Below are 56,137 nucleotides of genomic sequence, written 5' to 3'. Positions count from 1 at the left end.
ACTCCTATCTTTCCTCTTATCATCTTATAAACCCATGGGATCATTATTAAGGAGGAAGCGAAAACCGGGACTTTAACCTCTTGAGCCAATTTATCTTGGAAAAGGATGGTAAAGCCGCAACTTGTAGTTATGGCTTTAACTCCCTCTTTTTCCAGCTCCTTTGCTCCCTCTAAAAAGGCATTTATTAAGCTTGTTTCCGTTCTCCAAACCACCGTTTTTAAATTGGCTCCGCTTACCTTCTTTAACTTAACGGGGAAGGGATAAGTCTGAGGATTTCCCACATCACCTATTATTCTTGGGAACCTAGTCTCAAGCATTAGTATACCGAGCACGGCCTTTTCTCTCCTCATCTTTAATGCCCCCGCTAAAGGTCTTTTCTAAAAGGTTTGTAAGCTAGAAGCTCTAATAGGACCTCTGCTAGAAGGCCAGGGACCCTTCCTATAGCAAATATTCCTCTTCCTGTAAGGTAAGGAAATCCCATATCGCTTAAAATGGCTCCTGAGGCACCATCTATGTTCATGTATATCCCCTTGGTTTCTGAAAGTATTTTCTCTATCTCGATAGCGAGCTTTAGGTGTGGGCCATCTACTTCAAGCTTTTTAGCCAAGGATATTAAAGCGGGTGGACGAGGATCTCTCTTATGATATCTGTGACCGTATCCTGGTATTTTTTTGTCCCTTTTATTATAGTCTTCAAATATAACTTGGGCTGCTTCTTCAAAGGATAAACCTCTATTTTCTATAAGCTCTTCTACTCCCTCTTGGAACAACTTCATAGCAAGCTCTATCGCTCCTGCATGATGATCTCCAAAGGCTAATATTCCTCCTGCTATGGCAGCTTGAATAGGTGAGCCCGCAGAAACTATTAGTCTTGCGGCCTTTGTGCTTGAGGGAGTTGGCCCATGGTCGCACATAGCGACAAATATTGCCTCAAGCATTCTTGCTCTTTCGGGGGAGGGACGTTCTCCCTTAAGGAGGAACCAAACGACCTCTGCAAAGCTCCATCCTTTAATAAGCTCCTCTATCTTTACTCCTCTAACTATTATATGGTTCGGTTCTATCTTCGTTATTTCCCTATCCACTGGTATAGGTATTTCTCTACTTATTGCCATTCTGATCCCTGCCCTTCTTTTATAAGCATTATTAAGACACCTCCTGAATTTTGTTAAAGTAGTAATAAAAAAGCCCGCTCCAGTTTTTCTGGAGCGGGCCAGGAGAGTCGAAATTAGTTAAGCTCGGGTTTGCTCCCGAGTTTTCCTGGCCCCTATTCGCTTCTTCTCCTTCTTAAGGCTAACTAGCTTTTTAGATAAATGAGCTTTCATCTTTTCCTCCTAGTGTTTGATCTTATTCTATATCACAAATCCATGGTAGTCAAGAAGCTTGGATTAATTTTTTGTAGGATATGGGGGTTTCAGAATTTTTACCTTTCTTCCAATCTTTTCGATTATCTTTTCTCTTGTAAGCTCCTGAAAAACCCTTGATAGGGCGGGACGTGTACAACCAAAGACTTTAGATAGCTCTTCTATACTTAAAGGTAGGAAAGCTTCCCCATCTTCGTTTGCATATTGCAGAATATATTGTAAGAGCTTTTCCTTTAGTGTTCTTGTGGTTGTGAAAAAGAGCTTTTGCGATACGGTTTTAAAGTGCTCTGAGATATCCTGGAGAAAAAACCTTAAAAGATCCTTTTTCTTCATTAGGATATCAAGAAAAAGCTCCTTTTTTATCTCGAGAATCTTTGTATCGCTCTCTGCTACCACATTTACAGGAAACCTTGGCTCCTTGGAAAATATGAGTCCTGAGGCTATGATTCGAACGGGTTTTATAAAATCAATTTTTAGAATCTTACCGCTTTCAGATATGTACTCCATTCCGAGCGTTCCCTCTAAAAGCACGAGGACCTCATTTATCGGTTCATCTTGGTATCTTACAATTTCTCCCTTTTTGTATTCGATTATTTCCCCGTGCGGGATTAGTTCCTCTACATTCATTTATTGCTCTTCACCTTCACTTGTGTAACAATTGTTACAGACAAGTCTGCCTTATTAATTATAAAATACAGAAGAAAGATCTTGCCTAAGGGAGGAGAAAAGCCATGCAGATGTTTTGTTACCAGTGCTCTCAGACCGTTAAGGGTACAGGATGTATAGAGCGTGGCGTTTGCGGGAAGAGCCCGACTTTAGCGAGGCTTCAGGATAATCTATTGTTTGCGATAAAGGGAATATCTGCTTACTATTATCATGCGAGAGAGCTGGGGCATGACGATCCAGAAATAGCTGGCTTTTTAGATGAGGCTCTTTATAGTACCTTGACTAATGTAAACTTTGATGCGGAGGAATTCGTTAAATATGCGCTTGAGGCAGGAAGGTTTAACTTAAAGGCGATGAAGTTGCTTAAAAAGGCGCACATCGAGGCTTATGGGGAGCCTACGCCAGTTGAAGTGGAAACGGGGACTAAAAAAGGGAAAGGTATAATTGTCACAGGACATAATCTAAAAGCGCTAGAAGAGCTTTTAAAGCAGGTTGAGGGATCCAACGTCTATGTATATACGCATTCCGAGATGTTACCCGCTCATGGCTATCCAGGGCTTAGAAAGTATGGAAATCTAGCAGGTAACCTTGGAAGAGCCTGGTATGATCAGAGAAGGCTATTTGCGGAGTATCCCGTTGCTATTCTTGGAACATCAAACTGTGTACTTATTCCAGATGAGTCTTATAAAGATAGGATGTTTACTACAAGCATAGCTAGGCTTCCTGGAGTTAGACATCTGGGGAGCTACGATTATGGAGAGGTTATTGAGAAGGCAAAAGGCCTGCCAGACCTCGAGGAAAAGCCGGGAACATATAAGCTTAAAACAGGTTTTTCTACGACTGTTGTAGCTTCGCTTGCGGACAAGGTAAAAGAGCTTGTTAAAGCTGGTAAAATAAGGCACTTCTTTGTTGTTGGTGGATGCGATGTTCCTTTCAAGAGAAACGAATATTATAGGGAGTTCGTTCAGAAGCTTCCGAAAGAAACTATTATCGTTACTCTTGCTTGTGGAAAATTTAGAATAAACGATCTTGACCTTGGAGATATAGATGGGATTCCAAGGCTTATCGATGTTGGTCAGTGTAACGATACGATAGTTGCTATTGAGATCGCAGAAGCTCTTGCTAAACTCTTTAATATGCCTGTGACCCAGCTGCCACTTACGCTTGTTTTAACATGGATGGAGCAGAAAGCGGTGGCAATTCTCTGGACCTTGTTATCTTTAGGCTTTAAGAATATCTATATAGGGCCAATAGTTCCTGCATGGGTTAATGAGGATATATTAAAGGTATTAGTTACGGAATTTGGTATAAAGGTTATCTCAGAGCCGGAAAAGGATATAAGGGAAATCCTCAAGATATGAACCTCACCGAGCGGTGAGGTTCATATCTCCCATTATATAATCTCTTGCTTTCTTGCATGTTTCGTAAAAAAGCAAAGTATCTACATTGTAAGCCACGTAGTTTAAACCAATAGAAAACCATTCTTTAACATCATCGAGGCTTACGGAGAACGTTCCCACGTAGATCGATTTCTCCTTTGCTTTTTGGGACATTTCTTTTAAGGAGTTTCTAACTAGGGGATCGTATATATTTCCAGGAACTCCTAAAGAAACCGATAGATCGAAAGGGCCAAGCATTATCCCATCTATATGTGGCAAGCTTATGATCTCATCAAAAGCCGTGACCCCCTCTTTTCCTTCAACTAAAAGTATTACGGAGGTTTCTTCGTTAGCTCTGGTTAGATAATCTCTATACCCACCTCCGTATTTATTTGCTCTCACACATGGGCATGCTCCTCTTACTCCGATTGGTCCATACTTTGATGCTTTAATGGCTTTTTCTGCATCTTCACGCGAGGATATTCCTGGAACTACGATGGCTGAAGCTCCTATGTCGAGAGCCTTAAGTATAGCTATATTAGAGTTTTCGGGAACCCTTACTATTGGCGTTATTCCTACCGCTTCTGCGGCTCTGACTAGTCTTAAGGCTCCCTCTATATCGAATGGGCCGTGTTCCATATCGATTATAACGAAGTCGAAGCCTGCATGACCTATTATCTCTACTATCTCTTCGCTCCTTGATTGGACAAACATACCTAAGAGCTTCCTTCCAGAGGATTTTAACTCCTTAAAGCTTTTATACATATTAGTTTTCCCTCCTTCTTCAATAACCCCTTAACTTCCTTAAAGTTGCTAAGTTTATGGCATCCCAGTTTCCTCCCTTTGGGGTTTCTATTATCATAGGCTTTTCCTTGAAACGTTCATCATTTAATATAAGTGAAAAGGTCTTTTCACCTATTAGCCCTTTTCCAATATGAGCATGTCTGTCAAGCTTGCTTCCCAAAGGGCTTGCTGAATCGTTTAAGTGAAGAGCGAAGAGAAATTCAATACCTATTATTCTGCTAAAATATTTTATGGTGTTTCTATAGCCATGCTCTGTGGATATGTCGTATCCTGATGCAAACACATGAGCAGTATCAAGACATACTCCCAAGCGGTCATCCTTACCGACTATGCTCATTATCTCGGCAAGGTGGTCAAACTTGTGACCCAAGTTATTTCCCTGACCTGCGGTAGTCTCAAGGAGTATTCTTGCCTGGCTCCCGGATGTCTCCTCGAAAACTATCTTTAAGGCACTAGCAATTCTTTTTATTCCCCATTCCTCTCCTCTTCCCTTATGGGATCCAGCATGCATTACTAGATAGGGGATACTAAGCTCATCGCATCTTTTTATTTCTTCTATCAGAGCTGATATAGATTTTTCATAGCTTTTATTCTCAGGAGATGCTAAGTTTATGAGGTATGAGGTATGGGCTATTATCTTTTTTACATTACTCTTTTTCCATTCGTTGTAAAACATCTCTATATCGAGAGCGCTCAGCCTTTTTCCGAACCACTGAAGCTGATTCTTAGTGAAGATTTGTATAGCTTCGCATTTAAGCGCTTCCCCTCTCTCTATTGCTTTCCATATTCCTCCCGATATGGACATGTGTGCGCCTATTAAGCTCATCTAAGACATCTTTCCTTTCTAATAGTTTACTTACTATTCTTGCTGTTGCTCCCCAGATTTTATATCCCTTCCATTCGTAAACAGGGTAAGAGATCTCCCTTCCCCTCGTTATGGAGGTTTCTACCTTAAGCGGTAGAGAAAGAAACACCTCAAGAGGTAAAACTATTATCTCCTTTACTTCCCTTTCATTAACCTTAAAGTTGACATCTTCTTTAATTAATGCTACGAAGGGTTTTATAAGGTAATTACTTGTGTAGGCCATTTCCTCTTGAAGCTCCGCTACTATTTCTACTAGCTCTCTATTTAAGCCTATCTCTTCTTCAGCCTCCCTTAGAGCTGTCTGGATAGGTAATTCTCCCTCCTCTTGTCTTCCTCCTGGAAAGCATATTTGTCCTCCATGGTAGCTTAAATTTTGATTTCTTAAGGTAAATACTAAATGTAGCTTATTGTCTTTTATCATAAAGGGAATTAAAACCGCCGCTTTCTTGACTTCGTTTTTCATAACTTATATTATACTCTAAAAAGGAGGTGGACATATTGTCTTTGGGATTAATTCAGGTTTACACCGGTAATGGTAAGGGAAAAACTACAGCTTCCTTGGGACTTGCTATGAGGGCTTTGGGGCACGGGTATAAGGTTATAATAATTCAGTTTATGAAGGGATGGGAAGGATACGGAGAGATTAAGTCTGCTGAGAAGCTTGGGCTTAAGATGGTTAGATTTGGGAGAGCTTCCTTTGTAGATAGAAACAACCCCGATGAGGAAGACGTCAAGGAGGCTAAGAGAGGACTGAAATTCGCTTATGAAGTTATATCAAGCGGAGAATATGATATGGTTATTCTCGATGAAATAAACGTGGCCCTAGATTATAAGCTTCTTTCCTTAGATGAGGTCTTAAGCCTTATGGAAGTTAAGCCTCCTCACGTGGAGCTTGTTTTGACCGGTAGATATGCCCATGCCAAGGTGGTGGAAAGGGCGGATTTGGTAAGCGAAGTAATAGAAATTAAGCATCCCTATAGTAAAGGTATTGAAATGAGAAGGGGTGTAGATTATTAAAGTAGTTGAGCTTATTAAGGATAAGGAGATTCACGGTTGGTGGAACTGGAAATATAGAGCTTGTCCGGCTGAAAGGTTTCTTCTTAACCCTTATGCAGGTTGTAGCGTGGGATGTTTTTTCTGTTACTCTAGAGCTCTTCCAGGGTACCACAGGGAGGCATTCTTAAAGGATCTCGTTTTCGTGTGGGTTAATTTCGCTGAAGGGCTTTCAAGAAGGCTTGACAAACTGTATATATCTCCTCCAGGGTACCTTTCCCCTACAAGCGACCCTTTTCAGCCTGTAAATCTTAAATATAGGATCGCTGAAAAGGTTATAAGAGCCTTCATTGAAAGAAACCTACCTATATTGGTAGTTACAAAGAGGGAGATAAGCGAGGAGGCACTGTCTCTTCTCGAAAAGCAGAGAGATAGTGTATTTGAGGTTAGCCTTTTAGCTTTAAATGAAAAATTAAGGAGATTCTTATCCCCTGGTGGTTCAACCGTTAAGGAGATTTTAAGCTCTCTTGAAAAGGCTTCGAAAAGAGGTATTCACACGGTTTTAAGGTTAGACCCTATTCTTCCCTTTATAAATGATAAGGAAGATGATATATACGCTTTGCTTAAGGAAGCGAAAGAAAGAGGGGTTAGGCACGTTGTGGTTTCCTGTCTTGACATTCCGTTAAGAATTAAGAGGACTGTTTTATCTTTTCTTTCTCGTTGGGATAGCTCCCTTCCATTTAAATACGATTCTCTTTATAAAGAGAGGGTTTCAAACTCTATTCAGGCGAGCCTAACCTATCGAAAGGAGCTCTTTTCTAAAGTTAGGGAGATAGCTGATTCCTTAAGTCTTACTCTTTCTCTTTGCATGGAATTTACTGAAGATGGAAAGAACTTAAATGAGATTTATGCTACCTCTAAAAACTGTGAGGGTAAGGTTATGCCGATTTCCTTGAGGCAAGGCGAAAAGTTCTTACCCCTTCCCTGTTTTAACGAAGGGTCATGTCTGACCTGTTTTAAACCGACCTGTGGAGTTAGTGCATTAGCTATGAGGGGAGAGACCAAATATCTTTCATATAACGATTTCAGGAGGATGAAGGTTGGTGAACGGGTGGGTTCGCTTTTTGGGTCATGCAACTTTGTGGATGGAAATTGACGGTGTAACTCTGTTAACCGATCCTGTGAGTAAGGTTATCTGGGGAGATGCCTATTTCAAAAATCATTTCCCCGAGATAAAAGAGCGCTTTCCTTTAGACCTCGTTATCATATCTCATACTCATAAAGACCACTTTGATACTAAGGCCTTAAAGGATATAGAGGCAAGGGTTTTCATCGTTCCATTTAAATGCTTTCGGATTTTCCCAAGGAAGAAAAACGCTTTGCTTGTTGAGATGAAGCCCTGGGAGGAGATTATGCTTAATGGTATAAGGATCTTTTCTCTTCCCGCTATTCACCTTAGTTGGCTTCATCCCTATCCTATTTTTACCTATTCGCTGGCTTATATAGTGGATAGCGGTTCCTTAAGTCTTTATTTTGCTGGAGATACTGGATTTAGCAAAAGTCTCTTTAAGAAAATAGGTCAAAAATTTAGGTTGGATGTGGCCTTTCTTCCGGTTGGTACTGATGCCTTATTCTTTAAGTGGTACCATCTTGGTGCGATTGACGCTCTTCGAGCATTTAAGCTGCTCGGAGCTAAAGCTTTTGTTCCAATTCATTGGGGGGTAATTAAGGGGATAAGCGGAGACTCTCTGAAAACTGTAATAAAGCTTTTGAAATCATCCTCCTCTTTCTTAAGGTTGCTTGATGTGGGAGATGCGGTTTCTTGGAGAGAGCTTTTAATGGGGGGCGGTACCGCCCCCCCACTTTTAACCTTCCCTAAGCAAGTTTAGGATATTGCTTGAGTTTCTTCTTGCCTGGTTTAGCATTATTATATTAAGCTCCTCTAGTATTTGATTAATGGTTAAGCTTGAGACCTCTTCAGCCACATCATTATCTCTTATGAGAGATTCTGCTGCAGTTAGATTTATGGCTGCTACGCCAAGTCTTCCTATTTCTGAGGCCAAGCTTCTTTCTTCCGCTCCAAGATTTGCCCTTCTTGAGGTTATTACTTCTTTAGCCCTATCTAGTGTCCTTAGCGTGGTTTCATCACCTAATCTTACATTAGATAGGCCAAGCCTCTCTGCAGTCATATCTCCTATAACAGGTTGCTCGTTAAATGTAGTCTTTTCTGCTATTCTATTTATTTCTTCCCTAAGTTGAGAGAACTCCCTTTCTATGGCTGTTCTGTCCTCCTCCGATAGTGTAGCGTTTGTCGCTTGAACTGCAAGCTCCCTCATTCTATCGATTATTCCACTCTGAGAACCAAGCGCTTGATCTGCAACTTGAATTCTTGATATCCTATCCTGGAGGTTTCTTATCCCTTGGATGGTTTCAACTATTTGACCTCTTAAGCTCTCTGAGATAGCGAGACCTGCTGCATCATCTTTCGCTCTGTTTATCCTCAACATGCTGCTTAGTCGTTCGATGTTTTCAGCAAGTCTCTTTTGTACCTCTTCGAGGAGAGAACCCTTCCTTGGAAAAAGGGGCTCTAACCCAATCCTCATAGCTCTTCACCCCCTTCCCTTCCTTGGTTAACCTCTAAGTGTGATTATAATACTTTTTGTAAAAGATTGTAAACCCCTTACTCATTATAGTATAATAAAAATATTAAAGATGGAAGGGGGGTAAATGCTTATGCGAAGGTTTATTGTTCTCTTTATGGTGGCTAGCTTAGTTTTGGGTTTGGCGGTCTCTGCTTTAGCTAAGACACAATGGATAGGTAACTCTGTCTGGCCTCCTAACAACCATCATAGTATAGGGCTTAATGACTTTGCTTCCAAGGTTCAGGAAAGAACTAAGGGGGAGCTTGAGATTAAGGTTACCGTTGGAGGAGCTCTTGGTTACAAAGGTCCGGAGCTTTTAAGGGTCGTTCGTGACGGTTTAGTCCAAATTTCTGATATGCTTTGTAGCGGTGTTGCTGGTGACGAGCCTATATTTGCTATAACTACATTGCCGTTTCTTATTCGAGGATTTAAAGAGGCGCGCTTACTTAACGATATAGCAAGGCCTTATTACGATAAGATTGTAGAAAGCAAGTGGAATCAGAAGATAGTTTACATGGCTCCTTGGCCCGCTGCTGGCTTGTTTGCGAAAAAGCCTGTAAAGAGCGTTGCTGATATGAAGGGATTAAAGACGAGAACATATGACAAGAATGGTGCTCTAGTTGTTAAAGCTACTGGTGGAACTCCATATCCATTGCCCTTTAGTGAGGTTTATTCCGCTTTAGCCACGGGTCTTATAGATTCCGTTATAACTTCTACTCCCACCGCTGTTGATGCCAAGTTCTGGGAGGTATTAAAATACTTTGCGAGGATAGATATAACGCAGGCTGTGGATATGGTGAACGTTAATCTTAAGGCTTTTAATGCTTTGAAGCCTGATATCCAGAAGGTTATTCTTGAGACCGGTAAAGAGATGGAGAAATACATGTGGGAGTGGGTTGAGAAGCTTGATAAGGAGATGGAGAAGAAGTGTAACGATAATGGTATAGAGTCTACACCGGTGTCTGAGCAGTTTATTAATGAGCTTGCTGAGATAACAAGGGAGATAAGGAAAGAGTGGCTTGAGAAGGAAGCACCACCTGAGGCTAAGGAAATTTACGCTAAGTTCTTAGAGAAGGTGGGAAGGAAGGACTAGTATTTCCCTTGGTTCAGGGGGCTCATCCACTATACTTAGTGGTGGATGGGCCCCTTTAACCCATTTTGGAGGTGTCTAACGGAGATGAGAGGTTTCATTTCATTTGTTAACAGGCTTTCTGATCTTGGTGGATATGTTTCTGGAGTGATGATGGTGATAGGGCTTTCCTTGGTTGTAATTGAGATATTGATAAGGGGGTTTTTCGTGAAGACCCTTTACATAACCGAGGAGTACACGGGCTACCTTATGGCTGGATTAACTTACTTTGCTTTGGGTTATACCCTTAAGGAAGATGGGCATATAAGGATGACGTTTTTGCTTCAGAGCTTGTCCCCACGTAAGCGTATTATTTTTGAGGTGGTTTGTTTCACCTTGGGATTTTTGTTTTCTATAGTCTTTACTTATCTTACCTTTGGTCTTTTCTGGGACTCGGTTTTGAGTAAAACCAAGGCCATGAGTATCTCGGAAACCCCTCTTGCCATCCCTCAGTTTTTACTTCCCTTAGGCTCCCTTATAATGACCTTGCAGTTTGCGTCTGAGTTAGCGAAAAGGATTCTCACCCTTATTAGAGGCCTAAGTTAAGGGAGGGTTTCTTATGGATGGTTTACTAGTGAGCTTTCTTTTAGTTATTGGGCTTCTTGGCGTTCTCCTTGTAGGAAGCATATGGGTGGGAACGGCTCTATTTTTGGTCGGAATAGCTGGTTTTAACCTTTTCCTGGATCTCCCGTGGGGAAATATATTAGCTAATATAGCTTGGAATAGTACTAACAGCTCTACTATGTTTGCTCTTCCCCTTTTTGTATGGATGGGGGAGATCCTCTTTAGAAGTAAGATTTCTGAAAATCTGTTTATAGGTTTGGCTCCATGGCTTGATAGTATACCTGGAAGACTTATTCACGTAAACGTTTTTGCAAGCGCTATATTTGCTGCTGTAAGTGGCTCCTCGGCAGCTACAACTGCTACCGTTGGAAAGATAACTCTTCCTGAGCTTCTGAAAAGAGGTTATGATAGAGCCCTCGCTATTGGTTCTTTGGCTGGCTCGGGAACCTTAGGTTTCATGATACCCCCAAGTATGATGATGCTTGTTTATGGTATATTGGCGGATGTCAGTATAGGTAAGCTCTTCATAGCGGGAGTTATACCTGGTATTATGATAGCTTTGTTATTTAGCGGATATATAGTGATTAAATCGCTTGTAGATCCTAATGTGGCCCCGAGAGCCAAAGGAAGTTATACCTGGGGAGATAGGATAAGGGCTATTCCTAAGATATTCCCTGCTATTATACTCGTTATAGTTGTTCTTGGGAGCATGTATACTGGATGGGCTACCCCTACAGAGGCTGCTGCTGTTGGGGTCATCGGTTCTCTTGTCTTTGCTTGGCTTATGAGGAGCCTTGACCTTAAGATATTCAAGGAAGCTTTGATTAGCTCTGTTAAGACAAGTTGTATGATAATGTGGATAGTTTGCGGTGCGAGCTTCTTCTCTGTTGCGGTAGGTTACCTTGGGATAACGCAGGGAATAGCCCAGTATGTGAGTAGCTTAGGGCTTTCCAAATATACATTGATAGTAATGCTTTCTATTATGTACCTAATCTTAGGTTGCTTGGTTGATGGATTCTCCATGATAGTTATGACTTTGCCCATGGTTCTTCCTTTGATAAAGATGTCCGGATTTGACCCCTTATGGTTTGGTATATATTTGGTGATAATGATTCAGGTGGCCCAGATAACTCCACCGGTTGGATTTAACCTGTTTGTTATAAAAGGGCTGATAGGAGAGGAGCTTACAACTATAGCTAAGGATGCTCTCCCGTTCTTCTTTATGTTGCTTTTAGCTACTGCAATTATAACGATATTCCCTGGAATGGTGCTTTACCTTCCGAGCTTTATGATTAAGTGAGGTGTGTTTTAATGGAATACCCAAAATATCTTCCTATGGGAGATAGGGCATTTTTGGTGCGATTTGGAGACGAGATATCTGAGGAACTTAATAAAAAGGTGAGAGCTTTGGCTCTCCTGGTAGAAAAAGAAAGATTACCAGGTGTTGAGGAGCTCGTCCCTACTTATAGATCCTTAATGATATGTTATAATCCTATTAAAGTATCTCCTAAAGATCTTGAATCGGTCTTAAGGAAGCTGGTTCAAAATATTGGCGATGTGAGGCTGCCGGATCCCAAGGTGATAGAAGTTCCAACCGTTTATGGTGGAAGGTATGGTCCAGATCTTGAGTTCGTGGCTAGATATCACGGTTTAAAACCCGAAGAGGTTATAGAACTTCATGCTAATAGGGATTACTTGGTTTATATGTTAGGTTTTACACCAGGATTTACTTTCTTAGGTGGGCTTGATGAGAGGCTTCATACGCCAAGGCTTTCAACGCCGCGAAAAAAGGTTCCGGCAGGTTCGGTTGGTATAGGTGGGAAACAAACAGGGCTTTATGCGGTGAGCTCTCCCGGCGGTTGGAGGCTCATTGGTAGAACTTACTTGAAAATATACGATCCTAAGAGGGAGCCTCCTATAATTGTAAAGGCGGGAGACTACATGAGGTTCATTCCTATAAGTGAAGAGGAGTTTTTATCTAAATGGCAAGGGCCGCTTGAATTTGCTGAGCCGGTAGAGGAGTGAAGGAATATGCCTGCGGTTGAGGTTATAAAGGCTGGTATGCTAACTACGATTCAGGATTTGGGTAGGTTTGGATATCAAGCCCAGGGAATAAATACCGCTGGAGCGATGGATGAGTTTGCCTTAAGGGCCGCTAACATCTTGGTGGGAAATCCTCAGAACGAGGCTTGTCTTGAGGTTACACTCATGGGTCCAACCTTAGTCTTTAATGATGATGTAATCATGGCTATAACGGGTGGCGACCTTGGTCCTACCCTGGATAATTACCCTATCTCTACATGGGAAAGCCTATATGTTAGAAAGGGGAGCGTTCTCTCCTTCTCTGGGAGAAGATGGGGGGCTCGTGCTTACATAGCTTTTCAAGGGGGGATATTCGTTGAAAAGGTTATGGGAAGCAAGTCCACAGATGTAAGAGCTCAAATAGGTGGTCTTGGGGGAAGAGCATTGCGGGATGGGGATAAGTTCTTTGTTGGACTTCCTCTAGATAAGTCTGTAGTAGGTAGGAGGTTTCCAAGAGAATTGCTTCCTCCTTATTCTGATCATCCTACTTTAAGGGTGATCATGGGGCCTGAGGATGACCACTTTATTCCACAGGCGCGCGAAAGCTTCCTTTCACAAGAGTGGCTTATTACGGATGCCTCTGATAGGATGGGTTACAGGCTCGATGGAGAGCCTTTAAAGCATAGCGAAAAGGGAGCGGAGATCATATCTGATGGAATAGCTTTAGGAAGCGTTCAGGTTCCAAAGGATGGAAAGCCTATAGTTCTTCTTAAGGATAGGCAAGCTGTGGGCGGCTATCCTAAAATAGCCACCGTTATCTCTACTGATATACCTTTACTTGCACAGGCTATTCCGGGAAATAAGGTTCGATTCAAGGAGATATCTCTTGAAGAGGCTATAGAGGAGCTTTTAGATTTCGAAAAGAGGCTATTTTATGTGAATTTCGAGGGAAGATCCAAGGTCTCTTATAGAATAAAGGTAAACGGAGAGGAATTCATTGTAGAGGTGGAGGAGATTTGACCTTAAGATTTAAGCTTTTCTCAGCTTTAACTTTAGCTTTCATAGGGGTAATAGGGGGGGCTTGCTATTTTTCTCATATTGAAGACTTGTATGAGTTCGAAAAGGTTCTTGAAACTCATCTTTTAAGTCATCTCGATAGCGTTAAGGGAATTGCCTCTATGCTCTCTCAGTTATCAGTGATTAATGAAAGGTCTGTTTTTGAGCAGGCCTCTAATTTTGCTTTCGCTTTTTTAAAGGCCTTTGATGCCTTTTCTGAAGATGAGAAGGTTTTAAGATCTCTATTAGAGAAGATAAAAGTGGAAGGAATGGAATTTTACCTGGTTAAGAGGATCGATGCCTTAAGTTGGAACCTTCCACAGGGTATCAGGGTTTCAGATGTTCTTTCTTCGTCAGAGGGGAGGGAGTTCTTCTTAGACTCTTCAGGGGAGAGAGCCTTATTCCTTTGGAAGAGGGGCAAGAATCCGGAGTTTTACTACTTTGCCTTGGTTTATTTGAAAGAGTTTGGTAAAGGTCGGGAAAGGTTTCTCTCCTTAGCGAAGGACTTTCTAATTGAAAGCTTTAATTATCACTTCATTGGTGAAAGAGGCTATATTCTGGTCTTTTCCTCTGATGGGAAGCTCCTTCTTTATAAAGGTAAAGAAGCCTTAGATGAGGATGACCTCGCTGAAAGCCCCTTGATAAAGAGGCTTTTTGACCTGGAGAAAGGGGTTTTCACTTACGAATTTAAAGGGGAAAGGAAAATGAGGGCTGGTATTAAGCTTGCTATTCCTGGGATTTTCCCTGAGATAGTGATAATTTCTACTACATATATATCTGACCTTACTAAAGGTCTAGCTTATCAATTTATTCTTAGGCTTGTTTTAATAGGTATAGCTCTGCTTGCCTTATCCCTTTTATTAATAAATCGCTATATGAGAAAAGGTTTTTACTCCTTCTTAAGATCTTTAAGCGATGGCTTCGATAGCCTTATAAGGGGAAGCTATGATTACAGGATAGAGAAGGTTGGAGAAAGATACTTAGATGAGCTGGTTGATAAATTTAACATCGTTGGATTCTCTCTTGATACTCATAAAAGGGAGCTTGAAAGGGCTTACGCTGATTTACTTAGGGTGCATAAAGAGCTTAAGGGAAGTAAGGAAGAGCTTGAAGCTGCATATGCTCAACTTAAGGCATATGCCACTACCTTAGAGAGGCTTACAGAGGAGCTTTCAAGAAGTAATGAGCTCTTAAGAATGGTGGCTAAGGCTGGAGAGAACCTACTTGATTTATCCAAGGTTTCCGATCCTTATCCTCAAATATATGAGAATCTCAAGATGTTTTATAAAGATTCTATAGTAGGGATTTATGAGCCTTCTAATGGTGGAAAGATCTTGGTCAGAAAGGCAGGCGATGGTGAGGAGATTATAAGTGTGGAAGGCTTTGTAGTGGAGGATGTTTTAAGGGAAGTAAAGCCCCTTCTTATCTCGGATAGCGGAAAAAGTAGGCTATTTGTTCCCATTAGCTTTGAGGCCAAGCCTTATGGTGTGATATCTATAACGTCAGAGGGTGATAGATTAAGTAAGCTCGATCTTGAGATAATCTCTATGCTTGCGGGAATAGTGGGTGTGGCAATGGCTAACGCTGGGTATTTAGAGTCCGTTAAAGAGAAGGCTAGAAAGCTTGGGGTTTTGGCTCAGGTTTCTGAGGTTTTGGCCTCAAGCAGGGATGTTATAGGAGATGTTAGATTAGCTATTGAGAGTATGTCTGATCGTCTTGGATACGATTGTATGGAGATATTCCTTAAGAAGGGGGAGCGTTTACATAGGGTGGCTTCGGCTGGGAAGATATCTGATTTTGATTACGGTGAGGAGGGCTGGGATATAAACAGAGGGATATGCGGGTGGGTTGCTAGGTATGGTAAGGGAGCCTTTATACCCGATGTCAGCAGGGACCATAGGTACGTTGAGGTCCTTAAGGGGGTTAAAAGTGAGATAGTTGTACCAATACTTGGAGATGGTGAGATATATGGCGTTGTAAACTTAGAAAGCTTTAGAGAACTTTCCTTCGATGATTATGAGATATTGAGCATCTTCGGTAGGCAGTTAGGCATGGCCTTAAGGAAGGAAAAGCTATTTAAGGATGCTCTTAATGAGGCTAGGAGATTTAGGACACTTTACGAGTTATCCTTGAGGCTGAGCTCCCCTGAACCTTTAAGTGTAGTTTTAAAGGATGTTTGTGAGAGAATAGAGAAGGAAAGGGATTATGTGGATGTTACCGTTGCGGTTTACGATAGGAAAACCCAAGCTTGGAGTTTGTTAGCCGGGAAGGTTAAAGATAGAATTCCAGAGGAAAGCTTTAAAAGGCTTGAGGAGACCGGTGGCGTTATATCTAAAGCTCTTCGTGAGGGTAAGGTTCTTAACGTTTCAGATGTTAGAGAGGTGGATTATTACGTCAAAGTCTTTGATGAGACCCTTTCCGAGTTAGCTGTTCCCATACGTTTAGGGGAAAGAATCGAGGGGGTATTAAATATAGAAAGCTCTAGATTAAATGACTTTTCAGAGGATGATGAGGATTTCTTCGAGTCTATCGCTAATATAATAGGGCTTGCTTTAGCAAGAGAGAGTCTCTTAGAGGACCTGAGGCTTCAAAGTAAAGGGCTTGAGGTTCTTCTTGATATATCAAGGGATCTTATGGCTATCAATGAAGAAGATGAGCTTTATAAATATATATGCAAAGCCTTAGTTGAAAAGCTTAACTATAAGAGGGTTTCTTATCGTAAGTTAGATTGGGGAAAGGGGGTTGCGATTTTAAAGGGCGAAGCGGGTGTACTGCTTGGTGTTAAGGAATTAATTGATCTTGATAGAAGTACGGTGGCAGGTTATGTTGCCTTTACTGGGGAGGTCTTTAAAAGCGGAAGCTTTGACCAAGATAGTAGGATAAGTAGAAGATATATTGAGCTTGCTAAGTCAATTATAGCTGTTCCCTTGAAAAAGGATGGTAGCGTTATGGGTATACTTTTTGCTTTAGATACACAAAGGGATGCCTTTTCTGATAACGATGAGAGGGTTTTAATCACCGCTACTAACCTTCTAAGGTCTTCTTTAGATAGGGTGGAGTTTTTAAATTCCATTAAAAAGAAGAGCGAGGTTATGGATCTTCTTTATAGGCTTTCCTTAAGGCTTTCACAGTCTTTGAGCGAAGAGGAGGTTTACGATATAGTTATTGATTTCTTAAGGAGCGTAGAGGCGTATTCAAGGATTACCATTTTTCTTATTAAGGGAGAGGAGCTTGTTCTCGTTAGATCCTATCCAGTTTGGGGTAGGGTTAGTAAAGTTAAGTTAGGCGAAGGTATAACCGGTTGGGCTGCTCTATACGGTGAAAGTGTCCTTGTTAAGGATGTATCTAAGGATCCACGCTATATAGAGGGATTGGAAGGGATTAAAAGCGAGCTTGCTGTTCCTGTGAGGGTTAAAGGGGAGATTTACGCTATCCTAAACTTGGAGAGCGAGATCTTAGGAGCGTTTACAGAAGAAGATAAGTGGCTACTTGAAGCCGTTGCCACATCTATGGGGATAGTCCTTGAAAACGTATCTCATTTAAGGGAGCTTGAAGATAACCTTTTTGCTACTACCTTGGCCTTAGCTAAAACCATTGAGTACAAGGATCCATATACTAGAGGACATTGTGAGAGAGTTATGGGGTATTCTGATGCCATTGCTCTTAAGATAGGTTTTTCTGAGAAGGATAGAAAGAGGTTGAGATATGCCTGTATACTACATGACATAGGTAAGATAGGTATCCCTGGTAGGATACTTGATAAGCCTGGGAGGTTGACTGATGAGGAGTATGAGATAGTTAAGAGGCATTCCGTTTTGGGAGAGGAGCTTGTTAAGGGTGTTCCATTTCTTAAGGAGATCGCTCTTTTTATTCGCTGGCATCATGAAAGATGGGATGGCAAGGGGTATCCTGATGGTTTAAAGGGTTACGAGATACCTTTGGAGTCTAGGATAATGGCCATAGCCGATGCCTTTGATGCTATGACCTCGGACAGGCCGTATAGGAAGGCCCTCTCAAGGTTGGAAGCAATCGAGGAGATAAAGAGAGGCTCAGGGAGTCAGTTCGATCCCATTCTTGCCTCTGAGTTCCTAAAGGTTATAGAGGGGGGTGAGGGGTGATGAAGGTGGATCTAAACTGTGATATGGGGGAAAGCTTCGGAAGGTACAAGCTTGGGTATGATGAGGAGCTTTTAAAGTACGTTTCTTCCGCGAACATAGCTTGCGGCTTTCACGCTGGCGATCCGTTGGTTATGGAGTCCACGGTTAAGGAGGCTTTATCAAGGGGAGTAGGAGTTGGGGCTCATCCTGGGTATCCAGATCTTCAGGGCTTTGGGAGAAGGTCCATATCTATGTCGCCTGAGGAAGTGGAAGCCTTCGTTTTATATCAGATAGGTGCTCTTCATGCTTTTGTTAAGGCAAATGGAGGCAAGCTTAGGCATGTTAAGCCTCATGGGCAGCTATATAACGATGCTAATAATGCGGCTTCTCGTGGGGATGAAAGCATTGCAAGGGCTATCGGTAACGCCGTTAAGAGGTTTGATCCTTCTATAATATTGGTTGGTCTTGCAGGAAGCAAGATGGTAGAAGTTTGGAGGAGAATGGGGCTTAAGGTAGCTGAGGAGGTTTTCGCTGATAGAGCCTATAATCCTGATGGGACATTGGTTTCTCGTGCAAAGCCTGGCGCTGTTATAAAGGATCCGGAGGAAGTGGTTAAGAGAGTTGTTCGTATGGTCAAAGATAGAGAAGTGGTAGCTATAGATGGAACGGTTATAAGGAATCTAAGCTTCGATACCATATGTGTTCATGGTGATACTCCAACAGCTGTTGAGCTGGTCAAGAAGATAAGGGAGGCCTTTGATAGAGAGGGTATTGAGGTCAGGCCTCTAGAGCTATAAAGTTTAAAACTTTCAATCCCCGGCTTCATCTGAAGCCGGGGATTTTTTATTTATTAAAAATTTTTACTATAGCAAAAATAAGAGCTCCTTCCCATCTATATGAGTGGAAGGAGGTGGTAGCATGGCTAACTTTGTGGATGCGCTAGCTAGGGTAAGCGTGAGAGTTATGGAGGGAGGTCGTAGAAGGGTTTATGCTTGGAGAAACGTTAGACCTGCTATTTCTGCTAACGACCTCGATGCTGTTTTAAATGCTTTGTTATCTCTTTCTGCATCGCAGGTTCTTGAGAAGTTTTTAGTCCGCCAGCAAAATATCGTGTAAGGGGGTGACTTTAGGTGAAGTTTATCCATATGTATTTTTCAAACGATGCTGGTAGAAGGGTTAGATTAACTGTTAGAAATGCTCGCGAAAATGTCACCACCGATGAGATAGCCCGGGTTATGGATTTAATAATTTCCAAAAACGTTTTTAGTCCTTCCTTAGTTCAGGCTCTTGGCGCTGAAATTGAAGAAAGAAACGTTACAGAGTTGTAATTCTTTAAGGCTCAAGGGCAAAAAGCCCTTGAGCCTATTATCTTCCAATTTGATGATTTAAGTGAAACAAATTGGAGGGAGTGAGGATGAACAAGGTGAAAATTTCCTTTCACTTTTATTTAAATGAGTTCGAGTGTCCCTGTTGCGGTACTGTGAAGATCGATGAGATCTTACTCCAAAGGCTTGAAGCTTTAAGGATTCTATGGGGAATGCCATTAAGGGTGACCAGCGGTTTCAGGTGTGAAAAGCATAATAAAGAGGTTGGAGGAGTTGATAACTCTCTTCATATGCAAGGGAGAGCGGTTGACCTTGCTGTTAAAGAGGAGGACCAGGGGAAGTTCTTGACCTTAGCGAAATTGATCGGACTTAGAGTTATACCTTATCCTAAAAGAGGTTTCGTTCACCTGGATTTAGGGGGTGATGAGGTTGGACGTCTATCAGGTAGTATCAAACCTGGGGTTTCCGATAGTGTTGAGCTTTTATCTTTTAACCCGTCTTGAGCGGGAGATGAAGGAGCTTAAGGAGGCCATATATCACTTAAGTAGCGTTATAGAAGGGAGCACCCTAAAAGGGTAGTTAAAAAAGGGGGAACCAATAGCTGGTTCCTCCTTTTTTAATTTTTTATCAAATTAATTGACATCGAAAGTTTCTTATGATAAGCTTTTCTTAAAGCAATTTTGTATACAAGGTGGTGTACTATAGTGGATGTAGTTGAGCTTATAAAGAGGGGGATTATGACGGGTAAGTTTTTGCCAGGGCAGAGGCTTAATGAGGCTGACCTTGCTTCAGAATTTGGCGTTAGTAGAACACCTGTAAGAGAGGCCTTAAGGGAGCTTGTTGCATCCGGTCTTTTAGAGTATGAGAAGCATAAGGGTATAAGGGTTAAAAGATATACCATATCTGAGGTAAGACACATATACGAGATATGGTCTGAGCTTGAAGCCATAGCTGCGAGGCTAGCTGCCTCTCGAGTAGATGAGGCTACCCTTAATGAGCTTCAGAGAATTCTCGAGAAGCAGAAGAAACTTGTCTTACAGGAGGAGATTAGTTGGAGATATATAGAGCTTAATGATGAGTTTCATCTTGTTATAGCCCGCTCTACACAGAATCCCTTTCTCTATAAGATGCTTTCTAACATGAGGGAGTTAATGAGGTTATACAGATTGGGTAGCCCTGGCTGCTTGGGTAGGTTAAGGGATTCCTTTGAGGAACACTATAGGATTTTTGAGGCCATAAGAAATCGTGATCCCGAAGGGGCTTATGCCTCTGCGTTCACTCATGTGAGAAATGCTTTTGCTTACCTTGAGAAGTATGTGGAGAGTGAGGGTGTTGCTCGAGCCTTATAAGAGGATAGCTAAGAGCCCTTTTTATCTTAAGATTGCTCCGATTGGAAGTCTCATAGCCGTTTTAGACCTTAAACTTGAAGGAAGAGGGTTAAGACTGATATTGCCTCGTTCAAGGGCTATAAGGGTTGGTGAGATCCACGAGATAGTAGTTACCGATGAGGAGGCTTCTCCGGGAGAAGAGGTTAACAAGGTTTGTTATATAGGTTTTTGGGAGGTTTTGGGTGGGGGGATATTAGAGGTGGGAGATGAGCTTTGGATAGATGGAAAGAAGATTGGCGTTCTTTTAGGTTTCGATGAGACTCATTTTCCGAATCATATGAATTTGGTGTTTAGGGGTGAACTCCTGACGGGAAAGGAAAGGGGGTTATCGTTAGGAGTTCGAGTTTCCTTTAAGGGGGGAAGAATGGAGCATGAGGGAAAAGCAGTTTAAGTTTAAATTCAAGCTTTATAAGCATCTTCAGGAGAGCATTCCTAAGATATATGAGGAAGCTAAGAGGGTAGCGGATGAGATAGGAATACCGAGAGAGATAAGGGGCAAATTTGGGCTAACGGGTGCCATCTCGCATTGTCACGGTCTTTTAACTCGTAAAGTAGCTAGGGCCATGGAAGATGCTACAAGGGAGGTAGTCTCGAACAAGGTTTATGATGAGGAGCTTAGAGAGATAATAAAAGGGTACTATGGGGATGATTACGATGCTTTAGCCATTAATACCTGTGAGGCTGCGTTATGGTTATGCTTTGATGTTTTGGTTAGTCCTCCCTTTCAGGGTAGAGGAGACAACTATAGATCTCGCTATATAGCTCCTTATGAAAGGCATCTTCATCATCAAGGAGGATATGGTAGACCATTCCCGCCCAAGTATAAAGATCTTTTTGCTGACAGGGGTTGTACCGCTGGGGAGCTTGGCTTTTATGGTAAGAGACTTGATAACCTTGATGTGATTTACGTTCCCCTTGTGGGAGCAAGATACGAAGTTCACGGTATAAAATACCATCCTGTGCCATTATTGAGCGATGTTGATCCTAAGAGATCTCTTGAAGTGATATCTATGGTAGCTGAAAGGCACGCAGATCTTTTGGGTGGCTTTAGCTCTCTTGCTTATGACACTCCTGGCTATGGTTATGGAGTCAAAGACGAGGATGGAACGCCTCTTCTTCAGAAAGGGATTGCTTCCTTAGCGAGGGAGTTTAACGTTCCTTATATACTTGATAATGCTTGGGGAATACCCTTTGTGGGTGCTGATATAAGGAAGATAGGTGGAGATGTGATACTTTACAGTATGGATAAGGCAAGCGGAGCTCCTACGGTTGGGCTTATCATAGGGCGTGAGGAGGTTATGGTTCCCTTAAGGAGGGCTTTAGGGACTCATGGTGATAGATGGGGAACAGTTGGCTCCTATGGAAAGGCCGCATATGTTACCTTCGATCCTGGCAAGGAGGCGCTTGTAGGTTTGATAGCGGCGTTAAAAGATCTTCTTGAGGATCCTAGAAGGGTCACAAGCATGGTTGATAGGCTTTATGAGATAACTTTGGAGGAGTTTGAGAATATCCATCCAGGACTTAAGAGGGAGTTTAAGTTTGCTAAAAGCTATAACTCCGGAGCCGTGGAGATAAATTATGATAAAACTTGGGTTGATGGTATCGGCCTTCCCATATTCTCTATAGAGGATATGTATTCTGGTACTAACATTCTTCAGAGCGGTCTTTCTCAAATGGGTATAATTCCAACTATAGCCTATGATGCGAATATCTTTATCTCTCCTGGCCTTGGCACTACGGATGAAGATGGAAATCTTATTGAAGACAGAATGAGGCTTGCGATAAGGGGTTTGGTCAAGCTTATAGAGATAGTTGCAAAATACGCTAAATTGATATAAGCTTAGAAGTAATACTCTAATGGGGAGGTGTAGATACATGATAAGAGGTAAGGTTTTCGGTATTGTGGCATTGATGCTTTCCTTGTGTTTCGGTGGACTTGCCTTAGCTCAGGAGCTTAAGCCCGTTACCTTAACGTGGGTAGCTGGTGGAGTCGGAGGAGGTTGGTATACTCAGGCAGGTGCTTTGGCTTCTTTGATTAATCAAAAGGAGCCCAAGATAACTATCAAAGTTGTCCCTGGTGGAGGAGTAGTTAATCCGATGAGGGTTTCATCAGGTGAAGCTGACCTTGGATGGGGTATAACCTTCGTGGATAAGATGGCTTATCAAGGGCTTCAACCTCTTTATAAGGAACCCTGTTCTAAAATAAGAGCTATAGGCGGATACTTTGGTTACTATCACATTCACTTTGTGGCTGCGGCTGATAAGGGTATAAAGACGGTTAAGGAGCTTGTGGACATGATAAAGGCTGGAAAGCCTGTAAGGGTTGCCGTCCCTATGAAAGGGACATCTGATCTCCCTATTGTTGAGAGGATCTTCGCTTTCTATGGGATAACCCTTGAGGATATCAAAAAGGCTGGAGGAGATTACTTCCATGCCGTTTATGCTGATATGGTAAGTAACTATAAGGATCGTCATGTAGACTTTGTTATAACTCATCTTTCTTTGCCTGCCGCAGCTGTCACTGAGATGTTTGTCTCTCGTGATTCTGTCCTTTTAGCTGTTTCCGATGAGTGCATTGATGCTATAAGCAAGGAGCTTGGTACCGTTCCTCGTGAGACTGGACTTTGCGTTATACCTGCTGGAACCTATAAGGGGCAGGACAAGGATGTTCCCACTGTAGCTACCGCTGGAGAGCTTTTAGTCAGGGCTGATGTTCCTGATGAGGTGGTATACGCTATTACGAAGATCCTTTGTGAGAATATTCAAGAGGTTCATGCGGCTCATCCTGCTAATAAGACCTTCGATCCCAAGGTTGGTTGGAAAAACATAGCTGTTCCTCTTCATCCTGGAGCAGAGAAGTACTATAAGGAAAAGGGTTACATGAAATAGGAGGATGTACTTCTGTGAGGAATCTATCGGGATGGCAAAGATATTTAGTGGGCGCGTGGCTTGTTGCCACCGCCCTTTTTCATCTTTATACTGCTACTACAGGGGTTTTACAACCAAGATATCAGAGAGGAGTTCATCTTCTTTTGCTTTTGCCTTTAGCTTTTCTTCTTTATCCGGCGACTAAAAGATCTCCCAGAGATAAGTTTACCCTCTCTGATGCCTTTCTTGCAGGCCTTTCTCTTTTACCACCTATTTATCTCATAATCTTTAACGATGCCTTAAATACCAGATTTGAGTTTGTTGATCCTGTTACTCCATTGCAGATTATTTTAGGGCTACTCAACATAGCGCTTCTTTTGGAGGCTATAAGGCGAGCGGTTGTTCCGGCTATGGCCATGCTTTTGCTGATTTTAATAGGATATCTTTATGTAGCTCCCTATCTTCCAGGGGTTTTTCACTCTAAGCCTTTATCCTTGGGGAAGTTTGTTGAGATGTTTTATTTAATAACCGATAGCGGGATTTATGGTACGATAACAGGTATTTCCGCCACGGTTGTAGCTTTGTTTGTCATCTTTGGCTCTTTCTTGGAGTCAACAAAGGTGGGAGATTACCTTACTAAGATAGCTGCTAGAATAGCGGGGATGGGGCCTGGTGGACCAGCTAAGATAGCTGTTTTAGCGAGCGGGCTCTTTGGTTCCATAAGCGGGGTGGCGGCAAGTAACGTTTACGCTACGGGAAGCTTCACCATACCTATGATGAAGAAGCTTGGATACAAGCCTGAGTTTGCTGGTGCTGTTGAAGCTGTGGCCTCAACGGGAGGCATATTTATGCCACCTGTGATGGGGGCCGCTGCTTTTGTTATGTCTGAGCTTACTAATATTCCTTATATAAAGATATGCGCTGCAGCTTTGCTTGGAGCGATATTTTATTACGTTGCTTTAGGTTTTACCGTTCACTATGTGGCATTAAGGGATAACCTTAAAGGTATGCCGAAGGAGGAGCTTCCCACGTGGCGGGAGCTCGCTCGCGATACATACTTAATTGCACCAGCCATCGGATTAGTTTACTTTTTAATTAAGGGATATTCTCCATTTATGGCCGCTTATTATTCCATATGGATATCTATAGCTATAAGCTTTTTAAAGAGAGATACCTTTATGACGCCTAAAAAGTTTGTTCGCTCGTTAGAGCATGGAGCTGAGAATATGATAATAGTTGCTTTAGCCTGCGCTGGAGCTGGTATGGTAATTAGCATATTAACTCATACTGGCCTCGGATTAGGTTTAGCTTCGGTGGTAGCGACTCTCTCCGGTGGGAACCTTCTTTTAGCTTTAATCTTGGTTATGGTGGTTTGTCTCATACTTGGTATGGGCCTTCCGACTACACCCGCCTATGTTATAGCTGTTACGATAGCGGGACCAGCCTTACTTAAGATGGGTATAGATCCTCTTAAGTCACATATGTTTGCTTTGTATTTTGCTAAGCTTTCTGAGGTTACACCGCCTGTGTGTGTAGCTTCTTACTGTGCTGCATCGATTGCTGGGACAGACCCTATTAAGGTGGGTTTTGTTAGCTGGAAGCTTGCTATTACAGGTTATCTTGTTGGATATATCTTCGTTTACAATGATGCTTTACTCTTGAGAGGTTCTCTCACTGAAATTGCTACGGTTATTGTTCTTATGACTGCTATATCTTTGGTTATCTCTATAGGGATAGCTGGTTACTTCAGGAAGAGATTAACTATTCTTGAAAGAGCTTTATCCTTTGGGATTTTGGCTATGCTCGTTCTTTTCTCCACTGTTCCAGGTTTTCCCCGGGGAACTATAGCCTCTCTTATAGCTATTATAGGATTAGGCTATTTCATCTTTAATCGAGCTATTTTGAAGAGGGGGGTTTCCAAGACGGTTTAGGTTTCTATAGGGTGGGGGGTGATGGGTTTTGATGGTCGATAGATTGATGGATGCGCTTGATATCGAAACTACGGTTTTTGCAAAGAGCGAGGAGGAAGCAAAAAAGATAGGGATTGACCTTTTAGGCTCTCTCGGATTTAAGGATGCTGATATAGTTTTTGTAGAGCATGAGGGTTTTGTCGCGAGGGTAAGGCTTCGTGCTTATATTTATAGGCCTGGAGATAAATACTCATGGCTTTTAAAGGATGAGGTTGAATGAGGATTTTGATGGTTCCCCTTGATCCGGTTCATGATGTAGCTTTAAAGATGCTTAGGAGAGAGCTTTTGAAGAATGGGCATGAGGTTGTCTTGCTTCCGCCTGACATGAAAGTGGAAGAGGTAGTAGAAATATGTAGGCTTGAGAAGCCTTCTGTGATAATGGTGAGTAGAACTGTTGGATATGGTGCGGCTGAGGTCTTAGGGAGGTTCATAGATCTTCTCGATGCTGCTGGATTGAGAAAAGGGTGTAAAGTTATAGTTGGCGGTAAAGCTATAACCAAAGAGCTCGCTGCCGAGCTTGGGTATGATGCCGGTTTCGGTGAGGGGACGGAATGGGAAGAGGTTATAGCCTATGTGGAAGGTAGACCTGTGAAGAGAAGGATCTGTGAGAATGAGAGAAAGAAGAGAGACATAACTGAGGGTTATAGCTATAGGCTTCTTGATGAAGCCTTTTTTAAGCCTTTGGAGGATATAGCGGCTCAGATCATTGAGTGGGCCTCTGGTAAATGCTCTCCTGGGGTGGAAAGGGCAAAAGTTAGGGAAAGGATGCTCTCGGGTACGGATGCGCTTAAGGATTATATAGATCTCTGTGAGGAGCCTGTAAAAAGCTTTTATACCAGAGGAGAGATCCCCAAGAAGGTTAGACTGGTGGGAACAGAGGAGGTAAGCAAATTTAAGCGTTTTATAGATGGGCTAACTGTTCCGGTGGGATCTTCGCTGGCATCGATGAGTAAGCCCTTGGTCTTTGTTCAGTATGGAACTGGATGTCCCTTTATGGATGGTATGCATATAAAGGTTTGTGAGGCGTGGGGGGCTGACGGCTTTCTTCACTTTGATCCCTCTTGGGGAGCGAGGGTAGAGGGTTTACTGGAGGGAGTCCTGTCTCATGAGGAAGATGGTACGATAGTGACCCTTGAGAACCTAAAGCTTATTAAGTCTCTCCTGGGGGAATCAACCTTGTGGAGCGTTAGGGCTCATAGGGGATTGAATACGCCAGAGACGGTTCTTCTTGCGGCTTATGTGGGAGCTGATCTAACCAAGATCAACATGGTTTACGGTTCTTTAAATGGGGGAACCGATCCCGAGAGGCTTCTTGTAGATGGGGTTTATGCTATAAGGCTTGCGGCAAGATTTAATCTTCCCTTTGATATCCCTACTAATGAAGAGCTTGGAGGTGTTCCAGCCTATAAAGCTTTCGCTGGCATGCTTGTTGTAGCTTACCTTGGTCTTAAGCTTGGGGCTAGGCCAATTTTAAAGCCTCTTTTCTGTTACTCTCCTGATGTTATGATAAGTGGCTATATGGAAGATAATTACGTGGACTATAATGTGGCCAAAATTTGGGCCTTAAGGGAGATAATAGATGCTCCCATATGGGCTGGTGAACCTATTGGGTTTATGACTCATACTGAAGAAAGGGTCCAGTCAGCTTTAACTACTGCGCTTCATGCTGGGTTAGCCAAATCGCTTAACCTTGATGCTATAACCATAGCTTCAACTGATGAGGCTTATTCAAGGGGAGCGATAACTTCAAGCTCAAGGATAGATACTTTAAGAGCCCTTAAGGAGGCTTTTAGATTCTTGGGAGAGGTCAAGTTTGAGCCTACTTGTAGGGCTAAAAGCTTCAAGGAGGCCATTAAAGAGGGAATCTTGAAGACTTTGGAAGAGATAGCAAGAAGGGGGGATTTTCTTTCTTCTCTTTACGAGGGCCTTTTGGGGACAAGAGAAGAAGGAGCCAACCCTGGTAGGGTGGGAAGGGGCTCAGTTTCACGATGCTTAGTTTAGGGGTGTTTGGCACCGCTAAAAATACTGGGAAAACCACAGTCTTAAATGCAGTATTAAGGTGCTTATGGGGCTTCGGTAGTATAGCCGTAACTAGCATAGGTTTCGATGGTGAGGATTTAGATCATATAACGGGTCTTCCTAAGCCTAAGGTGGTTGTAGATGAGGGGATCCTAGTGGTGACTAGTAAGGAAGTAGTATGGCGTTCCACCGCTAAGCTTGTTCTTTTAAGTGAAACGAGGATCGAAACCACCTTTGGTCCCTTAGGGATATATAGAGTTAAAAGCTCGGGCAGGGTCCCCTTGGTAGGGCCGAATAGTAGCGATGCCTTACTTGAGGTTAAAGATGTCTTAAAGAGCTATGACCCTAAATTTCTCTTAGTTGATGGTGCTATAAATCGCATGGTTCCCTTTCAACATGTTGATTATATTATCTTAGCTACGGGAGCATCGCGTAGCAGGGATCTTAAGGAGCTCCTATTAGAGGCTAAGGCTATTTGTAAAGCCTTAGCTCTTCCTAAGGGAGAGGCTGAGGATAGGGTCTTTCTTTCTGGCCCCATAGAGCTTAAGCTTTTAGAGAAGTATAAAGAGAGGGAGATAGTTGTGGAATCCCCGTTTCATCTGCTTCTAGTAAGCGATTACGAGACCTTATTTGAATTGCTCAACAAGGTTAAGATATTTGTATTAAGAAGGCCTGAGTTACTTTGCGTTACTCTAAATCCATACTATCCTGAAAAAAGGGTTGAGGGTTTCAGGCTTGCTATGGTTGATTTAGGTTCTCTTAAAAAGCTTTTGATTGAGGAAGTTCATGTTCCTTGTATAGATGTGTTAAGGGAGGAGGACGAGCTTTTTAAAATTCTGGAATCGAAGGTGATTGGGAAATGGGCGTTTATGACGTAATTATAGTTGGTGGTGGTGTTATAGGCTGCTCTATTGCATATCATCTCTCCCTTTTAAAGAGATGTAGATTACTTATAATCGAGAAAAGCGGTATAGCGGGAGGAGCATCAGGTTCCTGTGATGGTATATTATCGGTTCTATCGAAAAAGGGAGGAATACACCTTGAGCTTGCTTTGGAAAGCCTTTCCATGCTTAAGGGCTTGTCAAGGGAGCTTCCCTTGGATATAGAGTTTCGGGAGATACCAGGTATGGTGATAATAGAGGACCAAGGTTATGTCCCGTTTATGGAGAAATTCGTGAGCGAGCAAAAGAGAACCACCGATCTTGAGATAGATTTCCTAAATGCTAAGGAAGCTCGTAGGTTTGAACCCTTGTTGTCTCCGAAGATTGTGGGAGCGGTTAGGTCCCCTCAGAACGGTCAGGCCAATCCTATTTACCTAACTTATGCTTTCTTTGAGGGTGCCTGCTTAAGAGGAGCGGAATTAAAGAGAGAGGAAGTTTTAAGAATTGAAAGAAGAGCCTCAGATGGTTTTAAAGTTACAACCTCTATTGGGAGTTACGAGTCCGAAAGGGTGGTTTTATCTGCTGGGGCATGGTCTCCTTTAATTCCTGTTACCTTGGGAGTAAAGATACCTATAAAGCCTAGGAGAGGACAAATTCTTGTTACTGAACCAGTTGAGAGAGCCATAAATCACACCATCCTCTCAAGTAGATATATCGTTGCTAAATATGGTGTGGACACTGGAGGGAAAGAGGGTTTGGCCTTGGAGCAAACCCATCATGGTAGCTTTCTTATAGGGGCTACAAGGGAATTTGTAGGCTATGATAGAAGGGTAACTTCATCAGCTTTTGAGAGAATAGCTCAAACCGCGATAGAGGCCTTTCCCTTCTTAAGGGGTTTAAGGGTTATAAGGGCCTTTGCGGGTTTAAGACCTTGGACGCCTGATGGCTTACCTATAATAGACGATATTGATGGCTTAGTCTTAGCTTGTGGCCATGAAGGGGATGGAATATGTCTTTCAGCTGTGACAGGTAGGCTTGTGAGCGAGCTTATGGTTTACGGCAGAGCCTCTTTTGACCTCTACCACTTTTCATTAAGGAGATTTAGCGACTCCTCAGCTTTGTATGAGCTTCTAACCAAGGGAGCGGAGAAGGCTAGTTTAAATCCTAAAGTATAAGCTATTTTTTCATATTCCTTGAATTCCTCTGGGGTTACAAATCTTTCGACGGGAAGGTTATCTTTTGTGGGTTGAAGGTACTGCCCTAAGGTTATGATATCGCAATTTACCTCTCTTAGATCTCTCATCAGCTCTATTACCTCTTCTTTCTCTTCACCGAGTCCTACCATTATTCCGGACTTTGTTATTATCTTAGGATTCATCTCTTTGATTTTTTTCAGTAAGGTGAGAGACCTTTCATAGTTAGCTAGAGGTCTCACCTTAGGGTAAAGTCTTCTAACTGTCTCAAGGTTGTGATTTATCACCGTTGGAGATGAATTAACTACTTTGGCGAGAGCCTTTTCATCCCCCTTAAAGTCTGGGATTAGAACCTCAATTCCCTTTACACTCTCTATCTTTTTAACTTCTCTTATAGTTTTCTCAAAAACTTCTGCTCCTCCGTCTTCTAAATCATCTCTTGTTACTGAGGTTATAACCACATATCTTAGCCTAAACTCTCTAACTGCTTGAGCTATCCTTAAGGGCTCGTTTTCATCAACAGGTAAAGGTTCTCCCTTTGTCACTGCACAGAAAGAGCAGTTTCTTGTGCATATATCACCAAGAATTAAAAATGTTGCGGTTCCTCTTGAAAAACATTCTCCTAGGTTGGGGCACTTCGCCTCTTCACATACAGTGTTAAGGCCGCAACCTCTCAATATTCTTCTTGTATATTCTACCTTACCTCCCTGAGGTAGGCTTTTTCTTATCCAACTTGGTTTCCTCATGCTTAATATTATATAATTTTAAGGGGTGGGATTTAAATCCCACCCCTTTTATTTTTTCTATTTCGTTGCGAGCTCTATAAATTGCTTACCTATATCTTCTCCAACCTTCTTTATCCAGCTATCCCAGGTGGGTTTACAGATTTCTCTAAACTGCTTTATCGCTTCCTCTGTTGGTTCGATGATCTCTATTCCTTTAGCTTTGACTTTGGGCCAAACATCTTGTTCATGAGCTGCCTCTGCATATTTAAGGTGAAGGTAATCGTATTTATATGCTGCAAGGGTTATGATGCGCTTTACGCTTCCCGGAAGCTTATCCCAAGTTTCTTTCTTCATATATATACCTCTTCCATAGGCACTTAATGGTATCTTTGTACAGTATTTGAGGACCTCGTGAAGCGATCTTCCACCAATAGTTCCAGGATATGCTATGAGTCCGTCTATGGTTCCTCTCTGCAAGGCTTCATAAAGCTCTCCTGAGGACATGAATACCGGTGAACCCCCTAGAGCTTTAATGGCCTCTGCCTCAGCTTCTCCTCCCACCCTTATTATCATTCCCTTTATATCCTCTGGTTTCCTAACGGGTTTCTTAGAGGTCCATAGATATTGAGAAGGTATAGCGCCATAGGCCAGGAATACTATTTTATGCTTTTCCAACATGATCTTTTGCATGAGGTTAAAGAGCGGTTGGCCTATCTTAAGCTTTTCGTTAATGTCTAGGTCGCTCTTGAAGAGGAACGGTAAGGATGGTCCGCCCATTATGGGCCAGCTCCCTGTTGTGTGAGATGTGGTGTGAAAGATTATATCTGCAGTTCCAGCTTCAAGGCCTGGTATAAGCTCGTTAACCTTAAGTAGGGTTTCGGAATGATAGAAGTTAAGTTTGACCTTACCTTCTCCTGCTACGTTGACATCTTCAATAAAAGCTTCCTCTGGAGGTAAAAGATCCTTATATCCAGGCGTTACATGGGATGCTACGTTCATATTTATCACTTGGGCTATAGCGCTACTTCCGAGGATCAGGCTTAGTAATATGAGGGTTGTTAATACATAGCCTTTCTTCACTTTCTTCACCTCCTTTCATCTCATAGTGCTTGGTAGCCATAAGGCCAGGGATGGCCAGAATACAAACAATAACAAGCATAATATCTCAACTATTATGTAAGGTGCCGTTCCCCTGATTATCTCGTTTATGTGTAGATCTTCCGCTATGCTCTTTAATGTATAAAGATTAAGACCTACCGGCGGTGTTATTACCGCTATCTCTACGTTTAGTACCATGAGTATCCCAAACCATAGTGGATCAAAGCCCAAGGCTTTGACCGCTGGAAGCATTATAGGGGTAGTGACTATTATCAAAGAAGCTCCGTCTATTATGCACCCTAAAAGTATTAATACTCCCATGAATATAAGTATTACGACTATTCCAGGGACCTGGACGCTTGTAGCCCACTTTGCGATCCTCTCCGGTAGCCTTACTAGATTCAGGAATTGGCTAAAGGTGAAAGCGCAGGCCAAGATTATAAGCAGTGATGCGCTTATTCTTGCGGAGTTTGATAATACGGTTAGAAGCTTTTTCCAGGTCAATGTCTTATAGATTATAGTTACAGCTAGAGCTCCAGCTACTCCTATGGATGCTGCCTCAGTTGGTGTAGCTATTCCGGTATAGATGGAACCTAGAACGAAGATTATTAACAATATTACGACCCAAAGCCTTTTAAGTGATGCTAGCTTTTCCTTTAGGCTAACCTCGGTGAACTCTCTTGGGGCTAAGCTTGGATTTCTCAATACGGCCAGAAGCACATATCCCGCCATCATGGTAGCAAGAACTAACCCTGGAACTATTCCCCCTATGAATAGCTTTGCGACCGATTCCCCAGAGAGGGAACCGTAAATTATGAATGATATGCTTGGTGGTATTAAGACAGCTAAAGCTCCAGGTGCAGCTACTGCTCCCGCAGCAAGCTTTCTATCATAGCCTCTTTTAAGCATTTCAGGTATGGCCATCGTTCCTATAGCTGCGACTCCAGCGATGCTAACTCCACACATGGCACCGAAGAGGGCGCAGGAGTATATGGTGGCTATAGCTAATCCTCCTGGTATCCTGTTTAGCCATTTACTAAAAGCGTTATATATGTCTCTACCTATACCGCTAACGAAGATTAGCTCACCCATTAGAACGTAAAGGGGAATGGCCACAAGCAGGAAGCTATAAAGCTGGGAAGTTATGGAAGCCGGTATCTGGAATAGCCCTTTTGTTCCGCTCACCAAATATATTCCTATGGCACCTGCAAATCCTAGTGAGATAAATATGGGTGCTCCAATAGCCATGAAAAGTAAAAGTGCTGATAAGGCTATTATGGTTATAGTATCGAAGCTCATGCTCTCCCCTCCCTAAGCTTTTCTAGCTCATCTAAGAACCTTATCACAAGTTGGATTCCTAAAGCTCCAGCTCCTATCGGTAGGAATACATAGATCAGCGATAACGGGGTTCTTAAAAGCGAAGGAACTCTCATTCCCTTAGAATACACAAGCCAAGTTGCCTTTCCTCCTTCCCAAACCATTAAAGCTATGAAGGCTAAAGCTATAAGTATGTTTATTAGGTTTACTATGCATTTCTTTCTCGGTGGTAACCAATCCACAAATAAGCTGAACTTTATGTGTTTATCAAGCCTCTCTACCTCAGCTATGGCGAGAAAAGTTAACATAATTATCATTAGCTCTGTTACCTCTGTCGACCAGTAAGGAGGTCTTCTGAATAGGTATCGCATTATAACTGAGTAGAAGACGACCACTTGAAGCCCGGCGATTACTAGTATGGATACCCAAAATAACGACTTTGAGATCGCCTCAAACTTTCTCCTCATTCTCTTCACTCGCTTTCCTAAAGTTTTGTATAATAGGCTCAATTACTATTATATCATTAACATTCTTCTAAAACTTCATGAAAAGGGAATAGAGTCTTAAATGCTTCTAAATATTGTTTTTTTACCTTGCTAATAGGAGGAGATATTCTGACGAGGCTTTTGATCGATACCATTTCAATCCCGGTTAGCCCGCATGGGGTTATGAATAGGAAGTGCCTCATTATGGGATCTATATTGAAAGCTGTTCCGTGATAGCTTATCCACTTCTTTCCGCTTCTTTTAATCCCTATTCCTATGGAAGCTATCTTTCTTTTTTCGTCTATCCAAACCCCTGGATAACCTTCTTTACGAGTTGCCTTTATCCCATACTCTTCAAGAACCCTTATAACTATCTCTTCAAGTCTCCATACATATTCCTTTACGCTACAGTCTAAGGGAATTATGGGGTAAGATATAAGCTGTCCTGGACCATGATAAGTGATGTCTCCTCCTCTATCAGTTTCAACAACCTTTATTCCTTCCTTTTTGAGAACCTCTTCAGGAACGAGTATATGCTCTCTTTTGGCTCTTTTCCCAAGGGTAAATACTGGCTCATGTTCCAGAAGGAGGAGAAAGCCGAGATCTTCGCTTTCTACCCTTCTTAAGAGCTCTCTTTGTATTTTGAGGCATCTTTCATAATCTACCGGTTCTTCAAAATTTAAAACCTCTACCTTAAACTTCATGGCCTGATTATAAGCGGATTTAGGGACTCTACTTTAGCAAGCGACTCCACTTTATATCCTTTGAGGGTTTCCCTTCCTCTCTGAAAGACCTTTTCTATGCATACTCCTATACCCACTACTTTGCCTTTAGCCTCTTCGACCATTTCACAAAGCGCCTTTATGGTTTCACCTGTGGCTAGAAAGTCATCTATTATAAGAACCCTCTCCCCCTCTTTGATGTATTCCTCTGATAGGGATATTGTGACCTCATTGAGCTTCGTTCTTGAGACTATCTTCCTTTCAAATACCCTTCCATCTAGGGTTATAGGCCTTTTCTTCCTTGCGAAAATAAGTGGTACATTTAAATAAAAGGCGGTGAATAAAGCAGGAGGAATACCCGAAGATTCAACAGTTAAAACCAAGCTTACCCTTTCGCTTTCAAATATTCTTGCAAACCTTTCGCCAATCTTCTTAAGGAGGATCGAATCTACTCTGTGATTAAGGAAGCTGTCTACCTTGAGGATGTCATCTCCTATAACCTTTCCCTCGAGCTTTATTCTTTCGATAAGCTCCTCCATAATGAAGAATTATAACATAGGATAAGGTTTAATTTCTATTGTTAGAGTTTTTTACTTTTGATAAAATAAAGGTAAGATTTTTCAAGTTTGGAGGGAGTTAAATGTTGAAGAATGTTATAATCTCAAAGCTTGATAGTTTGGCTGAAAGATTAGCGGCTTCCAAGAAGGAATGGGAATCATGGAGAGAGTTATTAGTTACCATTGCTGAGACCTATGGTAGGGAGGATTTTAAGGAGAGGGTTAAATCATCAATCTTAGCCCTTTTGGGATTAATTGAGGAAAGAAGGATCTCCTTAGGCCTTAAAAGCATGGCTTCAGAGATAAGCGATTTTCCTCTTGTCGATATTTACGATGTTTTGATAGAGGCTTTGGCTGAGAAGAGAAGGGAAGATGAAAGGAAGATAAAGGAGTTAGGTGAAGTTCTGTCTGAGCTTTCTACTCCTATCGTTCACTTGTGGAAAGATGTTCTTCTGGTTCCCTTAATAGGAACTCTTGATAGTCAGAGAGCTCAAACTCTTGTGGAAAGATTGCTTAAAAAGATTGAGGAGAGCAAGGCTGAGGTGGTTATTATAGATGTAACAGGTGTTCCAATGATTGACACTTTTGTAGGTGGTTTCCTAATAGAGATGTTTGGGGCTGTTAAGCTTTTGGGCGGTGATGTGGTTTTATGTGGCGTAAAGCCTGAAATAGCGCATACCCTTGTTAAGCTTAATATAGATTTTAGTATGGTGGTTGTGAAGAGGGATTTGGAGAGCGCTCTTCAATACGCTATAAGAAAGATGGAGAGGGAGAGAAAGCGTATGGAGGAGTTAGAGATAGATTCTACCATTAGGCAAGGTACTGAGAAGGAGACATAAGCTTATGAGCGGAATTGCTCCTATAATAGGCTTTAAGGACTATCTTGTTGTCCCCTTGCAAAGGGAGCTTAGTGATAAAGAGGTAGATAATCTACAAAGGGATATCCTTGATAGAATAAGCCAGAGAGATATAAAGGGAGTTATTATAGATGTTAGCGCTTTAGATGTTATAGATAGCTACATGTCTTATGTTTTTATAGAGACCTCATTAATGTTGAGAGCCATGGGTTGTTACATGGCCCTATGTGGTATTAAGCCGCACGTGGCGCTTACCCTTGCTCAGATAGGTATATCCTTTAAGAGCATATTTACTGTAAGTAGCTTAGATAAGGCTATCGAGGTCTTGAGTAGGAGCTATTGAGAGTGATAGGTCGGTGAGCATAGGCTATGCTTGAAGAGTATAGGGTTCGATTTGGGGATGTTAAGATAAAGGTGGAGGATTATGAGCTTGTTGTTAGGATAGAGAGTGAGAATGATATCTATCTGGCAAGACAGATGATAAAAAGCTTTGCAGAGAAGAGCGGTTTTCCTCTTGCTGATGTGACAAAGGTAGCAACAGCCGTTTCGGAGCTTGCTCGTAATATATATAGATACGCTAAGAAAGGGTATATATATGCAAGGACGAAGTATCGGGATGATGAATTAATATTGGAGGTTGTCGCCTACGATGAGGGTCCTGGTATACCTGATGTTGAGAAAGCTTTAAGTAGAGGGTATACGACCTTTCAAAGAAGCCTCGGCTTGGGTCTTTCAGGGATAAAGAGGCTGATGGATTCTTTTTTTATAGCTTCGGAAGTAGGGAAGGGAACGGTTGTTATAGTTGAAAAGGGGAAGAGACGAATTTGAGCGGCGAAATAAGAGTTAGTATTGGGGTTGAAGCGGATCTTTTTATACTAGAGTATAGATTAAGGAGGTTTCTTAACTTACTTTCCTTAAGTGATAATATCATTTCTTCTATCCTTTTGATCTCGAGAGAGCTTGCCACGAATATTCTCAAATATGCCGAAGGTGGTAGCATCTCTGTTAGGCGTGAAGGTAATAAGATTGTAATTGTTTCAGCTATGAGGTCTGAATATTCCTCTGTTAAGGGTAGTTTGGGTGTTGGGCTTAAGATTGCGAGGGAATACAGCACTAGCTTTAAGGAGAGGATTAAACCTGATGGAAGTATGGTGTTTGAGGCAGAGATAGATTTAAGACAAGGGGAGGAAGGTGACTTTTTGCTCGATATAGGTGTCGCTTCAAGGCCTCGCTATTCGGAAGAAAAAAGCGGTGATTTCGCTTTTTATAAAAGGGTGAAAGGGGGATACTTTGTTTGCGTTATTGACGTTTTGGGTCATGGACCAGGAGCAGCAGCTTTAGCTGAGGAGGCAAGGAGGGTTCTTGAGGAGATACCCGAGGTTGATATCTGGGGCGTATATCTTGGTCTTGAAAGGGTCTTCCGGGGAACGCGAGGTGGGGTAGCTTTTATAGGTATGTTTTATAAGAAAAGGCTAAGTTATATAAGTTTCGGTGATATAAACTCTTTTCTTTTTACATCCTCATCCTTAAAGGTTTTAACGCGAACTAATGGTATATTAGGTAAGACTCTTGTTAGACCTAAGATATTCTTGGAGGATCTTCCTTTGACCTTTGCTTTAGTGATTTGCACTGATGGGGTTAAAAGAGGCTTTTTAGACAGTATAAGTTTTGAAAAGATAGTTAAAACCAAGGTGGAGGATTTAGCGAGCTTTATTTTAGAGAGGTTTGGAGTAAAAGAGGATGATGCCACAGTTGTTTTAGTTAAGAGGGGTTGGAGTGAAAATGGGTAACGGAAAGCGAGGCTTCGAGGAAGAATACCAGAGGTATTTAGAGAAGTATGTTTTAGAGGGAGGAGATGAAAGGGTCTTATATGAGGCCTATGAGACCTTGATTGAGCTTTTGGATATTTCTAACCTGGAGGCAACTAACATAGTAGACATTCATATCAGTAGTCTTAAGAGACTCTTAAACTTAAATAGCGATACAGATTGTGTTTCTTGGCTTTATATAAAAAGAGCGACGGAGTTTTTAACGCAAATTTTAGTTATCTCTGATACCCTGGTTGCTTATCTTAAGGAGAGCGCTGAGATCGATAAGCTTACCGGCTTTTATAATAGAATCGGCATGGAGAAGGTTTTAACCAGAGCTTGGGTAACCTCTAATAAAACTAGAGAGCCATTTGTTTTAGCCATGCTTGACATAGATAATTTTAAGAGCGTGAACGACAGTTATGGACATCCGCTGGGGGATAGGTTACTGCGTGAGGTTAGTGATATCATTAGAGGAAGCGTTAGATCAGGGGATGCAGTGATTAGATACGGTGGGGAAGAGTTTCTGATACTCCTTGTGAAAACTAATAAGGAGAGGGCAATGGTTCCTCTCGAGAGGATAAGAAAGCGTATTTCAGAAAGTGAATTTACTAATAAAAAGATTAGTATTACCGTAAGTATAGGAGTCTCATCCTTTCCAGATGATAACCCTTCAAGTCTAGATGAATTGATAAGGTTTGCTGATATAGCTATGTATGAGGCTAAAAGGCGAGGGAAAAACATGGTGCTGTTTTATTCGGATTTAGGGGGGTGAGCCTTGAGTCTGGAAAGTAACTGGAAGGGAAGCGAAAGAAATAGGTATATTTTAGAGCTCTTGGAAAGGGAATACGTCCTAGGGTTTAATAGGATTTTTAGGGATGTTTTAAATAGAGATTTAAATAGCGATGAGGCGGAGGTTTTGAAGAAAGCGCTTTTATCCTTAACTGATGGGGGAAAAGAAGAAGAGGTTTTTTAAATTTTAGCAGGTTAGGAGCCATAATTTATGCATTGCGTATTCCTCAAGATAGAGTTCTTAATTTGCATTTAGAGATTGCAAATCGTTTGTTAAGTGATTTCTTAAGAAATGCTAGCCTTTCGAGGGAGGGAAGTCTATTCCTTCAAGAGTTAAATCGACTCTTGTTAAACTTTTTGTTTTACTATGCTTTAAATGCTAAAGAGCGTAGTTTAATTGAAAAATATTTAACGATGGATGTTCTTACAGGGCTTTTGAATCGCCATGGGTTTGGTAAGGTGCTTTCTGAGGAGATTGAGAAAAGGGTAGGTAGTGGTTTTGGGCTTCTCTACTTGGACTTAGATAACCTAAGTTTAATTAACGATATGTATGGATATGCTTTGGGAGATATGATTTTGGTAAATGTGGCTTACATTTTGAGGGAGGAGATGAGCGATGCTACTGCCATAGGTCGTATTGGAGGGGATGAATTTGGGATTATCTTTAAGAACTCTGATCCATCCTTTTTATTCTCTAAGGCTAGCATAATTAAAGATAGGGTTTCTTCTATGAAGCTAGAGCTTTTGGTTGAGGAGGGAATTTCCGTTACAGGAAGCATTGGAATTGCTCGGTTTCCTCAGGATGGGAAGGCGATGGATGATCTTCTTTTTGCGGCAGAGCTTGCTTGTAGTTGCGCTAAGCGAAGGGGTGGAAGTAAGGTTTGTTTTGCGAAAGATGTAAAGAGAGAGGATTTCGAGGTTCCTGTTGCCTTTCATGAATATTTTGTCTTATTGCAGAAGGCCTTGAAGGAGATCGATGGTGTTTCTGCCCTTCCCTATTATCAACCTGTTGTTGATTTGGGAACGGGAGAAATCATCGGTTATGAGGTCTTAGCTCGCATACATAGGGAGGGTAAACCTCTTCCTGCTGCTCTTTTTATAGAGACGGCGGAAAAGACGGGACTCATTTTTGATCTAGGTAGGAAAATTATCGAACATGCCTTTGCTGAGAAAGTAGTCGATCCATTAAGAGATAAACTTATCTTTATTAATCTTTCCGTTCGGGAGATTGAGAATACGGAGACAATCGGATTTTTAACTAACGCTATTGAAAGGTATGGTGTTGACCCTAGGAGCGTGGTTATAGAGATCACGGAGAAGGGAGCTGCAAGAGATCTTGGGGCTGTGATAAGCTTTGTAAAGGAACTTGCTAGGTTAGGTATAAGGTTGGCAATAGATGACTTTGGAAGCGGTTTTTCCTCTTTCCTTTATATTAGGTATCTCGATCCATATTTTGTGAAGATAGCTGGGAATCTCGTTCGTGAGATTACTGTAAGCTCTAGGGCAAAAATGATAATCGAGGGCATAGTTAGGTTTTTCAAAGGAATGTCGATAGAGGTTATAGCTGAGCATGTTGAAAACGCTGAGATGGTTGAAGCTTTAAAGAAGTTGAATGTGCGATATGCTCAAGGCTTTCACCTTGGTAAACCGTCAAGAACGCCTAAAGGCAGTTGAGAGGTGATCTCTATGGGTTTAAGGGAGGATCTTCTTGAGGTTGTGGACTTTGCCGTTCGGAGGGTTCTTCCCGATAGGGCGGTGGAAGAAGCTATAGAGAGGGAAAGGATAGATAGGCTTGATAATTTATATTTAGTTGCTATAGGTAAGGCTGCTTGGAGGATGGCTAAGGCCGCTAAGGAAAAGCTTAAAGATAAGGTTAAAAGAGGGATAGTTATAACTAAATATAAGCACTCTCTTGGGGATATAGAAGGCCTAGAAGTTTACGAGGCGGGACATCCGATTCCTGACGAAAATACCCTTTTGTCTACTGAGAAGGCTTTGAGGCTGGCAGGTGAATTAAAAGAAGGTGATAATCTGTTGTTCCTTGTTTCTGGTGGAGGTTCCGCTCTCTTTGAGCTTCCCATGGAAGGGGTTAGCCTTGAGGACTTGAAGAAGGTTAATGAGCTCCTTTTGAAGTCAGGAGCTGATATAGTAGAGATGAATACCGTTAGAAAGCACATATCGAGGGTAAAGGGTGGAAGGTTTGCCCAAGCTGTTTATCCTGCTTTTGTCTATTCTCTTATTCTCTCAGATGTTCTTGGTGATAGACTTGATTCGATAGCCTCTGGTCCGGCTTATCCTGATGAGACTACTTATAAAGATGCTTTAAAGGTCATAGATAAGTACTCCTTGATGGATAAGATGCCATCGGCTGTTATGGAGATAATTGAAAGAGGAGCAAGGGGTGAGATTCCAGATACACCTAAGGAAATTAATAACGTTAGGAGTGTGATAATAGGTAGTGTTAGTCTAGCCTGTAAATACGCTATGGATAAGGCTAAGGAACTAGGATATAAGACTCTCTTTTTAACCTCAACCCTTAATTGCGAGGCTTCTGAGGCAGGTAGATTTATAGCTGAGATCCTTAAGGAGATCAAAAGATCCTCTAATCCTATATCTCCTCCTTGCATGATAGTTTTAGGTGGGGAGCCTGTAGTTCACGTTAAGGGAAGCGGTAAGGGAGGAAGAGCTCAGGAGCTTGCCCTTTCAGTAGCTATAGCCATCAAGGGAGAGAGTAACGTGGCTTTAGTTTCCGTTGGCACCGATGGGACCGATGGTCCCACCGATGCTGCCGGAGGAATAGTGGATGGGAAAAGCTTTTATAGGATGCTTTCCTCTGGGGTTGATCCAGAGAAAGCGCTTTCAGATAACGATTCCTATAATGCCTTGAAGGCTAGTGGAGATTTGGTGATTACTGGTCCCACTGGGACGAATGTAAACGATATTATAATAGGAGCAGTTATTTAAGCAGAGATTGCCCGTTATAGGTTATAGATTTTATGACCTTTTCTGCTGCTTCAATGGCTTTTTGCGGTAAAGGGGAATAGGAGAGCTCGGCAGCGTATTTCTGTCCATCATGTATTATCCACCATAGAAGCTTGACAAGTTCATTTGCTTTCTCAATAGACCTTCCTTCATAGTTTTGTTCTTTATATACTATAATCCATGTAAAACTGCTTAGCGGATATCCGTTTGGTGAGCTTGTGTCGGTTAAATCAACGATAGTGCTTTCAGGTATGTCCACGTTTGCGGAGGCTGTGATGGTTTCAACAGAGGGTTCGATAAATTTCCCATGCCTATTTTCTATGGAAGCATAAGTCATTTTGTTTTGAAGGGCGTATACAAACTCTATATAGCCTATACTGCCAGGAATTTGTCTTATAAGCCCAGCCACTCCAGGATTTCCCTTTCCTCCGATTCCTGTTGGCCACTTAAGGGATTTTCCAACGCCAACCTTTTCTTTCCATTCGCTGCTTATTTTACTTAAATATTGGCTTAATATGTAAGTGCTTCCGCTCCCATCGGATCTATAGACTACTGTAATATTCATATTGGGAAGGTTAACTCCGGGATTAAGCTTGGCTATTTCAGGGTCGTTCCACCTTTTGATCTTTCCTAGGTATATGTCAGCCAAAACTTTTCCATTTAGGTTTATCTTCGGGTTTCCAGGAAGATTGTAGGATAAAACGAGTGCTCCTAAACAGGTTGGTATGTGAACTATAGGGGATCCTGCTTCCTTAAGCTCTTCCTCCGTTAGTGGAGAGTCAGTGGCTCCAAAATCTACGGTTTTGTTGATGAGCTGTCTTATTCCTCCTCCAGAGCCTATCGCTTGGTAGTTTACTTTAACTCCTGTTTCCTTGTGATAAACGGAAAAAAGCTTCGAATACAAAGGATAGGGGAATGTGGCTCCTGCTCCTATTAATTCGATTTCCTTAGCTTCAGAAATAGGTAGGAATATCAATGAAAGGGCTAAAATAAGCATCAAATATTTCATTTTTTTCTTCTCCTCCCTTGACAAGATTTTTTCAAGGCTTATATTATCATAAGGCGGTCTTTTAAATCAACTCTTAAGGGAGGCATTTTGTCTTGAATGGAAACCTTTCTCTTTTTAAGTTCTTTCTTTCGACCTTTAAGATAGGAGCCTTTACATTTGGGGGAGGTTGGGCGATGATCCCCCTTGTAAGGGAAGAGCTCGTCAAGAAAAGAAAGTGGATGTGCGAAGAGGAGTTTATGGATGTTTTATCCATTGCTCAAGGGTTTCCTGGCCCTATAATGGTTAACGTTTCAGTTATGTGTGGTAAGTGCCTCTTGGGATGGAGGGGGGCTTTAACAGGACTTTTAGGAGCCGTTCTTCCTTCTCTTTTAGCGATACTTTTTATAGTCAGCATGCTTACTAAATATGGAGAAAGCCATTATGTTAGATCCTTTTTAAATGGTATGAGACCTGCTTTGTTTGCGGTTTTAATATATGCTCTCTTTGGTATGAGGAAGTCAGCAACAGGGAGCAAAATCAGCTTAGGAATAGCCGTTTTAGCTTTTATAGCCCTTTCTATCTTTAAGTTGAACCCCTTTATTGTTATTGCGGGAGGGGCGATCTTTGGTCTTACTTTCTGCCTCTTAAGGAGGAAAGCCTGATGACTCTCTTAAATCTTATTATTTCTTTTGCTACTATAGGTCTTGTGGGTTTTGGTGGTGGATACAGTATATTAAAAGTTATGATGCATGAGCTTGTTAGGGTTAGAGGTTGGGTTTCGATCGATGAGTTTCTAGATATAGCATCTATATCTCAATCTACACCGGGCCCTATAGCTTTGAATGCGGCTACCTTTATAGGATATAAGGTTGGGGGAATCTTAGGAGGAGTCTTATCTACCTTTTCTGTTGTTTTAGCTCCGTTTCTTATAAGCTATTTTCTCGGTAGCTATATGTTTAAGAACAGGAATAATAAGTTCTTTTCCGGGATGCTTTTGGGGCTTAGACCAATAGCCGTATCTTTAGTGGCTTCTGCTGCTTATACCTTTGCTCCCTTAATCTTAATTAGTCCCGTTCAAATTATGATATCTTTGGGGTGCTTGTTCCTTCTTTTTAAATTCAAAATCGATCCTATACTGCTTCTTCTTTTCTGTGGTTTGTTGGGCATCTTATTTTAAATTTTTTTATGCCTTCCTTTTTACCTCCCCAAGATAGCTTCTTATAAGCTCTTCCTTTTGAAGTAGCTCGCTTGCGGTTCCCTCAAGGGCTACTCTTCCCGTTTGAAGAACGTATCCCCTGTGAGATATATTTAAAGCTTGTTTGGCATTTTGTTCTACTAATAGAATGGTAACGCCCTCTTCGTTAATTTTCTTAAGTTCCTTGAAGATCTCCTTGACCAATATGGGAGCAAGACCCAAGGAAGGCTCATCAAGAAGAAGTAACTTTGGTTTTCTCATAAGGCCACGAGCTATAGCAAGCATCTGCTGTTCTCCCCCTGAAAGGGTCCCTGCAAGTTGATTTTCTCTTTCCTTAAGTCTCGGAAAGAGAGAGTAAACCCATTCCAGGTCTTTTTCTATGGCTTTTTTCTCTTTTCTTGGGAAAGCTCCCATAAGTAGGTTTTCATATACCGTTAGGTTTGCGAAAACTCTCCTTCCTTCTGGAACTAAAGCCAACCCGCATCCTACCACCTCATAGACCCTATCAGGTAGGGGCTCTCCATTAAAAAGAATGTTTCCGCTTTCTCTTTTTACTTCCCCCATTATCGCTTTAAGCAGGGTACTTTTCCCTGCTCCATTTGCTCCTATTACACAGACTATTTCCCTTTCCTTGACCTTTATCGTAACCCCTAGGAGGGCCCTTATTGCTCCATAGCTTACTTTTAAATCTCTTACTTCAAGAATATAGCTGTCCTCTTTCAACTTTTAAGCCTCCTCACCAAGATAAGCCTTTATTACCTCAGGGTGGTTCATAACCTCATTGGGAGTACCTTCAGCTATCTTTTCCCCAAAGTTCATGCATATTACATGTGGGCATACCTCCACTATCAGATCCATATGGTGCTCTATTACAAGTGTCGTTAAGTTAAATTCCTTGTGTATTTTCAATATAAGTTCGCTTAGTTCAGCTACCTCTTCAGGGTTCATTCCTGCTGCTGGCTCATCGAGTAAAAGCAAGGTTGGTTTTAAGGCCAAGGCTCTTGCTATTTCTAATCTTCTCTGATATCCATATGGTAAAGTCCCAGCCTGCTGATATATTTTATCTTTTAAATTGAGCTTTTCAAGATAATAGATGCTTTCCTCCATTATCCTTTTTTCATAAGAGCGCCATTTCCCAAGGTGGGTACAGGCCTCAAGAAAGGAGTATCTTAAGTGATTCTGGCAGGCTGTCATGACGTTTTCAAGTACGGTAGCTCTTGGAAAAAGACGAAGATTTTGGAATGTCCTGCCTATACCTTTTTTAACTATCTCGTGGCTCTTAAGCCTAGTTATATCTTTTCCCTTAAAAAGCACTTTGCCTTCATCTACTGGGTATACGCCCGTTATTAAATTAAAGACCGTTGTTTTGCCAGCTCCATTGGGACCTATGAGACCCACAAGCTCTCCCTGCATTACCTCTATTGAGAAATCTTTAACCGCTACTATTCCTCCAAACCTTTTAGTTATGCTCTTGAGTTCTAAGATCTTTTCCTCCATGTTTCATCACGCCTCTTAAATAAACTCCATAGCTCTTTTTCCCCCATGAGTCCCTCAGGTTTGAAAACCATGACCAGGACAAGGACCGCTCCATATATTAGCATTCTATACTGAGATATAGGTCTAAAAAGCTCGGTTACAAGAGTTATTATCGCTGTTCCGAGAATTGTTCCACTTAAGGAACCAAGTCCTCCAAAGACAACTACCGCTGTAAGTTCTGTAGACTTTTGAAGGTCAAACATAGTGGGCTGAAGGAAAGTCATGAAACCTGCGAAAAGCCCACCCGCTATGCCACAGTAAAAGGCTGAGATACATAAGCTAAGTATTCTGTATTTAGCGGTATCAAATCCCAAAAGGGAAGCTACTAGGTAATCGTCACGGCATGCTTTAAAGGCTCTTCCATAGCTACTCTTTAATATGTTTGATGTAACTATAGTTAGCGTTAGAAGAAAGCCTAAGGCTACCGGTAGTGTTGTAAAGCTGTCTATACCGGGAAGACCTCTGGCTCCCCTTGTTAGCGATTCCCAGTTTTCTATTATTAATCTTACTGTTTCCCCTAGGCCGATCGAGGCTATGGCAAAGTAATCTCCCATAAGCTTAAGCGTTGGAACTCCGATAAGATAGGCTACCGCTACCGCAAGTATTCCTCCTATCATTACTGCTAATAGCCAGTGAACGTCATGTTTCATGGTTAATATGCCTGTGGTGTAGGCTCCTATTGCCATGTAAGCCGCGTGCCCAAGAGTGAATATACCTGTAAAGCCCGTTAAAAGGCTAACACCCATTGCGGCTATGGAGTTTATACACATCAATATGATTATTCCTTCAAGATAGACAAGCATTTTTTAAACCCTTAAACCTTTTCACTAACCGCTTTGCCTAATAGTCCAGTAGGCCTAAGCAAGAGCGTTAAAACAAGAAGTCCGAAAACGACTATATCCCTTAATTGGCTTGATATGAATCCCGCTGTTAGCATCTCAGCTGTTCCTAAAATGAGAGAGCCTAAAACCGCTCCTCTTAGGGAGCCTAAGCCTCCGACAACTGCAGCTACAAAAGCCTTTATGGTTATAAAGCCAAGCTGCGGATAAAGGGTATACCTTACAGATAGGAATATTCCACTTACAGCCGCAAGAAGACCTGCCAGGAAGAAAACTATCGATATTAGTTTATTTACGTTTACTCCCATAAGAGCGGCAACCCTAAGGTCGTAAGCTGCTGCTCTTATAGCTAAGCCCCATTTCGTTTTCTGCAAGAAGAACTCAAGTCCAAATAAAAGCAGAATAGTAATTCCAAATACGAGTAGATCAAAGGAAGAGATGGTTAAGTTTCCCATCTTGAAGGGATATGTAGGTAAAACTGGAGGGATAGCCCTAAATCTTCCACCTGCCATGATTACCCAGAAGTTTTCAATTACTATGCTCATACCCATAGAGGCTATAAGAAGATATAGTGTTACGCTTGTTCTTTCTCTTATAGGTTTGTAAGCGAGTCTTTCTGTAATTATGGCGGTTAGTCCTGCTCCGCAGAGCGCTAATAACCCAGATATCCATATGTTGTTTCCTGTGGATATTAAGGCGTAATAGCATATGTATCCTCCAGTTACTAAGAATCCTCCATGAGCAAAGTTAGAGAAAAGAAGTATTGAATATACTAAGGAGTAACCTACAGCTATAAGAGCATAGACCGAGCCAAGGGAAAGACCGTTAATCAACTGTTGAATGAATGACTCCAATTTAAGATCTCACCTCCAGTTGGTATTTTAAAGGCAGGGCTTAAATTAGCCCTGCCTTTAAGATTATACTATATGGCCTTTCCCCGAAAGATTTATTGCTCTTCGGGTCTTACTCTATCGTGGAATATCGCTTTTCTGCCTTTACATAGAAGTATAACTGCATCCTTGTTTAAAGGATCGTGGGTGTTTGGATCTATGGTTATAACCGCATGAAGTAGCTTTAAGTTCTTCGTGTTTTCAAGGGCATCCCTTATAGCTTTGGGATTAGCAGAACCCGCTCTCCTTATAGCATCTGCTAAGAGGTACATGGCATCGTATCCTAGTATTCCATTTACAAACTCTTTACACTCATCGTTATATTTCTTTTTATACTTCTCAAAGAATGGCTGAAGGGCCGGGTCTTCCGGTGAAACGTGGTTAACCCAATAGCTTCCTTCGAGCGCATCTCCAGCTATGTCCCACATGAAGTCAGCGTATCCGTCTCCCCCCATAAATACAACATCTTTAATGCCAAGCTCTTTTGCTTGCTTTATAATTAATGCCATCTCCTTACCCATATTGGGAAGGATGATCACATTTGGTTTCGCTTTAGCTATCTCCGTAAGCTGAGCTCTAAAGTCCACATCTACTCCTCCGCGAAAGGCTAAGTCAGCTACGATTTCCCCACCGTACTTCTTATAATTCTGTATGAAGAACTCACGGAGCCCTTGAGAATAATCGCTACTTACATCATAAAGTATGGCCGCCTTCTTCAAGTTTAGTTTTTTGGCAGCATAATAAGCTAAAACCTTGCCTTGATATGGATCTGTAAAGCATATCCTAAAGGAGTATGGTCTTACCTTTCCATTTTCATCCACCGTTACCCTAGGATTTGTGGAAACCGTTCCTATTTGGGGTATTCCAGCCCTATTTACGAGTGGAGCTACCGCTATGTTTACCCCAGAGGAGTTAGAACCTACAATTGCTACTACCTTGTCTTGTTCAATCATTCTTCTTACAGCGTTGACTGCATCTTCCTGACGACTTCTAAAATCGTATGGGACAAGTTCGATCTTAAGGCCTCCTGGTAGTATGCCTGCAGCATTGATTTCCTCAACGGCAAGCTGTGCTGCTTTTACCTCGGTTTGTCCGTAAGCTGCCCAATCTCCCGTTAAGGCTGCAAGATATCCTACCTTAACTACGGTTTGTGCACCTGATAGGCTTGCAAAAAGCATTACTAAACATATTGCTACTAGAAGTTTTTTCACTTACAGTCACCTCCTTGCTTTTAGTTAAAATTTACACCTTATTTATTTTACGATAGAATAAAATATCGTGTAAAGGGTTTATATTTAATCTGGGGGTGCTAACTTATGAACTGTGACATTAGTGTTAAACCGCAAGATGTTTTGAAGGCTTATAGATTTCTTAAAGGTAAGGTTTTGGAAACACCTCTTGAGAGAAGCGAAGCTTTAAGCTTGCTTTCAGGTGGAGACATATTTTTGAAACTTGAGAACCTTCAAGTTTGTAGAAGCTTTAAGATAAGGGGAGCCCTAAATGTAATGTTTAACTTACCTGAAGAGATGAAGAGGAAGGGAGTGGTCACCTGTTCAAGCGGTAATCATGCTCAAGGTGTAGCTATAGCTTCGCGTGAGCTTAGAGTGAAGAGCGTAATAGTTGTACCAAAGGATTGTCCGGTAACGAAGAAGGAAGCTATAAGGATGTTTGGTGGTGATTGGATAGAGCTTGTAGAGCATGGTTGTGGTTATGATGCGGCTTTCGAGGAGGCAGAGAGGATATCTAAGGAGAGCAAGCTGCTCTTTATTCCACCGGGTGAGCATAAGTTGGTTATGGCTGGGGCAGGAACAGTTGGTTACGAGATAGTTAAAGAAAATCCAGACATCGATGCGATCTTGGTTCCTGCGGGTTCGGGGGGGTTGATGCTAGGTATGGCTACGATAGTGAAGGCGATAAATCCCGATATTAAGATATATGGGATTCAGAGCGAAGCTTCTCCACCATGGTATTACTCCTGGAAAGAGGGGAAGCTTGTCGACGTGGAGTACAAGCCTAGCCTTTCTGAGGGGACCTGGGGTAGTATAAAGGAGTGTATGTTTGAGTTCTCTAAAGATAAGGTAGATGGTTTTATCCTAGTTTCTGAGGAGGAAATTAAGGAAGCCATAGCTTTTGCTGCTAAGAAGCTTCATCTTTTGGTTGAGGGGGCAGGTTCTCTAGGTATAGCGGCCATACTTTCCGGAAGATTTAATGCTAAAGGTAGAAGAGTTGCCCTTGTCATAAGTGGCGGAAATATAGATGGCGATGTTTTAAAGGAAGTGTTATAAGTTGATAAAGTGAGCATCTTTTACTCCTTGACAGATTTTACATGTGACTATAAAATGGAAGCAACTTTGACTGTTAAGGGAGGTGTTTTTTATACCATGGGGTGCGTGACCTTGTCGAAGCTATAAAGGCGGATTTTAAGGCTATTAGGGAGAGGGATCCTGCCCTTTCCAAGGGTTTCCTCGGGTTTCTTGAGGCCTTCCTATGTTACCCCGGTTTTCATGCTATACTGTGCCACAGATTTATTCATGTACTTCATAGTAGGTTTAAAATCCCTCTGCTTCCTAGGTTGCTTTCTCATATTGTTCGCTTCTTAACGGGTATAGAGATTCATCCAGGCGCGAAGATCGGTAAAGGGTTTTTCATCGATCATGGAATGGGAGTTGTAATAGGTGAGACCGCTGAGATAGGGGATAACGTTACTATTTATCATGGTGTTACTCTTGGAGGAACTGGAAAGGAAAAAGGAAAGAGACACCCAACAATTGATGATGGCGTGGTTATAGGTGCTGGAGCTAAGATTTTAGGAAACATAAGGATAGGCAGAAACTCTCGTATTGGTGCGGGAAGCGTTGTCCTTAAGGATGTTCCTCCTGAAAGTACGGTTGTAGGAGTCCCAGGGATGGTAGTCAAAATAAACAAAGAAAGGGTGGCTTATGCATCTTTAAGCTCAAGAGTAAGGGAGCTTGAAAGAAGAGTAGCTTATCTTGAGAGCCTTATCTTGGGAAGGGCTCAGGAGGGAGGTTCGTGATGAAGGGAGTTTTAGATGCTATTGGTAACACCCCCTTAGTTAAACTTAACTACTTTTCAGGTAGGGTTAATATATACGCTAAACTTGAAGGGAATAACCCTGGTGGGAGCGTAAAGGATAGGCCAGCGCTCTTCATGTTTATCGATGCTTTAAAGAGGAAAGCTATAAATAGCGAGCGCGGTATAGTTGAACCGACATCGGGAAATACAGGTATCGCTCTTTCCATGCTATGTGCTTATTATGGTGTGCCATGTGTGCTTGTTATGCCAGAGAGCATGAGCGCAGAAAGAAGAGCACTCCTTTCCCTTTACGGTGCGGAGATAGTTCTAACACCTGCTGGCAGAGGTATGAAGGGAGCTATAGAGGAGGCTGAAAAGATATCTTTAGAGCGAAACTTTTTTATGCCTAATCAGTTTTCCAACCCGGAAAATGTTAAGGCTCACCTTTTAACAACTGGGCCAGAGATAATATCTCAAATGGGTTATAGAGATATAAGCGCTTTTGTAGCTGGAATTGGCACTGGGGGTACTATAACTGGCGTTGGTAAGGTTTTAAAATCCTTCTATCCGGGGATCAAGATAGTGGGTGTTGAACCCTCCTCTTCGAGCGTTATCTCAGGTGGTAATCCTGGCCCTCACAAGATTCAGGGTATAGGAGCGGGTTTCATCCCTTCCATATTAGATACGGCTCTCTTGGATGAGGTGGTAAGGGTGGATGATGAAGAAGCTATAGAGATGGCGAAGCTTCTTCCGAAAAAGGAAGGTATTTCTGCTGGTATATCCTCTGGAGCTAACCTTGTGGGATGTCTTAAGGTTGTAGATAAGCTACCGCCCGGTTCTAATGTGGTTACTGTCTTTCCTGATAGGGCGGATAAATATATATCGGTTCTGCTTTAAGGGGTAGTTTAAAACTACCCTTTTTATTTTTTAAGTATTGACACTTCTGTCAAAGGAGTTTATAATTTACTTCGCTCTGTAAAGTAGTTTGAGTTAACAGAGGGTGAATTGATGGATCGTTTTTTTATATGTCTTCTGATAGATTTTTATGGTGGGCTTTTAACTCCTAACCAGAGGGAGATTATGAAGCTTTACTATGAGGATGATCTTTCCCTTGGTGAAATAGCGGAGGAGCTTGGTATAAGCAGGCAGGCTGTTCATTATACTTTGAGAAGAGGTTTAAACAGATTAAAAAGTATAGAGGAGAAGCTTAAATTAGTGGAGAGATTTTTGAAGCATTGGAGCTTTTTTGAGAGCATCAAAAAGGAGATAGAACCTCTCGTTTCTAAGCTTCCTTCTGAGGATGGGGATAAGCTTAGAAGGCTTTTGGAGGAGATAAATGGTTTGCTAGAACGAGGTGATATCTTTGTTTGAGAAGTTGAGGGAGAGGCTTGAGGGAGTTCTTTCGTTTTTACGGAAGAAAGGCAAGCTTTCTGAGGAGGATGTAGATTCTGCATTAAGGCAGATCAGGCTGGCCCTTCTTGAGGCCGATGTTCACTATAAGGTAGTTAAAGATATTTTGAGTAAGGTTAGAGAAAGAGCCCTGGCTCAAGAGGTTATATCGAGTATAAATCCAACTGATCAGGTTTTAAAGATACTTTATGAGGAGTTCTTAAACGTTATGAGGGGAGGGCACTCGAAGCTAACCTTTTCATCGGAAATCCCTTCTTTATTTATGCTTGTTGGCCTTCAAGGCTCTGGGAAAACTACGACGGTGGTTAAGATAGCTAATCTCCTTAAAAAGGAAGGGAAAAAAGCTATTCTGGTTGCTGCTGATGTTAAAAGACCTGCAGCGAAAAAGCAGCTTGAGGTTTTATCGAAGCCCCTTGGTTTTCAAGTTGTAAGCGGTAGAACTCCCTTTGAGGCTCTTAAGTCTGGGATAGAGCTTGCTAAGGAGAGCTTCTGTGAGGTAGTTATTGTGGATTCTGCTGGAAGGCTTCATGTAGATGAGGAGATGCTATCTGAGCTTAAAGAGCTTACCAACTCCTTCAAGTTTCATGAGGTCCTTCTCGTAGTTGATTCTATGATGGGACAAGAGGCCTTAAAGGTGGGGAGCGCCTTTTCTGAAGCGGTGAATATAACTGGCGTTATACTAACTAAGCTTGATGGAGATTCAAGAGGTGGAGCAGCCCTTTCCATTGCCTATGTTCTTGGAAAGCCCGTAAAGTTTGTTGGGGTTGGGGAGAGGATTGATGATATAGAGCCCTTCTATCCTGATAGGATGGCTTCGAGAATATTAGGAATGGGAGATCTTGCTACTCTTATTGAAAGGGTTTCTTCAGCCGTGGAAGAGGAGAAGGCTAGAGAGCTTAGTAAGAAGCTTAAAAGGGCTGAGTTTACCATGGAGGATCTCCTTGAGTATTTAAGGCAGATGAAGAGCATGGGACCGTTAGACCAGCTACTTGATATGGTACCCGGATTCTCTAAGCTTAGAAGGAAGTTCGGGGATATAAATGTAGATGAAAAGGAGTTAAAGCATATAGAAGCTATCATACTCTCTATGACCCCAGAAGAAAGAAGGAAGCCAGAAATAATAAAGGGAAGCAGAAAGAGAAGAATAGCTATGGGAAGTGGTACTTCTGTTCAGCTTGTTAATCAGGTTTTGAGGCAGTATGAAGAGATGAAAGAGATGATGAAGAAGTTATCTAAGGGTGGCGGTAGGATAAAGCTACCTTTCTTTTAAAAAGACTAAGTTTTAAGGAGGTGTCTTTTGGTGGTAAAGATCCGCCTCACAAGAATGGGAAAAAAGAAAAAGCCATTTTACCGCTTAGTAGTTGCAGATTCAAGAGCTCCAAGGGATGGTAAGTTTATTGAAATTCTTGGATATTATGATCCTCTTCCTGAACCGCCTGTTATAAGGGTGGATGAGGAAAAGGCTCTTCTTTGGCTTGAAAGAGGGGCTCAGCCGTCGGATACTGCGAAAAGGTTGCTTTCCAGGGTGGGAGTATGGGATAAGTTCTGTCAAGCTAAGGAAGCTAGGAAGAGGGCAAAGGTTTCTGGGGGTGTACTAGGTGAGGGATCTAATAGCCTTTCTGGTAAAGTCTCTGGTTGATCATCCTGAGAATGTAGAGGTAAGAACGTTAGAGGGTAAAAAATCTATACTTATTGAAGTTGAAGTTAAAAAGGATGATATGGGTAAAGTTATAGGTAAAAAGGGGAGGCTAATAAGAGCTATACGGGAGCTTTGTCGAGCTGCTGGAATAAAGCTTAGGAAGAAGGTAATGGTGGAGTTATTAAGTCAGGAGGAATGAAAAAACATAAGCTTATTATTGTTGGCAAGGTAGTAGCAGCTCATGGTATAAAGGGAGTTATAAAGGTTCTTTCTATGACCGACTTTCCCGAGAGATTAAGGGAGAGAAAGAGGCTCATCTTTTATGATGACAGAGATAACGTTTTATTTGAAGGTGATCTTGAGAAGTTGACTTTGGAGGGCAGAACATTTTTAATTAAGGTTAAGGGTTGCGAAACGAGGGACATGGCAGAAAGGTTAATAGGCTCCTTTATAAAGGTTAAGGAGGAGGAGCTTCCTCCATTAGGAGAAGGAGAGTTTTACTTCCATCAAATCATCGGCCTTAAGGTTTACACTCAAGAGGGAAAGTACCTTGGAAAGATAGTAGATATATTGAAAACGGGCGCAAATGATGTTTTTTGTGTGAGAGGTGAAAAAGAGTATATGATTCCTGCTCTCAAAAGCGTCGTTAGGGAGATTGACCTTGATAAGGAGATAATGATTATATTTCCTATGGAGGGGTTGCTCGAGTGAGAGTGGATGTGATAACGCTTTTTCCGGAGATGTTTCAAAGCTTTATAAGCTGCAGCATAATAAAAAGGGCTATAGATAAGGGTTTGCTTCAAATATACTTTCACAATCCGAGGGATTTTACTACTGATAAACATAAAACTGTTGATGATTATCCCTATGGCGGTGGAGGAGGCATGCTTCTTAAGGTTGAGCCCTTTTGGAAGGCTATTAAAAGCGTGCCAGGGAGCCCATATCGAATACTTCTTTCTCCCCAAGGTCGACTTTTTAACCAGGATTTAGCGAAGGAGCTTTCTCTGAAGGATCATCTTCTTTTGGTTTGTGGTCACTATGAAGGTATAGATGAAAGAATAACGGAGCTTATAGATGAAGAAATATCTATAGGGGATTATGTTCTAACGGGCGGGGAGGTTCCAGCTATGGTAATAGTTGATGCGGTTATAAGGCTTATACCAGGAGTTTTAGGTTGCGAGGATTCTCCCAAGAGGGACTCCTTTTATGATGGAATATTAGATTTCCCCCAATATAGTAAGCCTAGGGAGTTCGAGGGGCTTAAAGTTCCGGAAATCCTTCTTTCTGGAGATCATGAAGAGGTTGAAAGGTGGCGCAGACTGGAGGCCTTGAAGAGAACCTATAAGAGGAGGCCCGAGCTAATAGATAGAATATCCTTAAGAAAGTATATGGAGAGGGGAGTATATGTAGGATTAGTTCACTATCCGGTTTATAATCAACATAGAGAGATAATAACCACTACCGTTGCTAACTTGGATATACATGATATATCAAGGTGCTGTCGGACATATGGTGTAAAAGCCTTTTACATAATAACTCCTATTGAGGCTCAGAGGGAAAACGTGAAAAAAATTGTGGAGCACTGGACTAAAGGTGTTGGTTCCATGCTTAACCCCGACAGAAGGGAAGCGTTAGATAATGTTAAGGTCTCTCCATCTATAGAGGAAACCGTTAGGAGGATAGAAGAGAGGGAGAAAGCTGATCCCATAGTAGTTGCTACTAGCGCTCGCCCATCTTCAAGGATGATCTCCTTTAGAGATTTTAAATGGAAGATCTTGCTTGAGGAAAGACCTGTTCTTCTTCTTTTTGGAACAGGATGGGGCTTAACTGAGGAGGTCAAAAGTTGGGCGGATTATCAGCTTGAGCCCATAGAGTGGAAGGGAGATTACAATCATCTATCGGTAAGAGGAGCTGTAGCGATAATCTTAGACAGACTTTTTAAAAGTTCATAGGGAGGTGTTAAAGGATGGATCCCATTATAAGGGAGATAGAAAAAGAATTTATGAAGAAAGATATTCCAGACTTTAGGCCGGGTGACACGGTTAAGGTTCACCTGAAGGTTGAAGAGGGAGGTAAGGAAAGGGTCCAGGTTTTTGAAGGAACGGTTATAGCTCGCTCGGGCGGTGGTTTGAGGGAGACTTTCACTGTTAGAAAGATATCCGGTGGAATAGGTGTTGAAAGGATCTTTCCCTTGCACTCTCCTATTATAGAGAAAATAGAAGTGGTAAGGAGGGGAGCGGCAAGGAGGGCAAAGCTCTACTACCTTAGAGGAAGGGTTGGCAAAGCGACACGTCTTAAGGAGAGAAGGAGCTAAGGTTTTTAAATGAAGGAGATGAGGAAAAAGTCGGCTTGGCGCGAGATCGTAGAAACTATAGTTATAGCTGTTGTACTAGCTTTGTTAATAAGAGCTTTTGTGGTAGAGGCGTTTTATATTCCCTCCTCGTCCATGGTGCCTACTTTGGAGCCCGGAGATAGGATACTGGTCTTGAAGTTTTATTATCACCTTACCGAACCTAAAAGGGGAGACATAGTTGTCTTTAGATTTCCTTTGGATCCCTCTAAGGACCTTATAAAAAGAATAGTTGCTGTGGAAGGAGATATGGTTCGAATTGAAAGCGGGTATCTTTATGTGAATGGAAATAGGATCGAAGAATCCTATGTGGCTAATAGGGATTTTTACAATATGCCAACCATAACGGTTCCAAAGGGCTTTTACTTTGTTTTAGGAGATAACAGACCAAATAGCGAGGATAGTAGGTTCTGGGGTTTTCTCCCCAGAGCTAATATAAAGGGTAGGGCTGTAGTTAGATATTGGCCTCCTTCGAGGATCGGCCTAATCAAATGAGGAGGAGCTGGTATCCAGGCCATATAGCTAAGGGAAGAGAACTAATAAAGGAAGCGGTAAAATATGCCAATCTTATCTTAATGGTTCTGGATGCACGTGCTCCCCTTTCTACAGTCCCGCCATGGGAACCGCCCAGGGGTAAAGAAGTTTGGAAGATCCTTAATAAGATGGATCTTGCTGATGAGTATGCTACAAAGGCATGGCTAAGCTATATGGGGGATAAAAGTATCGCAGTAAACTCTAAGGATGGAGAGGGGTTTGATGAGCTCTTTGAGAGATTATCCTCTTACTCTAAGGCTAAGGTTTTGGTTGTAGGTATTCCTAACGTAGGTAAATCTTCCTTAATAAATAAGTTGCTTGGCAAGAGGAAATCTAAGGTGGGGCCGCTTCCTGGAGTTACGAGAGGCGGGGTATGGTTTAGGGTAGATTGGGGGTTACTCTTTGATACGCCTGGAATACTTGAACCAAGTTTAACAGATGAGGGGAAGGTTATTCTCTCCTGGCTTGGTTGCCTAAGAGAGGATGTTGTTTGGAGCAGCTTAGTAACCCTTGCAGAAAAGCTTATAGAAAGGCTCTCCCTTCCCCTTTCCCTAGAGGATATCGCTAAAAGGAGGGGTTTTTTGAGGAAGGGAGGAGAGCTTGATCTTGAAAAAGCCGCTTCAAGCTTACTTAGAGATTTTAGAGAGGGAAGGCTTGGAAGGTGGACATTTGAACTCCCTCCTAGTAGCGGGAGTTGACGAAGCTGGAAGAGGACCGTTAGCTGGTCCGGTAGTTGCTGCTGCCCTTATTCTTCCTTATGAGTATTTTAACGATGAAGTTAGAGATTGTAAAAAGCTTTCCCCGTGTAAGAGAGAGGAGCTCTTTGAGATTTTAAGAAAGAAGGCTTTAGCGTGGGCTGTGGCCTTAGTTACCCCTGAGGAGATAGATAAGATGAACATCCTAAATGCCTCTCTTGAAGCCATGAGAAGGGCCATCCTGAAGCTTAAGTTAAAGCCCGATATAATCCTCGTAGATGGAAATCATAAAATTCCTCTTATAGATATACCTCAAAGGGCTATACCTAAGGGGGATGAGATTTGCTTACCTATATCTGCTGCTTCTATCATAGCTAAGGTAATCAGAGACCGAATAATGTGCGCTTGGGACAGGATTTACCCTGAATACGGGTTTTCTAAGCACAAGGGTTATCCAACTAAGG

The 56,137-nt window shown here is 42.0% G+C and carries 66 protein-coding genes (1 of these 66 cut by a window edge); 47 read left to right on the top strand and 19 right to left on the bottom strand.

What is annotated here, in order from left to right:
- From NZ900_05495 to NZ900_05485, 3 genes are all read right to left on the bottom strand, one after another.
- Window positions 1-350, bottom strand: the 5' portion of a protein-coding gene (locus NZ900_05495) for an aspartate/glutamate racemase family protein (protein ID MCS7233539.1). The gene continues 337 nt to the left of window position 1, outside the view; 350 of the gene's 687 nt are visible here — the first part of the coding sequence; the start codon lies at window positions 348-350; its stop codon lies off the left edge, out of view.
- A 14-nt stretch (window positions 351-364) separates the two neighbouring features.
- Window positions 365-1,111: a citryl-CoA lyase gene (locus NZ900_05490; protein MCS7233538.1), complete on the bottom strand. Its 747-nt coding sequence runs from the start codon at window positions 1,109-1,111 to the stop codon at window positions 365-367.
- Between the two features lie 273 nt (window positions 1,112-1,384).
- Entirely contained in the window at window positions 1,385-1,987 is a 603-nt protein-coding gene (locus tag NZ900_05485) for a Crp/Fnr family transcriptional regulator (protein ID MCS7233537.1), read from the bottom strand.
- Between the two features lie 104 nt (window positions 1,988-2,091).
- Here NZ900_05485 and hcp point away from each other — a divergent pair, with 104 nt between their 5' ends.
- Complete coding sequence (gene hcp, locus NZ900_05480; GenBank protein ID MCS7233536.1) at window positions 2,092-3,387, top strand: hydroxylamine reductase; 1,296 nt, start codon at window positions 2,092-2,094, stop codon at window positions 3,385-3,387.
- A gap of 3 nt (window positions 3,388-3,390) precedes the next feature.
- Here hcp and NZ900_05475 read toward each other — a convergent pair whose 3' ends face one another.
- Genes NZ900_05475 through NZ900_05465 form a run of 3 tightly spaced genes read right to left on the bottom strand, consistent with a single transcriptional unit; the run spans window position 3,391 to window position 5,537 of the window.
- Window positions 3,391-4,170: an aldolase/citrate lyase family protein gene (locus NZ900_05475; GenBank protein ID MCS7233535.1), complete on the bottom strand. Its 780-nt coding sequence runs from the start codon at window positions 4,168-4,170 to the stop codon at window positions 3,391-3,393.
- 19 nt (window positions 4,171-4,189) lie between these two features.
- A complete protein-coding gene (locus NZ900_05470; GenBank protein MCS7233534.1) occupies window positions 4,190-5,035 on the bottom strand; it encodes a deoxyribonuclease IV in 846 nt (281 codons plus the stop codon).
- On the bottom strand, window positions 4,962-5,537 hold the full coding sequence (locus NZ900_05465; GenBank protein ID MCS7233533.1) for a CoA pyrophosphatase: 576 nt from the start codon (window positions 5,535-5,537) through the stop codon (window positions 4,962-4,964). Before NZ900_05465 ends, NZ900_05470 begins: the two co-directional genes overlap by 74 nt.
- 35 nt (window positions 5,538-5,572) lie before the next feature.
- On the opposite strand from NZ900_05465, the gene cobO reads away from it, so the two are divergent.
- Genes cobO through NZ900_05450 form a run of 3 tightly spaced genes read left to right on the top strand, consistent with a single transcriptional unit; the run spans window position 5,573 to window position 7,956 of the window.
- The gene (cobO, locus tag NZ900_05460) at window positions 5,573-6,091 is read left to right on the top strand and encodes a cob(I)yrinic acid a,c-diamide adenosyltransferase (protein MCS7233532.1); all 519 of its coding nucleotides are present in this window, start codon (window positions 5,573-5,575) and stop codon (window positions 6,089-6,091) included.
- A 28-nt stretch (window positions 6,092-6,119) separates the two neighbouring features.
- Window positions 6,120-7,223, top strand: coding sequence for a radical SAM protein (locus NZ900_05455; protein MCS7233531.1), 1,104 nt, complete (start codon window positions 6,120-6,122; stop codon window positions 7,221-7,223).
- Window positions 7,192-7,956 (top strand): MBL fold metallo-hydrolase, encoded by a 765-nt coding sequence (locus NZ900_05450; GenBank protein MCS7233530.1) that lies wholly within the window; start codon window positions 7,192-7,194, stop codon window positions 7,954-7,956. The genes NZ900_05455 and NZ900_05450 overlap by 32 nt, the downstream gene beginning before the upstream one ends.
- Here NZ900_05450 and NZ900_05445 read toward each other — a convergent pair.
- On the bottom strand, window positions 7,933-8,670 hold the full coding sequence (locus NZ900_05445) for a flagellin (GenBank protein MCS7233529.1): 738 nt from the start codon (window positions 8,668-8,670) through the stop codon (window positions 7,933-7,935). The two genes, NZ900_05450 and NZ900_05445, sit on opposite strands and share 24 nt — an antisense overlap.
- 130 nt (window positions 8,671-8,800) lie before the next feature.
- Here NZ900_05445 and NZ900_05440 point away from each other — a divergent pair, with 130 nt between their 5' ends.
- From NZ900_05440 to NZ900_05345, 20 genes are all read left to right on the top strand, one after another.
- Complete coding sequence (locus NZ900_05440; GenBank protein MCS7233528.1) at window positions 8,801-9,802, top strand: TRAP transporter substrate-binding protein; 1,002 nt, start codon at window positions 8,801-8,803, stop codon at window positions 9,800-9,802.
- 84 nt (window positions 9,803-9,886) lie between these two features.
- Window positions 9,887-10,384 (top strand): TRAP transporter small permease, encoded by a 498-nt coding sequence (locus tag NZ900_05435; protein ID MCS7233527.1) that lies wholly within the window; start codon window positions 9,887-9,889, stop codon window positions 10,382-10,384.
- Window positions 10,385-10,397: 13 nt separating this feature from the next.
- The gene (locus NZ900_05430; GenBank protein MCS7233526.1) at window positions 10,398-11,702 is read left to right on the top strand and encodes a TRAP transporter large permease subunit; all 1,305 of its coding nucleotides are present in this window, start codon (window positions 10,398-10,400) and stop codon (window positions 11,700-11,702) included.
- A gap of 11 nt (window positions 11,703-11,713) precedes the next feature.
- A complete protein-coding gene (pxpB, locus tag NZ900_05425; protein ID MCS7233525.1) occupies window positions 11,714-12,427 on the top strand; it encodes a 5-oxoprolinase subunit PxpB in 714 nt (237 codons plus the stop codon).
- 6 nt (window positions 12,428-12,433) lie between these two features.
- The gene (locus NZ900_05420) at window positions 12,434-13,444 is read left to right on the top strand and encodes a biotin-dependent carboxyltransferase family protein (protein ID MCS7233524.1); all 1,011 of its coding nucleotides are present in this window, start codon (window positions 12,434-12,436) and stop codon (window positions 13,442-13,444) included.
- Window positions 13,441-17,598 (top strand): GAF domain-containing protein, encoded by a 4,158-nt coding sequence (locus NZ900_05415; GenBank protein MCS7233523.1) that lies wholly within the window; start codon window positions 13,441-13,443, stop codon window positions 17,596-17,598. The genes NZ900_05420 and NZ900_05415 overlap by 4 nt, the downstream gene beginning before the upstream one ends.
- The gene (locus NZ900_05410) at window positions 17,598-18,374 is read left to right on the top strand and encodes a LamB/YcsF family protein (protein ID MCS7233522.1); all 777 of its coding nucleotides are present in this window, start codon (window positions 17,598-17,600) and stop codon (window positions 18,372-18,374) included. The genes NZ900_05415 and NZ900_05410 overlap by 1 nt, the downstream gene beginning before the upstream one ends.
- A 121-nt stretch (window positions 18,375-18,495) precedes the next feature.
- A complete protein-coding gene (locus NZ900_05405) occupies window positions 18,496-18,693 on the top strand; it encodes a hypothetical protein (GenBank protein MCS7233521.1) in 198 nt (65 codons plus the stop codon).
- A gap of 14 nt (window positions 18,694-18,707) precedes the next feature.
- Entirely contained in the window at window positions 18,708-18,905 is a 198-nt protein-coding gene (locus tag NZ900_05400; protein ID MCS7233520.1) for a DUF2922 domain-containing protein, read from the top strand.
- A gap of 86 nt (window positions 18,906-18,991) precedes the next feature.
- On the top strand, window positions 18,992-19,405 hold the full coding sequence (locus tag NZ900_05395; protein MCS7233519.1) for a D-Ala-D-Ala carboxypeptidase family metallohydrolase: 414 nt from the start codon (window positions 18,992-18,994) through the stop codon (window positions 19,403-19,405).
- On the top strand, window positions 19,374-19,481 hold the full coding sequence (locus NZ900_05390; GenBank protein MCS7233518.1) for a hypothetical protein: 108 nt from the start codon (window positions 19,374-19,376) through the stop codon (window positions 19,479-19,481). The genes NZ900_05395 and NZ900_05390 overlap by 32 nt, the downstream gene beginning before the upstream one ends.
- A 125-nt stretch (window positions 19,482-19,606) precedes the next feature.
- Complete coding sequence (locus tag NZ900_05385; protein MCS7233517.1) at window positions 19,607-20,251, top strand: GntR family transcriptional regulator; 645 nt, start codon at window positions 19,607-19,609, stop codon at window positions 20,249-20,251.
- Entirely contained in the window at window positions 20,235-20,681 is a 447-nt protein-coding gene (locus tag NZ900_05380) for a hypothetical protein (GenBank protein ID MCS7233516.1), read from the top strand. The genes NZ900_05385 and NZ900_05380 overlap by 17 nt, the downstream gene beginning before the upstream one ends.
- Complete coding sequence (locus tag NZ900_05375; protein ID MCS7233515.1) at window positions 20,662-22,128, top strand: hypothetical protein; 1,467 nt, start codon at window positions 20,662-20,664, stop codon at window positions 22,126-22,128. Before NZ900_05380 ends, NZ900_05375 begins: the two co-directional genes overlap by 20 nt.
- Before the next feature lie 37 nt (window positions 22,129-22,165).
- Window positions 22,166-23,179, top strand: coding sequence for a TAXI family TRAP transporter solute-binding subunit (locus NZ900_05370; protein ID MCS7233514.1), 1,014 nt, complete (start codon window positions 22,166-22,168; stop codon window positions 23,177-23,179).
- A 14-nt stretch (window positions 23,180-23,193) separates the two neighbouring features.
- Window positions 23,194-25,089, top strand: coding sequence for a TRAP transporter fused permease subunit (locus NZ900_05365; GenBank protein MCS7233513.1), 1,896 nt, complete (start codon window positions 23,194-23,196; stop codon window positions 25,087-25,089).
- A gap of 31 nt (window positions 25,090-25,120) precedes the next feature.
- Window positions 25,121-25,348: a hypothetical protein gene (locus tag NZ900_05360; GenBank protein ID MCS7233512.1), complete on the top strand. Its 228-nt coding sequence runs from the start codon at window positions 25,121-25,123 to the stop codon at window positions 25,346-25,348.
- A complete protein-coding gene (locus tag NZ900_05355) occupies window positions 25,345-27,129 on the top strand; it encodes a cobalamin-dependent protein (protein MCS7233511.1) in 1,785 nt (594 codons plus the stop codon). The genes NZ900_05360 and NZ900_05355 overlap by 4 nt, the downstream gene beginning before the upstream one ends.
- Complete coding sequence (locus NZ900_05350; protein MCS7233510.1) at window positions 27,117-28,025, top strand: hypothetical protein; 909 nt, start codon at window positions 27,117-27,119, stop codon at window positions 28,023-28,025. The genes NZ900_05355 and NZ900_05350 overlap by 13 nt, the downstream gene beginning before the upstream one ends.
- Window positions 28,007-29,203, top strand: coding sequence for an FAD-binding oxidoreductase (locus NZ900_05345; GenBank protein ID MCS7233509.1), 1,197 nt, complete (start codon window positions 28,007-28,009; stop codon window positions 29,201-29,203). The genes NZ900_05350 and NZ900_05345 overlap by 19 nt, the downstream gene beginning before the upstream one ends.
- Here the strand turns inward: NZ900_05345 and lipA are convergent.
- From lipA to NZ900_05315, 6 genes are read right to left on the bottom strand one after another with little or no spacing between them, the layout of a single operon-like run.
- Window positions 29,107-29,967, bottom strand: coding sequence for a lipoyl synthase (lipA, locus tag NZ900_05340; protein ID MCS7233508.1), 861 nt, complete (start codon window positions 29,965-29,967; stop codon window positions 29,107-29,109). The two genes, NZ900_05345 and lipA, sit on opposite strands and share 97 nt — an antisense overlap.
- A gap of 57 nt (window positions 29,968-30,024) precedes the next feature.
- Window positions 30,025-31,026, bottom strand: a complete 1,002-nt coding sequence (gene dctP / locus NZ900_05335) for a TRAP transporter substrate-binding protein DctP (GenBank protein ID MCS7233507.1) — start codon at window positions 31,024-31,026, stop codon at window positions 30,025-30,027.
- A 15-nt stretch (window positions 31,027-31,041) separates the two neighbouring features.
- Window positions 31,042-32,343, bottom strand: a complete 1,302-nt coding sequence (locus NZ900_05330) for a TRAP transporter large permease subunit (protein ID MCS7233506.1) — start codon at window positions 32,341-32,343, stop codon at window positions 31,042-31,044.
- Complete coding sequence (locus NZ900_05325; GenBank protein ID MCS7233505.1) at window positions 32,340-32,828, bottom strand: TRAP transporter small permease; 489 nt, start codon at window positions 32,826-32,828, stop codon at window positions 32,340-32,342. Before NZ900_05325 ends, NZ900_05330 begins: the two co-directional genes overlap by 4 nt.
- A gap of 56 nt (window positions 32,829-32,884) precedes the next feature.
- Window positions 32,885-33,550: a lipoyl(octanoyl) transferase LipB gene (lipB, locus tag NZ900_05320; GenBank protein MCS7233504.1), complete on the bottom strand. Its 666-nt coding sequence runs from the start codon at window positions 33,548-33,550 to the stop codon at window positions 32,885-32,887.
- Window positions 33,547-34,107 carry a xanthine phosphoribosyltransferase gene (locus tag NZ900_05315; protein MCS7233503.1) on the bottom strand — a complete coding sequence of 187 codons (561 nt, stop codon included), beginning with the start codon at window positions 34,105-34,107 and terminating at the stop codon, window positions 33,547-33,549. Before NZ900_05315 ends, lipB begins: the two co-directional genes overlap by 4 nt.
- A 101-nt stretch (window positions 34,108-34,208) precedes the next feature.
- Between NZ900_05315 and NZ900_05310 the strand changes: the two genes are divergently transcribed.
- The 8 genes from NZ900_05310 to NZ900_05275 all read left to right on the top strand — a co-directional run bounded on the left by NZ900_05310 (window position 34,209) and on the right by NZ900_05275 (window position 40,546).
- Window positions 34,209-34,964, top strand: coding sequence for an STAS domain-containing protein (locus NZ900_05310; GenBank protein MCS7233502.1), 756 nt, complete (start codon window positions 34,209-34,211; stop codon window positions 34,962-34,964).
- A gap of 4 nt (window positions 34,965-34,968) precedes the next feature.
- The gene (locus NZ900_05305) at window positions 34,969-35,325 is read left to right on the top strand and encodes an STAS domain-containing protein (GenBank protein MCS7233501.1); all 357 of its coding nucleotides are present in this window, start codon (window positions 34,969-34,971) and stop codon (window positions 35,323-35,325) included.
- 26 nt (window positions 35,326-35,351) lie between these two features.
- Window positions 35,352-35,810 carry an anti-sigma regulatory factor gene (locus tag NZ900_05300; protein ID MCS7233500.1) on the top strand — a complete coding sequence of 153 codons (459 nt, stop codon included), beginning with the start codon at window positions 35,352-35,354 and terminating at the stop codon, window positions 35,808-35,810.
- The gene (locus NZ900_05295; protein ID MCS7233499.1) at window positions 35,807-36,772 is read left to right on the top strand and encodes a SpoIIE family protein phosphatase; all 966 of its coding nucleotides are present in this window, start codon (window positions 35,807-35,809) and stop codon (window positions 36,770-36,772) included. Before NZ900_05300 ends, NZ900_05295 begins: the two co-directional genes overlap by 4 nt.
- Window positions 36,765-37,565: a GGDEF domain-containing protein gene (locus tag NZ900_05290; GenBank protein MCS7233498.1), complete on the top strand. Its 801-nt coding sequence runs from the start codon at window positions 36,765-36,767 to the stop codon at window positions 37,563-37,565. The genes NZ900_05295 and NZ900_05290 overlap by 8 nt, the downstream gene beginning before the upstream one ends.
- Before the next feature lie 3 nt (window positions 37,566-37,568).
- Window positions 37,569-37,766 (top strand): hypothetical protein, encoded by a 198-nt coding sequence (locus NZ900_05285; protein MCS7233497.1) that lies wholly within the window; start codon window positions 37,569-37,571, stop codon window positions 37,764-37,766.
- A gap of 62 nt (window positions 37,767-37,828) precedes the next feature.
- Entirely contained in the window at window positions 37,829-39,256 is a 1,428-nt protein-coding gene (locus NZ900_05280) for a bifunctional diguanylate cyclase/phosphodiesterase (protein ID MCS7233496.1), read from the top strand.
- A gap of 12 nt (window positions 39,257-39,268) precedes the next feature.
- On the top strand, window positions 39,269-40,546 hold the full coding sequence (locus NZ900_05275; GenBank protein ID MCS7233495.1) for a glycerate kinase: 1,278 nt from the start codon (window positions 39,269-39,271) through the stop codon (window positions 40,544-40,546).
- Here NZ900_05275 and pstS read toward each other — a convergent pair.
- Window positions 40,539-41,573, bottom strand: coding sequence for a phosphate ABC transporter substrate-binding protein PstS (gene pstS, locus NZ900_05270; protein MCS7233494.1), 1,035 nt, complete (start codon window positions 41,571-41,573; stop codon window positions 40,539-40,541). The genes NZ900_05275 and pstS overlap by 8 nt on opposite strands.
- Window positions 41,574-41,665: 92 nt before the next feature.
- Here pstS and NZ900_05265 point away from each other — a divergent pair, with 92 nt between their 5' ends.
- Together NZ900_05265 and NZ900_05260 are read left to right on the top strand one after the other, a co-directional pair.
- Window positions 41,666-42,214, top strand: coding sequence for a chromate transporter (locus tag NZ900_05265; GenBank protein ID MCS7233493.1), 549 nt, complete (start codon window positions 41,666-41,668; stop codon window positions 42,212-42,214).
- Window positions 42,214-42,729, top strand: coding sequence for a chromate transporter (locus NZ900_05260; GenBank protein ID MCS7233492.1), 516 nt, complete (start codon window positions 42,214-42,216; stop codon window positions 42,727-42,729). The genes NZ900_05265 and NZ900_05260 overlap by 1 nt, the downstream gene beginning before the upstream one ends.
- Window positions 42,730-42,735: 6 nt before the next feature.
- Here NZ900_05260 and NZ900_05255 read toward each other — a convergent pair whose 3' ends face one another.
- From NZ900_05255 to NZ900_05235, 5 genes are all read right to left on the bottom strand, one after another.
- On the bottom strand, window positions 42,736-43,470 hold the full coding sequence (locus NZ900_05255; GenBank protein ID MCS7233491.1) for an ABC transporter ATP-binding protein: 735 nt from the start codon (window positions 43,468-43,470) through the stop codon (window positions 42,736-42,738).
- Window positions 43,471-43,473: 3 nt separating this feature from the next.
- Complete coding sequence (locus NZ900_05250; protein MCS7233490.1) at window positions 43,474-44,244, bottom strand: ABC transporter ATP-binding protein; 771 nt, start codon at window positions 44,242-44,244, stop codon at window positions 43,474-43,476.
- A complete protein-coding gene (locus tag NZ900_05245; GenBank protein MCS7233489.1) occupies window positions 44,226-45,086 on the bottom strand; it encodes a branched-chain amino acid ABC transporter permease in 861 nt (286 codons plus the stop codon). Before NZ900_05245 ends, NZ900_05250 begins: the two co-directional genes overlap by 19 nt.
- 11 nt (window positions 45,087-45,097) lie before the next feature.
- Entirely contained in the window at window positions 45,098-45,976 is an 879-nt protein-coding gene (locus NZ900_05240; protein MCS7233488.1) for a branched-chain amino acid ABC transporter permease, read from the bottom strand.
- A 92-nt stretch (window positions 45,977-46,068) separates the two neighbouring features.
- A complete protein-coding gene (locus NZ900_05235) occupies window positions 46,069-47,190 on the bottom strand; it encodes an ABC transporter substrate-binding protein (GenBank protein MCS7233487.1) in 1,122 nt (373 codons plus the stop codon).
- A gap of 138 nt (window positions 47,191-47,328) precedes the next feature.
- Between NZ900_05235 and NZ900_05230 the strand changes: the two genes are divergently transcribed.
- The 13 genes from NZ900_05230 to NZ900_05170 form a co-directional block, all read left to right on the top strand.
- Complete coding sequence (locus tag NZ900_05230; GenBank protein ID MCS7233486.1) at window positions 47,329-48,297, top strand: threonine/serine dehydratase; 969 nt, start codon at window positions 47,329-47,331, stop codon at window positions 48,295-48,297.
- A 101-nt stretch (window positions 48,298-48,398) separates the two neighbouring features.
- Window positions 48,399-49,046: a serine O-acetyltransferase gene (gene cysE, locus NZ900_05225; GenBank protein ID MCS7233485.1), complete on the top strand. Its 648-nt coding sequence runs from the start codon at window positions 48,399-48,401 to the stop codon at window positions 49,044-49,046.
- Window positions 49,046-49,942 carry a cysteine synthase A gene (gene cysK, locus NZ900_05220; protein ID MCS7233484.1) on the top strand — a complete coding sequence of 299 codons (897 nt, stop codon included), beginning with the start codon at window positions 49,046-49,048 and terminating at the stop codon, window positions 49,940-49,942. The genes cysE and cysK overlap by 1 nt, the downstream gene beginning before the upstream one ends.
- A 111-nt stretch (window positions 49,943-50,053) precedes the next feature.
- Window positions 50,054-50,416 carry a YlxM family DNA-binding protein gene (locus tag NZ900_05215; protein ID MCS7233483.1) on the top strand — a complete coding sequence of 121 codons (363 nt, stop codon included), beginning with the start codon at window positions 50,054-50,056 and terminating at the stop codon, window positions 50,414-50,416.
- On the top strand, window positions 50,409-51,725 hold the full coding sequence (ffh, locus tag NZ900_05210; GenBank protein MCS7233482.1) for a signal recognition particle protein: 1,317 nt from the start codon (window positions 50,409-50,411) through the stop codon (window positions 51,723-51,725). Before NZ900_05215 ends, ffh begins: the two co-directional genes overlap by 8 nt.
- 27 nt (window positions 51,726-51,752) lie before the next feature.
- Entirely contained in the window at window positions 51,753-52,094 is a 342-nt protein-coding gene (gene rpsP, locus NZ900_05205) for a 30S ribosomal protein S16 (protein MCS7233481.1), read from the top strand.
- Window positions 52,054-52,293, top strand: a complete 240-nt coding sequence (locus NZ900_05200) for a KH domain-containing protein (protein ID MCS7233480.1) — start codon at window positions 52,054-52,056, stop codon at window positions 52,291-52,293. The genes rpsP and NZ900_05200 overlap by 41 nt, the downstream gene beginning before the upstream one ends.
- Complete coding sequence (gene rimM / locus NZ900_05195; GenBank protein ID MCS7233479.1) at window positions 52,290-52,805, top strand: ribosome maturation factor RimM; 516 nt, start codon at window positions 52,290-52,292, stop codon at window positions 52,803-52,805. The genes NZ900_05200 and rimM overlap by 4 nt, the downstream gene beginning before the upstream one ends.
- Complete coding sequence (gene trmD / locus NZ900_05190; GenBank protein MCS7233478.1) at window positions 52,802-54,046, top strand: tRNA (guanosine(37)-N1)-methyltransferase TrmD; 1,245 nt, start codon at window positions 52,802-52,804, stop codon at window positions 54,044-54,046. The genes rimM and trmD overlap by 4 nt, the downstream gene beginning before the upstream one ends.
- 14 nt (window positions 54,047-54,060) lie before the next feature.
- Window positions 54,061-54,408 (top strand): 50S ribosomal protein L19, encoded by a 348-nt coding sequence (rplS, locus tag NZ900_05185; GenBank protein MCS7233477.1) that lies wholly within the window; start codon window positions 54,061-54,063, stop codon window positions 54,406-54,408.
- A 9-nt stretch (window positions 54,409-54,417) separates the two neighbouring features.
- Window positions 54,418-54,939, top strand: a complete 522-nt coding sequence (lepB, locus tag NZ900_05180) for a signal peptidase I (protein MCS7233476.1) — start codon at window positions 54,418-54,420, stop codon at window positions 54,937-54,939.
- Window positions 54,936-55,676, top strand: a complete 741-nt coding sequence (locus NZ900_05175; GenBank protein MCS7233475.1) for a 50S ribosome-binding GTPase — start codon at window positions 54,936-54,938, stop codon at window positions 55,674-55,676. The genes lepB and NZ900_05175 overlap by 4 nt, the downstream gene beginning before the upstream one ends.
- Window positions 55,648-56,137 (top strand): ribonuclease HII (locus NZ900_05170; GenBank protein MCS7233474.1); only part of this gene is annotated, 490 nt, incomplete at its 3' end. The genes NZ900_05175 and NZ900_05170, both read left to right, overlap by 29 nt.

The organism is Synergistota bacterium, assembly GCA_025060595.1.
Lineage (GTDB): Bacteria > Synergistota > GBS-1 > GBS-1 > GBS-1 > 42-11.
The sequence above is the reverse complement of the archived record's forward strand: the minus strand, read 5'-3'. Positions and strand labels throughout refer to the sequence as shown.

Excerpts from the sequence above, each read along its gene's own strand:
- NZ900_05490 (MCS7233538.1), bottom strand. The coding sequence starts at position 1,111 with ATGGCAATAAGTAGAGAAATACCTATACCAGTGGATAGGGAAATAACG.
- NZ900_05485 (MCS7233537.1), bottom strand. The coding sequence starts at position 1,987 with ATGAATGTAGAGGAACTAATCCCGCACGGGGAAATAATCGAATACAAA.
- hcp (MCS7233536.1), top strand. The coding sequence starts at position 2,092 with ATGCAGATGTTTTGTTACCAGTGCTCTCAGACCGTTAAGGGTACAGGA.
- NZ900_05475 (MCS7233535.1), bottom strand. The coding sequence starts at position 4,170 with ATGTATAAAAGCTTTAAGGAGTTAAAATCCTCTGGAAGGAAGCTCTTA.
- NZ900_05470 (MCS7233534.1), bottom strand. The coding sequence starts at position 5,035 with ATGAGCTTAATAGGCGCACACATGTCCATATCGGGAGGAATATGGAAA.
- NZ900_05465 (MCS7233533.1), bottom strand. The coding sequence starts at position 5,537 with ATGAAAAACGAAGTCAAGAAAGCGGCGGTTTTAATTCCCTTTATGATA.
- NZ900_05445 (MCS7233529.1), bottom strand. The coding sequence starts at position 8,670 with ATGAGGATTGGGTTAGAGCCCCTTTTTCCAAGGAAGGGTTCTCTCCTC.
- NZ900_05440 (MCS7233528.1), top strand. The coding sequence starts at position 8,801 with ATGCGAAGGTTTATTGTTCTCTTTATGGTGGCTAGCTTAGTTTTGGGT.
- NZ900_05435 (MCS7233527.1), top strand. The coding sequence starts at position 9,887 with ATGAGAGGTTTCATTTCATTTGTTAACAGGCTTTCTGATCTTGGTGGA.
- NZ900_05430 (MCS7233526.1), top strand. The coding sequence starts at position 10,398 with ATGGATGGTTTACTAGTGAGCTTTCTTTTAGTTATTGGGCTTCTTGGC.
- pxpB (MCS7233525.1), top strand. The coding sequence starts at position 11,714 with ATGGAATACCCAAAATATCTTCCTATGGGAGATAGGGCATTTTTGGTG.
- NZ900_05420 (MCS7233524.1), top strand. The coding sequence starts at position 12,434 with ATGCCTGCGGTTGAGGTTATAAAGGCTGGTATGCTAACTACGATTCAG.
- NZ900_05410 (MCS7233522.1), top strand. The coding sequence starts at position 17,598 with ATGAAGGTGGATCTAAACTGTGATATGGGGGAAAGCTTCGGAAGGTAC.
- NZ900_05405 (MCS7233521.1), top strand. The coding sequence starts at position 18,496 with ATGGCTAACTTTGTGGATGCGCTAGCTAGGGTAAGCGTGAGAGTTATG.
- NZ900_05395 (MCS7233519.1), top strand. The coding sequence starts at position 18,992 with ATGAACAAGGTGAAAATTTCCTTTCACTTTTATTTAAATGAGTTCGAG.
- NZ900_05375 (MCS7233515.1), top strand. The coding sequence starts at position 20,662 with ATGAGGGAAAAGCAGTTTAAGTTTAAATTCAAGCTTTATAAGCATCTT.
- NZ900_05370 (MCS7233514.1), top strand. The coding sequence starts at position 22,166 with ATGATAAGAGGTAAGGTTTTCGGTATTGTGGCATTGATGCTTTCCTTG.
- NZ900_05360 (MCS7233512.1), top strand. The coding sequence starts at position 25,121 with ATGGTCGATAGATTGATGGATGCGCTTGATATCGAAACTACGGTTTTT.
- NZ900_05355 (MCS7233511.1), top strand. The coding sequence starts at position 25,345 with ATGAGGATTTTGATGGTTCCCCTTGATCCGGTTCATGATGTAGCTTTA.
- NZ900_05350 (MCS7233510.1), top strand. The coding sequence starts at position 27,117 with ATGCTTAGTTTAGGGGTGTTTGGCACCGCTAAAAATACTGGGAAAACC.
- NZ900_05345 (MCS7233509.1), top strand. The coding sequence starts at position 28,007 with ATGGGCGTTTATGACGTAATTATAGTTGGTGGTGGTGTTATAGGCTGC.
- lipA (MCS7233508.1), bottom strand. The coding sequence starts at position 29,967 with ATGAGGAAACCAAGTTGGATAAGAAAAAGCCTACCTCAGGGAGGTAAG.
- NZ900_05330 (MCS7233506.1), bottom strand. The coding sequence starts at position 32,343 with ATGAGCTTCGATACTATAACCATAATAGCCTTATCAGCACTTTTACTT.
- NZ900_05325 (MCS7233505.1), bottom strand. The coding sequence starts at position 32,828 with ATGAGGAGAAAGTTTGAGGCGATCTCAAAGTCGTTATTTTGGGTATCC.
- lipB (MCS7233504.1), bottom strand. The coding sequence starts at position 33,550 with ATGAAGTTTAAGGTAGAGGTTTTAAATTTTGAAGAACCGGTAGATTAT.
- NZ900_05315 (MCS7233503.1), bottom strand. The coding sequence starts at position 34,107 with ATGGAGGAGCTTATCGAAAGAATAAAGCTCGAGGGAAAGGTTATAGGA.
- NZ900_05310 (MCS7233502.1), top strand. The coding sequence starts at position 34,209 with ATGTTGAAGAATGTTATAATCTCAAAGCTTGATAGTTTGGCTGAAAGA.
- NZ900_05305 (MCS7233501.1), top strand. The coding sequence starts at position 34,969 with ATGAGCGGAATTGCTCCTATAATAGGCTTTAAGGACTATCTTGTTGTC.
- NZ900_05300 (MCS7233500.1), top strand. The coding sequence starts at position 35,352 with ATGCTTGAAGAGTATAGGGTTCGATTTGGGGATGTTAAGATAAAGGTG.
- NZ900_05290 (MCS7233498.1), top strand. The coding sequence starts at position 36,765 with ATGGGTAACGGAAAGCGAGGCTTCGAGGAAGAATACCAGAGGTATTTA.
- NZ900_05275 (MCS7233495.1), top strand. The coding sequence starts at position 39,269 with ATGGGTTTAAGGGAGGATCTTCTTGAGGTTGTGGACTTTGCCGTTCGG.
- pstS (MCS7233494.1), bottom strand. The coding sequence starts at position 41,573 with ATGAAATATTTGATGCTTATTTTAGCCCTTTCATTGATATTCCTACCT.
- NZ900_05260 (MCS7233492.1), top strand. The coding sequence starts at position 42,214 with ATGACTCTCTTAAATCTTATTATTTCTTTTGCTACTATAGGTCTTGTG.
- NZ900_05250 (MCS7233490.1), bottom strand. The coding sequence starts at position 44,244 with ATGGAGGAAAAGATCTTAGAACTCAAGAGCATAACTAAAAGGTTTGGA.
- NZ900_05245 (MCS7233489.1), bottom strand. The coding sequence starts at position 45,086 with ATGCTTGTCTATCTTGAAGGAATAATCATATTGATGTGTATAAACTCC.
- NZ900_05235 (MCS7233487.1), bottom strand. The coding sequence starts at position 47,190 with ATGCTTTTTGCAAGCCTATCAGGTGCACAAACCGTAGTTAAGGTAGGA.
- NZ900_05230 (MCS7233486.1), top strand. The coding sequence starts at position 47,329 with ATGAACTGTGACATTAGTGTTAAACCGCAAGATGTTTTGAAGGCTTAT.
- cysK (MCS7233484.1), top strand. The coding sequence starts at position 49,046 with ATGAAGGGAGTTTTAGATGCTATTGGTAACACCCCCTTAGTTAAACTT.
- NZ900_05215 (MCS7233483.1), top strand. The coding sequence starts at position 50,054 with ATGGATCGTTTTTTTATATGTCTTCTGATAGATTTTTATGGTGGGCTT.
- rimM (MCS7233479.1), top strand. The coding sequence starts at position 52,290 with ATGAAAAAACATAAGCTTATTATTGTTGGCAAGGTAGTAGCAGCTCAT.
- rplS (MCS7233477.1), top strand. The coding sequence starts at position 54,061 with ATGGATCCCATTATAAGGGAGATAGAAAAAGAATTTATGAAGAAAGAT.
- lepB (MCS7233476.1), top strand. The coding sequence starts at position 54,418 with ATGAAGGAGATGAGGAAAAAGTCGGCTTGGCGCGAGATCGTAGAAACT.
- NZ900_05175 (MCS7233475.1), top strand. The coding sequence starts at position 54,936 with ATGAGGAGGAGCTGGTATCCAGGCCATATAGCTAAGGGAAGAGAACTA.